Genomic DNA, 56,011 nt, shown 5'->3' with positions numbered 1-56,011 from the left:
TCCATACGTGATGCGCTCATTCGTTGGGGTGGCTGCTGAAACACGGCGGGCGCCTCGCTCCAGACATGACGCGCTACCCCATCATAACGTAATAACTCAGTATCAAGCTGCCAGCCTTCTGTAGGTGCCAGAAGCCGCGCATCACCAGACAGCGTTAGCGCTTGGGTGGCCGTGTTCAGAACACCTTCGTTGGCGTTAGCGAGCCACTCTCGGTTGTCACTATCAAACAGCGTCGCTTCGGGCTGAGTGACTTCGACCAAGGTACTTTGTGGTATGTAAATCAATAAAGGCGCGGCTAGCGACTGCTGGATATGCCCTGTCTCACCAAACAGAGTGATCTCGGCATTTTCCAGCACGTGGCCAGGCTCTTCAGCCTGCGCTTCTTCGTCAACGGGCCGGTCTTCCGGGCCGCGTGGGTCCAGCCATACCAGTAGCCCCCCTAAAGCGATCACCAGGGCTGCTAGTCCGATGCGTTTCTTGGCGCTTTGAAACATTACACGCGACCATGCAAATACGTGTCGAGAACCGTACTCCAGTGGCCCTGGGCTTCAAGCAATGTATCGCAAATTTCACGTACGGCGCCGTGGCCACCCAAGCGGTCGGTAATCCAGTCGGCATGGGTATGCATGTAATCTGGTGCGTTGGGTACCGTAATGCCAACGCCTGCGCGTTTGATAGGCGCAAGATCAGGCAAGTCATCGCCGCAGTAAGCCACTTGGCTTAGGTTCAGGTTGAGGCGCTCACACAGCGCTTTCAAGGTGGTGAGCTTATCTTCGCAGCCCTGATGGACAAGGTTAATTCCCAGCGCCGCAGCACGCTGGCTCACCATGGGGGAGTCGCGGCCTGTAATTAACGCCACATGAATGCCTGCACGTTTAAGCAGCTTTAAGCCATGGCCGTCTTGTGTATGGAAGGCTTTGATCTCGATACCGTCGGCCTGAAAGTAAAGCCGTCCATCGGTGAGCACGCCGTCAACATCGAGGGCAAGTAGTCGCACACGGCGAAGCGGGTCAAGTAGCGCAGTGGGGAGGGCCATAGAGACTCCTTGTCAGTAAACTGTTTGGTAAAATGGTTAGATAACGCCGCTGGCAAGCAAGTCATGCATATGGAGCGCCCCGATGGGCCGCTGTTCGTCATCGACGACTGCTAGCGCAGTAATACGGCTATCTTCCATGATGCGCACCGCTTCGGCAGCCAGTAGGTCGGGGCCAATGCGTTTGCCGGGTCGGGTCATTACATCGTCCACGGTTACTTCACGCAGATCATGAAACTGGTCGAGGGTGCGGCGTAAATCGCCATCGGTATAAACACCTGCAAGTCGTCCTTCGCTGTCGACAACACAGGTAAATCCCAACCCTTGGCGGGTAATCTCCAAGAGCGCATCACGCAGCGGGCTGCCTAGTGCTATCTGCGGCAAGCGTGTGCCGCTATGCATAAGGTCCTTAACGCGCAATAGAAGTCGTTTTCCCAAGCTGCCACCGGGATGCGATAAGGCAAAGTCATCAGCGGTAAATCCGCGTGCTTCTAGCAGTGCAACGGCAAGCGCGTCGCCCAAGGCAAGGGCGGCCGTCGTGGAGCTTGTGGGGGCCAGGTCCAGCGGGCACGCTTCGCGCTCAACACCGCTGTCCAAGTGAGCGTCCGCATGTTTGGCAAGCGTTGAGCCAGGGCGGCCCGTCATGCTAATCAGCGGTGTGCCTAGCCGTTTTAAGAGGGGCAGTAGCGCCGTCACTTCGGCGGTTTCGCCGGAGTTTGACAGCGCCAGGACCACGTCGTTGCGCGTAATCATCCCCAGATCGCCGTGGCTAGCTTCACCTGGATGAACAAAAAAAGCAGGTGTGCCGGTGCTGGCAAGCGTGGCGGCCAGCTTTCCTGCTATATGGCCAGACTTGCCCATTCCAGTAACGACGACCCGGCCCTGACACGCCAGCATCAATTCACATGCACGGTCGAAGCTTTCATCAAGCTTGCCTTGAAGGCCGCCAATGGCGGCTTGTTCTATTTGCAGCGTGCGTAGAGCGCTTTCACGCAACGGGCTAAAAGTGGATGAGGGCTGGGGCATGAACATCTCGTTTTAATAGGAGCATAGTGCAAACGTAGTGCGATTAACTGACAAGAATACCATTTAGCGAGCATCTATAAGCATAGCGCTTTAAAGGGTTTTTAGGGTGTGTTGGAACACACGTCTTGCCATAAGTGCCATTGAAACCAGGCTTGATGTTCGAGAATATTTAGAAAACGCTGTTTTTAAACGGTAGAATAATCCAGTCGATAAACGCACCCGCTACTATTTAAGTAACAATGGGAGTCAACCAACCCATGACAGACGTTCCCTTCATCGAAATTGAAGACGTGCATTTTTCACGTGGGAGCCATGAGATCTTTCGTGGAATCAGCATGATTATTCCTCAGGGTAACGTCACCGCCATTATGGGGCCTAGCGGTACCGGCAAGACAACCTTGCTAAAACTCATTGGCGGTCAGTTAACGCCGGATCGTGGACGTATTATCGTGGATGGCCAGGATGTTCATCGGCTGTCGCGAAAAGCGTTGTTTGCATTGCGTAAGCGTATGGGCATGCTGTTTCAAAGCGGCGCTCTGTTTTCTGACTTGGATGTGTTTGAGAACGTCGCTTTTCCCTTGCGTGTCCATACCGACCTGCCCGATGCCATGATTCGAGATCTGGTATTGCTGAAGCTTCAAGCGGTAGGGCTGCGCGGCGCTCGTCATCTAACGCCTGCAGAACTTTCGGGCGGTATGGCCAGGCGCGTGGCGCTGGCCCGGGCAATAGCGTTAGACCCCGAGCTCATTTTGTATGATGAGCCTTTTGTCGGTCAGGATCCTATTTCCATGGGCGTACTGGTGCAGTTGATTAAACGGCTTAACCAGGCACTAGCGCTTACCTCGGTGGTGGTTTCTCACGATATTAAAGAGACGTTAAGCATCGCCGATTATCTCTATCTTCTCGCTGATGGTCAGGTCGTTGCCGAGGGAACGCCGCAAGCGCTAAATGCCAACCAGGACCCACGCGTTAGCCAGTTCGTTCATGGCGAGCCAGATGGCCCCGTGCCGTTCCACTATCCCGCCGAGACGCTGTATAGCGATATTCTTGGCCCCGTTACCGCGACAAGGGCAGGGTAATGCAGTCGAAATTTGAACAAGGCATCGGCTATATCGCCCGCTGGGGGCGTAAAGGGTGCGATGTAATGGAAGCGCTGGGCCGTGCCGGGCTATTTCTTGGCCAGTCAGCGGTCGGCGTTCCGTCTCGTGAAGGATGGAGCCTCTGGCTGCGTCAAATGCATTTTGTGGGCGTGCTCTCGCTGGCGATTGTGGTCGTGTCGGGACTTTTTATTGGCATGGTGCTGGCGCTGCAGGGCTACACTATCTTGGTCGACTTTGGCGCGGAGCAGGCATTAGGGCAAATGGTTGCGCTTTCCTTGCTGCGGGAATTGGCACCGGTTGTCGCTGCGTTGCTGTTCGCCGGGCGTGCAGGGTCGGCACTCACCGCAGAGATTGGCTTAATGAAAGCCACCGAGCAGCTAACCAGTATGGAAATGATAGGCGTAGATCCACTACGTAGAATTATTGCGCCTAGGCTCTGGGCCGGGTTCGTTTCGCTTCCCATCCTGACGGTTGGCTTTAGCGTCGTGGGTATATGGGGTGGCTATCTGGTCGGTGTGGAGTGGCTTGGCGTTTTTGAAGGCTCTTACTGGAGCAACATGCAGGCCAGCGTATCGTTTATCGGCGATGTGGGTAACGGCATCATCAAGAGTCTTGTCTTTGCCGTCGTTGTTACCTGGATTGCGGTGTTTCAAGGCTATGACTTAATGCCGACGTCTGAAGGAATTTCGCGGGCCACAACGCGCACAGTCGTTTATTCATCGCTTGCAGTATTGGGGCTTGATTTTGTATTAACCGCCGTAATGTTCGGTGGCCTTTAATAGGTGGAGTGATTTCATGAAGCGCAGTAAAACGATGGAATTTGGCGTGGGTCTATTTATGCTGGCGGGGATCGTTGGGCTGATTTTTCTGGGCCTGCGCGTCAGTGGTTTAAGCCTTGCTACCTCTTCTGAAACGTTCCACCTTGACGCCAATTTCTCCAATATTGGCGGATTAAAGCCGCGCTCTAGAGTCACCATGGCGGGCGTGACCGTTGGGCGCGTGGAGTCGATTAATTTAGATACCGAATGGTTTGACGCTCGGGTCACGCTACGCCTGGATAAGGACCTGGAAGGGCAGCTCTCCGAGGACACAACGGCCGCCATTTTAACCTCTGGCCTGTTGGGCGAGCAGTATATTGGCTTAAGTGTGGGTGGCGCCCCTGAAGTGCTTGAAGATGGCGATACCATTCGCGATACCCAGTCTGCGCTGGTGCTTGAAGAACTAATCCAGCAATTTGTATCCAATATGGCGAGTAATTAAACATTCTGTTAGTAGAGGTGAATATAATGCGAAACACGACACTGACGCCGATGCGCTGGCTTTTTGCTTTCATGATGTTGGTACTGGTCTTACCGCTTCAGGCGCACGCGCAAACCCAGTCGCCTGAAGCAATGGTTCGGGAAAACGTCAATGCTCTGATGGGTGAAATTGAGGGTAAGAGAGAGTATTACGCCAATCATATGGGTGAGCTTGAAACGCTGGTCGATAATAGTCTTGAAGGCGTGGCGGATTTTCGCTATATCGGTGCCAGCGTCATGGGAAGCTATTTCCGTAACGCGACCCCGGAGCAGCGCAGCCGCTTTGCAAACGTGTTTCGCCAGACCTTGATTGATACGTATGCGCGTGGCTTGGTAACGTTCGATTATCGTGAGCTACGGGTGTTGAATAACCAGCGCGGTCAGCGTTACGAAGACCAGGCAAGTGTCGATATGGAAGTGGTGGCCAATAACGGACAGGTATATCCGGTAAGCTACAGCCTGCGCCTATCCGATAACGAATGGCGCGTAGTGAACGTGATTGTTAACGGCATTAACCTGGGCCTGACGTTCCGTAACCAATTTGACCAGGCAATGCGCGAAAACAATCGTGACTATGATGCGGTTATCCGCGGTTGGGCACCCGAAATCGGTGTCGACGAGCTGGAGCAGGGAGGCGATGCGTGACACGTTTACTGTCACTGTCCCAGCTAAGCCTCGATTCTTCACAAAATACGTTGTGCGTTACGGGCGATGTTGGAATGGGCGCGGCGGCAGAGCTTGCCGCCGCGGGTAAAAAATGGCTCCAGGCGACAGAGCAACGTGAGGTTACGTTTGATTTTAATGGCGTCCATAAAGCCAGTAGTGCGGTTATAAGCGTGCTGTTTGAATGGATGCGTACCTGTCAGTCACGCAGCATTACCGTCAATGCGGTGACCCTTTCAGCGCCCCTTGAACGCCTGGCGCTTCTTTCAGAAATTGAATCACTTATCCATCCGCCAACCCACGCCCATTAGGGGTGGCACCCTTGGCATCGCCAAGCGTGTCGCTTTTCTTTATTATGTTGCCTTATTAGCACTATTCACATCGACCCGAAGGAGTTTCCTGTCTCATGCAACCTAATGAGGTAAAAGCACTGCTTGAATCCCGTATCGACGGATGTGACTTTCATATCCAGGGCGAAGGCTGTAATTTTCAGGTGATTGCGGTGGGTGATGCCTTTGAAGGCCTCTCTCCGGTCAAGCGCCAGCAGCTGGTTTACGCCGCGTTAAGTGATGAAATTGCCTCGGGCGCTTTACACGCCATCAGTATTAAAACGTTCACTCCGACGCAGTGGTCCACTGCGTCGGAAAACGCTCAATAACGGCGCCTGCATGGATAAGTTAATTATTACCGGCAATGGGTCGGTCGACGGTGAAGTCTGGGTAAGCGGCGCCAAAAACGCGGCACTACCTATTTTGTGTGCCACCCTTTTGGCCGATGGGCCAGTGGTTATCGGCAACCTGCCACATCTTCAGGACATTACCACTACGCTTGAGCTGCTGGGCCGTATGGGCGTTGAACCTGTCATGGGTGAACGACTCACTATTCAGTTGGATGGCTCTCAAGTCACGCATTGTCACGCTCCTTATGAGTTAGTGAAGAAAATGCGCGCCTCCATTCTGGTGCTAGGGCCCTTGCTTGCCCATTTCGGCGAGGCAGATGTGTCGCTGCCTGGCGGTTGTGCCATCGGTTCTCGCCCTGTTGATCTGCACATCCGTGGCTTGGAAGCCATGGGGGCGGACATTCGGGTTGAAGCCGGGTATATCCGTGCTCGCGTTGATGGTCGCTTGAAAGGCGCGACTATTTTCTTCGATACGGTCACGGTAACCGGCACTGAAAATCTGTTGATGGCAGCCACCCTTGCCGAGGGTAAAACTGTCCTTGAGAATGCGGCGCGTGAACCAGAGATTGTTGATCTGGCCGAATGCTTGATCAAAATGGGCGCCAATATTCGTGGCCACGGCACGGACACCATTGTGATTGAAGGTGTCGAGAAGCTGCATGGTTGTCACCACGATGTCATGCCCGACCGTATTGAGACCGGCACCTTCCTGGTGGCAGCCGCCATGACCGGTGGGCGGGTGAAAGTAAAGCGCACCCGTGCGGACATTTTGGAAGCCGTGCTTGCCAAGCTTGAAGAAGCGGGCGCCGAGATTACCAGTGGTGATGACTGGATCGCGCTGGATATGCACGGTAACAGGCCCAAGGCCGTTAATATCCGCACCGCGCCGTACCCGGCGTTCCCTACCGATATGCAGGCCCAGTTTGTGGCCATGAACGCCGTCGCCATTGGTCATTCGCGCGTAGTGGAAACGATCTTTGAAAACCGCTTTATGCACGTGCAAGAGCTCAATCGCATGGGGGCGGACATAGCCCTTGAAGGTAACACCGCATTAATTAACGGTGTTGAAAAGCTTTCAGGCGCGCCTGTGATGGCCACCGACCTGCGTGCATCCGCGTCGCTGGTGATTGCCGCCATGATGGCGGAAGGCGAAACGCTGGTTGACCGTATCTACCATATTGATCGTGGCTACGAGTGTATCGAAGAGAAATTGCAGCTGCTGGGTGCACGTATTCGCCGTATTCCTGGCTAAGCCATGCTATTAACCATTGGCCATTATAATGAGTAAGCAACTAATTTTAGCCCTTTCCAAAGGGCGTATTTTGGATGAAACGCTGCCGTTACTCGCTGATGCCGGTATTACACCGGCAGAAGACCTGGGCAAAAGCCGTAAGCTGTTGTTTGATACCAACCTGCCTGATGTGAAGCTGGTGGTTATTCGTGCTACCGATGTGCCGACCTATGTACAGCTGGGCGCAGCTGATTTAGGTATCGCGGGTAAAGATGTTTTATTGGAGCATGGCGCTGAAGGCCTCTATGAGCCGCTGGACCTGGATATTGCTCGCTGTAGGCTGATGACCGCCGGGGTGACGGGGGAGCAACCTGCACATGCGCGTCGGCGCGTAGCCACCAAGTTTGTGAATATTGCCAGGCGTTATTATGCCGAACAGGGTATTCAAGCCGAAGTCATCAAGCTTTATGGGGCAATGGAATTAGCGCCTTTAATGAATCTGGCCGATGAAATTGTTGATATTGTCGATACGGGCAATACGCTGCGTGCCAACGGTATGGAGCCTCGTGAGTTAATTGCTCATATCAGTACGCGTCTGGTCGTAAATAAAGCCGCCATGACCATGAAGCATGAGCGCATCAAGCCGCTTTTGGCGCGCTTGGAGTGCGCCGTGAAAAAACGCCAAGCACAGCCTTCCACATAACGCGGGGTCTTTATGAGCACTATGTCTTCAGCGGTTGGCTCCACGACCATGATCGCTCGGCTTTCAACGCTTGATGCCTCGTTCGATGACCGCCTTGATACGCTGTTGGATTGGGAGGGGGTCTCGGATGCGGCGGTAAAAGCACGGGTTGATGAGATTCTGGCGGATGTTAAAAAGCGCGGCGACGCAGCGGTTATTGAAGCGACCAATCGTTTTGATCGGCTTTCGGTTGAGCGCATGGACGAACTGCGTTTAAAACCCGAGCAGCTAAAGCACGCTTTCGAAAATTTGCCCGCAGCGCAGCGCGATGCGTTAGCCAGCGCCGCTGAGCGTATCCGGCTCTATCATGAGCGGCAAAAGCCAACCTCTTGGCAGTATGAAGAGGCTGATGGCACGGTGCTGGGGCAGCAGGTTACGGCGCTTGATCGCGCGGGTATTTATGTCCCGGGGGGCAAAGCGGCTTATCCTTCTTCTGTGTTGATGAACGCGATCCCTGCCCATGTGGCGGGCGTGCGCGAAATTGTGATGGTCGTTCCTACTCCTGACGGCGTGGTCAATGAGTTGGTATTGGCGGCGGCGCACCTGGCGGGGGTCGATGACGTCTTCACTATTGGTGGCGCTCAGGCTATCGCTGCTATGGCATACGGCACAGACACCGTGCCAAGAGTGGACAAGATTGTTGGGCCCGGTAATATTTATGTCGCGACGGCTAAGCGGGCGGTATTCGGTCAGGTCGGTATCGACATGATTGCGGGGCCTTCCGAGATTTTAGTGGTCTCCGACGGGCAGACCGACCCGGACTGGCTGGCCATGGACCTGTTTTCACAGGCGGAGCATGACGAAGATGCTCAGGCGATTCTGGTCAGTTGGGATCGTGAACACCTGGATGCGGTATCCGCCTCTATTGAGCGTTTGTTGCCCACGCTTGATCGCGAATCAATTGTGCGTGAATCGCTGAGTCGGCGGGGTGCATTGGTGCTTTGTCAGGGCAAGACTGAGGCTGTTGATATCATTAACCGTATTGCGCCCGAACATCTTGAGCTCTCCGTCGATGCACCGGACACCTGGCTTGCTGACGTGCGTCATGCCGGTGCGATTTTTATGGGGCGTTACACGGCGGAAGCGCTAGGGGATTACTGCGCAGGACCGAACCATGTTCTACCCACGTCCGGTACGGCGCGCTTCTCATCTCCACTGGGGGTTTACGATTTCCAGAAGCGCTCCTCCATTATTCACTGCTCGCGTGAGGGGGCATCAGCATTGGGCGAGATCGCGTCGGTGTTGGCTCGCGGAGAGTCGCTGACCGCTCATGCGCGGTCAGCGGAGTATCGGATTAAGCCGTAATTAGCCTGCGGGCGAGCGCTAGGATTCTTTAGGTCGCTCGCCCAATGGTGCATTGGGAATCAGCGGGCGCTCGCCCACTTCAAGTGAGATATCGATGCGCTCGCCGCCACGAACAATGGTGATAGGCAGCGTTGTGCCGGGTGGGATGGAGGCAATATTGCTCATCGTAGTGCGAGCGTCCAGCACGGTTTGACCGTTAACCGAGAGCAAGATGTCGCCAGGCTCTAGCCCCGCCTTGTCTGCTGGGCCTCCACTCGACACACCCGCAATAATAACTCCCTGAGGTGTACGTAGCCCAAACGAGGCAGCGAGTTCGCGTGAAAGCGCTTGCGCTTCAATTCCCAGCCAGCCACGTATCACCCGCCCCTGAGTCACTAGCTCATCCAGAACGCTGTGCGCCAGGTTGGCCGGGATTGCAAAGCCGATGCCTTGCGAGCCGCCGGAGCGCGAGAAAATCGCTGTATTGATGCCCACCAAGGCACCTTCGGGGTTGATCAGTGCGCCGCCTGAGTTGCCCGGATTAATCGCCGCGTCCGTTTGAATAAAATCTTCATAGGCATTTAAGCCTAAATGGTTACGGCCGGTCGCACTGATGATGCCCATGGTAACGGTTTGCCCTACACCAAACGGGTTGCCAATGGCTAGCGCAACATCCCCAATGGCCACATCCGCTGAGTCGGCTATCTCGATGACCGGAAGATCCTCAAGGTCGATACGCAATACGGCCAAGTCGCTTTCGGGGTCAGTGCCAATGACCTCGGCGAGTACCTCGCGCCCATCGCGTAGTGCTACCTGAATTTCGTCAGCGCCATTTATAACGTGATGGTTGGTTAGTACATAGCCATCGTGACTGATAATAACCCCTGAGCCGAGGCTGGATAGCATGCGCTGGTGGGTTGTAGCATCGTCACCGCTGAAAAACTGCTGGAAAAAAGGGTCGGACATCAGTGGGTGCTGGTCACGCTCGACAATACGTGATGAGTAGATGTTAACGACGGCAGGCGCTGCTTGGCTGACCGCGCTTGAATAGCTGGCAGGCCCCTGGTCACGCGAAAGCGGAGCGGCCTGACGGATTTCGGGCGCCGGGCGGCTGCTAACCTGATCACTGACATTCACCAAGGGGGATGCGGGCGCTTGTGATGTCGTGGAGGGCGCGCGGGTAAAGGGGTTGGGCAGCGTGTCCGGGAACGCAAATAATAGCAGGGCAGCCAATAATACCCCGGTCAAAATAGGCCATAAATAAGGCAGCACAAAGCGGTGCATGCAAAAATTCCTCAGCGGGTAGTGGTCTTGTCAAACGCGAGGTTCGCGATAATACGAAGCGAGTTTTACTATGGCATTATGGTAACACTTTCTGATGCTCATCCTCATGATAGTCGACGAATCATTAAAGGAGCCCTTGTGACTCATCGCGATCAAATCGTAGCTGCTTGCGACCATCAGCTGCGTGCTTCAACGTTTAAGGACTTTACGATCAATGGCCTGCAAATCGCTGGGCGGCCGGATATTAAACGCGTAATGAGCGGGGTCACTGCGTGCCAGGCGCTGCTGGATGAAGCTGTCGCTTGGCAGGCCGACATACTGCTGGTTCATCACGGCTACTTCTGGAAAAATGAGCCAGTGGCCATTACGGGCATGAAGCATCAGCGTATAAAAACGCTGATTAACCACGATATCAATTTGCTTGCCTATCATCTTCCGCTTGATGCCCATAGCGAGATGGGGAATAACGCAGAGCTTGCCAGGCGATTGGGCTGGCGGGTAGAAGGTTGCCTGGATGGTGAGTTGGGTGAGGGGCTGTTGTGGTCGGGGCGCTTGGCTCAAGCGCAAAGCGTGGCCGCGCTGGCAGAGCAAATTGCGAATGTCTTGCAACGTGCGCCTTTGGTGATTGAGGCGCCGAACGTGGAGAATATTGAGCGGATTGCTTGGTGTACGGGGGGCGCGCAAGACATGATTACGGCTGCTTTTGAAGCAGGTGCACAGGTGTTTGTGTCAGGTGAGGTTTCTGAACGTACTACCCATTTGGCACGCGAGCTGGGTATTCACTACATTGCTGCGGGTCATCATGCAACCGAGCGCTATGGGGTGCAGGCGCTGGGTGAATGGCTGGCCGATGAGTACGATATTGAACACCGTTTTGTCGATATCGATAACCCCGTCTGACCTTTTGGCGACGGGGTCGAAAATTACCGGTAACGGGCGATGGCGTGAGGCGCTGGCTTAATAGCGAGGCGGTTGAGGCGTATTGGAGTTATCGCCTTTTAAGCCAAAATTTTCTGACAGCGTGCCATTTTTACCATCCGCATAGTCACGGGGGGTGGCCAAGCTGCTCTCTGAATCAGGCCCTGTGGGTGTGGCGGCTTGATGTTGCGCTGGCTGCTGCCGCTCTTTGATGACCGCAGGCGTGTTACTGCCCAAATGCCACTGCTGTGCATCCGCTATGATTTTCTGCTCAAGCTGGTCGGCCTCGGCGCGAATGCTCTTCAAATGCTCGAAGACACCTTCTAAATGGCCTCCCATGCCTTTTTTAAGCTCGGCGATTTGATGTTCTCGTTCCAGCACTGTTTGGCGTAAAGACGCGTTATGACGCTCTCCTTTACTAAACAGACGATAGCATCCCAAGCCGAGGATGAAGCCAATAATAATGCCAACGATGGCAAAGGTATAAGGCGAGCTTGCTTCCACAGTTTTCTCCCTGATACTTGGAGCGCCCCGTCACGCTTGAGTGGACGGTTTGCGAACGAATCAAGCCTCATTATAGGCGTCGATTGGCAGGTTAGGTCAATCCAACCATGCGCTTAGACGTTGTACAGCGTATAATCCCTGCTTTTTGAAGGCGGCTGGTCGGGTCTAGAGTGTCGTCGTAATACGCATTGGAGCGAGTAAATGTCAGCTACTTCTGCAAGCCAAAAGGCAGGTTCGTCATCTCGGCCTACGCCCATGGAGCGCTATCGTGCAGATCTACTGCGCGAGGACTTTCAGCATGATGCGGCGCAGGAGTTAGCGGTCGAGCATTTGCAGCGCCTTTATGACGATCTAATGGCGACGCCTACCACGGTTTCCAAGGCCGTACTGGCACATGGCGGGTTGAAGGCCAAAATGAAAGGCCTGTTCGGTAAAGCCTCATCGTCAAACGAACCGACGTTGCCCCAGGTGCAGGGCCTCTATTTCTGGGGCGGTGTAGGGCGTGGTAAAACCTATCTGGTTGATAATTTTTTTGAGTCGCTGCCATTTCCTGAAAAGATGCGCACCCATTTTCATCGTTTCATGCAGCGGGTTCATAACGAGTTAACCCACTATAAGGGTGAGAAGAACCCTCTCACGCTGATTGCCGGTAAATTTGCCTCAGAGGCTCGTGTTATCTGCTTTGATGAGTTCTTCGTCAAGGATATTACGGACGCCATGATTCTGGCCAACCTGCTTGAAGCGCTGTTCGAGCGGGGCGTTGTGCTGGTGGCAACGTCCAATATCGTGCCGGATGACCTGTACAAGGATGGCCTGCAGCGGGCGCGCTTTCTCCCTGCCATCGATCTGGTCAAGCGTCACTGTGAGGTAGTCAATGTTGATTCCGGGGTCGACTACCGGCTGCGCGCCTTGGAGCGCGCGGAGATATTTCACTCGCCGCTGGATGGGGCGGCCGAGCAGGAGCTTGCGCGTAGCTTCCGCGAGATTGCCGGCCACGAGGGTGAGGCAAACGCGCCGCTGGAAATTAATCACCGTGTGCTGAAAGCACGCAGGCTGCATGAAAATGTGGCGTGGTTTGAATTTCTGGAGCTCTGCGATGGGCCGCGTAGCCAGAATGACTATATTGAATTAGCGCGTAGCTTCAATACGGTGCTTGTGTCGAATGTGAAGCGGATGGAAGCCAGGCATGACGATCAGGCGCGCCGCTTTATCAATATGGTCGATGAGTTTTATGATCGCGGGGTAAAGCTATTAATGTCAGCAGAGGTGCCGGTAGAAGAGCTTTATAGTGACGGTAAGCTAACCTTTGAGTTTCAGCGTACGCTGTCGCGCCTTCAGGAAATGCAGTCGCGCGAATATTTGGCGCTGCCCCATAAGCCGTGATGAGGTTTATGGCCCGGTCGGTAAGAAAAGCCAAGATTAGGGCTTAACTTGTCCAGCGCCATACTGTAGAATGCCGCCTCGCTACATGTTGTCAGGCTAAGCTTGGCAACCAAAAAAAATAGGGAAGGTGCTTCACTGCTTGACGGTGTTAGCCACCCAACACACTTAATCTGGTGATTTCATCCATGAAGACGTTCAGTGCTAAGCCGCAGTCCGTCCAGCGCGACTGGTATGTTGTCGACGCTACGGACAAAACGCTCGGTCGTCTGGCAACCGAGATTGCTCGCCGCCTGCGTGGCAAGCATAAGCCCGAATTTACTCCTCACGTTGATACTGGCGACTACATCGTTGTCATCAACGCTGAAAAAGTCCAAGTGACTGGCAACAAGGCGAAGGCTAAAACCTATTATCGCCACACCGGTTACCCGGGCGGTCTGCGTACCATGACATTCGACAAAATGCTTGATCATGCGCCCGAGCGCATCATTGAGTTTGCCGTTAAAGGCATGTTGCCGAAAGGTCCGTTGGGTCGTGCCATGTATACCAAGTTAAAAGTGTACGCCGGTGCCGAGCATCCGCATGCTGCCCAACAGCCGCTTGAACTGAACCTCTGAGGAAATCTTCGCCATGACACAGCAGTATTACGGTACCGGGCGCCGCAAGACTTCCACCGCTCGCGTGTTTATGAAGCCGGGCTCTGGCAAAATTACCGTTAACAACCAAGATCTCGACCTGTATTTCGGTCGCGTTACTGGTCGTATGGTAGTTCGTCAGCCGCTTGAATTGACTGAAACCCTGAGCCAGTTCGATATTTTTGTAACTGTCGCTGGTGGCGGTGGTTCTTCTCAGGCTGGCGCTATCCGTCACGGCATTACCCGTGCCCTGATGAACTACAACGAAGACCTGCGTCCTACGCTGCGTGCCGCTGGCTACGTAACGCGTGACGCGCGTCAAGTTGAGCGTAAGAAAGTCGGCCTGCGCAAAGCACGTCGTCGTCCGCAGTTCTCCAAGCGTTAATTTTTCAACGCTTATGCGGCAAAACGCCCAGGCCATCGGCCTGGGCGTTTTTTATTGTAAAATCAAAAAGCGTAATGCATTAACACCATGTTAGTTTGGCGGTCCTGGAACAGCATGACGGCTATCAAAGATATCCGACTATTTATCGTATAGCATTCGTAGATTCGTTCTTGTGCACATCGGGTGACCACACATCACGCTAATGGGAGAGGCCTTGCATGACAGAGCGCGGCATCAATAAAGGTCGACGACGTTTCCTTGTTGGCGCTACCTCCGTTATAGGAGCGGTTGGCATGGTCGGCGTGGCCGTCCCCTTTGTGGCCTCGTGGCAACCCAGTGCAAGAGCGCGAGCGGCGGCGGCGCCGGTTCAAGCTGATATATCCAAGCTGCATCCTGGTCAGCGTATGACCGTTGAGTGGCGGGGTAGACCCGTATGGATTATTCGACGAACGCCTGAAATGATAGCGCGCACTGAAACCGTGGCGACAGAGCGCTTGGCAGACCCTGATTCAAATCACCCTCAGCAACCTGCCTATGTACAAGGAGCGCTTCGCTCGATTAAGCCAGAAGTGGGGGTGTTGATTGGCCTCTGCACGCATTTTGGCTGTTCGCCACTGTATCGGCCTGAGCCAGACGCGCAGGCGGATAGTAATGATGACTGGTCAGGTGGTTTTTTTTGCCCGTGCCATGGTTCGCGTTTTGATTTGGCGGGGCGCGTATATACCGGTATGCCTGCACCGACGAATCTAGAAGTGCCCCCTTATCATTATCTTAACGATACTATTATCGTGGTGGGCGAAGATAAGGAGGCTGTTTGATGGCGGCGCCCGAGAAGTCAGGCGGTTTGCTGGGTTGGCTGGATGCTCGGTTTCCAGTAAGCAGACTATGGCGCGACCACCTGGCCAACTACTACGTACCTAAAAATCTTAATATCTGGTACATCTTTGGATCGCTTGCGGTACTGGTGCTGGTCAATCAGCTGTTGACCGGCATCTGGTTAACCATGAGCTATCGCCCTTCTCCTGAAGAGGCGTTTGCGTCCATCGAGCATATAATGCGCGACGTTGAGTGGGGCTGGTTGATCCGTTATCTCCATACAACGGGTGCATCCGCTCTGTTTATTGTTGTTTATCTACACATGTTTAAGGGGCTTTTGTACGGTTCTTATAAAGCGCCGCGTGAGCTTGTGTGGGTGTTCGGTATGGCGCTGTATTTGATGCTGATGGCCGAAGCGTTTATGGGATATTTGCTGCCGTGGGGGCAAATGTCCTATTGGGGGGCGCAGGTAATTACTTCATTTTTTTCAGCTGTTCCAGGTATCGGCCCCGGGCTTGCCGAGTGGGTGCGCGGCGATTATGTGGTGTCAGGGGCTACCTTGAATCGTTTTTTCGCGCTGCATGTCATTGCACTGCCGCTGGTGATTCTTGGGCTGGTGGTGCTGCATATTGTAGCGCTGCATGAGGTGGGGTCGAATAACCCTGATGGTATTGAAATTAATGCGTTGAAGGATGATGCAGGCAAGCCGGTAGATGGTATTCCCTTTCATCCCTACTATACCGTTAAAGATTTGGTTGGCGTGGCCATCTTTCTCTTCGTTTTTTGTGGCGTTGTGTTTTACTTCCCGGAAGGCGGCGGTTTTTTTATTGAGCAGCCGAACTTTGCGCCGGCTGATCCGCTTAATACGCCCGACCATATTGCGCCTGTTTGGTACTTCACGCCTTTCTATGCCATTTTACGGGGAGTGAATTTCTCGCTGTTGGGTCTGGATGCTCGTTTTTTAGGCGTTGTTTTTATGGGCGGCGCTATTGCAGCGCTGTTCGTTTTGCCGTGGTTGGACCGTAGCCCGGTGCGATCCATGCGCTATAAAGGCTGGATGTCGAAGCTGATGCTGGCCGTATTTATTGTAAGCTTTGTCGCGTTGGGCGTGTTGGGCGTATTGCCGTCCACCCCTGTTCGGACACGATTGGCGCAACTATTTACCGTGTTGTACTTTGCGTATTTTTTATTGATGCCGCTCTACACCCGGTTGGAAAAAACCAGGCCCGTGCCGAAAAGGGTGACTGGCTAATGAAAAAATACGTAATGGCTCTGTTTTTATGGCTATTGCCGATGACCGCTATGGCGCAAGAAGAAGCACGTAACGTGACGTCAATGTCGCCCGATTTGCAAGATAGTGCGTCTCTTCAAAATGGTCTCAAGCTTTATGTTAACTACTGTCTTGGGTGTCATACGCTGAGTTATCAGCGATTTTCGCGCACTGCGGACGACTTGGGTATTCCTGAGGCGTTGATGAAAGATAGTGTTATGTTCTCATCAAGCCTTTCGTTTAACGATGCTATGCATAATGCGCTAAGCGACGACGATGCCGCGCAATGGTGGGGCGCTGCACCGCCAGATTTATCCCTAACGACACGTTTGCGTGGGGTCGATTGGGTGTACAGCTTTCTGTTGGGGTTCTACAGAGATCCCGCGCGCCCTACAGGCGTCAATAATACAGTCTATGAGTCGGTGGCAATGCCGAATGTGCTTGAGCCTCTTCAAGGTGTGCAAGAGCTCGACTGTCGTCAGGCTCGGCCTTTAGCACTTGGCGGAGGAGGGCGATGTCAGCAATTAAGCGTGACAGCGCCTGGAGAGCTATCGCCCGACGCGTTTGAAAAAGCCGTATACGACATTACCAATTTTTTAGCCTATGTTGGCGAGCCTTCTAGGCTGAAGGCGCAGAATATTGGGCCTAAAGTTTTGTTTTTTATATTTGTTTTTAGCGTATTTGCTTACTTGCTTAAGCGTGAATATTGGAAAGATGTCCGTTAGCGTCGGATGCTAAAAACAGAGTTGAGCCATCGTGTAAATCACATGGCGGTTGCGTTGATGTTAAGCGGTAACCCAAAACAGGCTGCCTTACCATAAGGTGGCTCTGGCGTGTTATTATCCATAATTGTTTTAATGCGAGGATGCTTTCATGGGTGTTGTGGCCAAGCGGTCGTCGATGATTTTTTACTCAGGTAGTGATGATCATTTTAGTCATCGTGTGCGCATTGTTCTGGCTGAGAAGGGGGTGGCCGTTGATGTTGTTGATGTTAACGAAGAGCAGCCGCCCGAAGATTTAGCAGACCTCAACCCGTACAACAGTGTGCCCACGTTGTTGGATCGTGATTTAGTACTCTATGAGTCAAAAGTCATGATGGAGTATTTGGATGAGCGTTTCCCGCATCCACCGTTACTCCCTGTTTACCCTGTGGCCCGTGCGCAAAGCCGTCTTTGGATGCACCGCATTGAGCGAGAGTGGTGCCCCATGGTCGACCAGATCCGTAGCGGTGGGAAGAAAGAGGCGGACAAGGCGCGTAAAGAGCTGCGTGAAAGCCTGATTGGTATTTCACCGATCTTTGAAGATATGCCTTTCTTTATGAGCGAAGAGTTCACTCTGGTGGACTGCTGTCTCGCGCCGATCTTGTGGCGTTTGCCAGATCTTAATATTGAGCTGCCTGAAAAGCAGGTTAAGCCACTTTTAAGCTATATGTCGCGAGTGTTTGAGCGGGAAGCGTTCAAAGCATCTTTGAGTGAGCGCGAAAAAGAGATGCGTACTTGAATTTACATGACCCCATCGCCCTATAAGGGTTGGGGTCTTACTTGTCAGGAGGAGGGAGTCTTATGAAGTCGAGTCGCCCCTATCTCGCCCGAGCGCTCTATGAGTGGTTGCTGGATAATGAACTAACCCCTTACCTGGTCGTTGATGCGACGCAGGCCGGGGTCGAAGTACCGCGCCAGTTTGTACAAAATGGCCAGATTGTGTTGAACGTGGCGCCAACAGCCGTGCGTGATTTGTTTATGGAGAATCAGGCGATTGGCTTTAACGCACGTTTTAGCGGTCAGCCCATGCAGGTGATGGTGCCCATTCCTGCGTTGATTGCTATTTATGCCCGTGAAAATGGTGTGGGCATGGTGTTTGGTCACGAGCCTGAGCTTGCTGAAGAGGGAGATGAAGAGGAGCAGTTTGATGAGGCGCCTGATTCACCTTCCAAGCCTGAGTTGACGGTGACGGAGCCTGTTTCTGGCGGCAGCCTTGAAGATGCTTCTGAAGCGTCTTCGAAGTCCAAGAAAAAGCCAACGCTGCGCGTCGTAAAATAGCGCCAGTGCTCTCTGGTCGGACTATAAAAGGTCAGGTCATAAAAAACCTCGCATAGTGACTATGCGAGGTTTTTTTATAGGGCAAAGAGCCAGTTAATCGATGTATTCGAATACTTTGACAATGCGCTGAATACCGCCAACGGAGGAGGTTGCAGCAACGATTCGATCAGACTCTTCGTGAGAGACCGAGCCCATCAAGTAAACATTGGCATTTTCAGTGGTCACTTTGATCTTGGAGGAGTCGATGCGATCGTTGGTGGCGAGTGTGCTTACAACGTTGGTCGTTATCCATGTGTCGGTTAAGCGCTGGGTGGTGGGCAGATTGCCCGCAATGGTGAGCTCGTTGTGCACCTGATTAACACCACGAAGATTTTGCACAACATTGCCCGCTTTCGTGCGCAGTTCTTCGCTGGGGACTTGGCCTACCAATAATAATGCACCGTTATAGCTGTGCGTACGAATGCGGGCGTCGGCCAGTCGAGCATCGGCTTGGTCCAGCGCGCGCTTGGATTCGCGCTCAATGGTCGCATCGACCGCTTTAACGTCCTTGCTGAGCTGCCCATAGTTAGAAGGGTTGGAAGCACTGTTCGTGGCGCAGCCGCTGATCAGGGCAGCGGCTACTAGCGTCGCAACTAATAACGGACGAGAGAGAAAGCGCAGGGCCATGTTGGATGACTCCTTATTTTAATGAAAATAATGAGAGGTTAGGTACTGCCCCGTTAGGCAGCGCTGCCGAATAACTGTTCATCAATAAGGTCACATAAACAGTGAATGACCAGTAGGTGAACCTCCTGGATTCTTGCTGTTGACGTGGCAGGGACGCGAATCTCGCAATCATCCTGACCCAGTAGGGAAGCCATGTTGCCACCATCTCGCCCGGTTAATGCCACAACCGTCATTTCACGGTCGTGAGCTGCCTGGATTGCCTGTACGACATTGGTCGAATTTCCGCTGGTAGAGATCGCCAGCAACACGTCGCCAGGCTGACCCAGGGCGCGTATCTGTTTGGAAAATACTTCGTTATAGCTGTAGTCGTTGGCAATGGATGTCAGCGTTGATGTATCGGTAGTTAACGCAAGGGCAGGCAAGCTTGGCCGTTCCCGCTCAAACCGATTGAGCAGTTCAGAAGAGAAGTGTTGGCTGTCGCCTGCACTGCCTCCATTACCGCATGCCAGAATCTTTCCCTCATTCACCAGGCATTGAACCATCATTTGACTGGCGACTTCGATAAAGGGGGGGAGTACTTCGCTTGCATAGGTTTTGGTGTCTATGCTGGCGTTAAAGTGGTCAAGAATGCGCGATTGAAAGTCCATTAGGGCTTCCTGGTTAAAATAGAATTAATAGGCATCAAAAGCCGCTTTCTCCCAGTGGAACTCGAGAGTGGGCGGAGCGCCCGTAATGGCAAGAATATCAAAGCGGCAAGGCGATGTAAGGCCGAAATTGCCAAGATATAGCTGAGCGGCCCGAATTAGGCGCTTTCTTTTTGTCGGCGTGATGGTTTCCAGGGGGTGTCCGTATCGCGTAGTCACCCGATGCTTGACTTCAACAAACACCAGTGTGTCACCGTCGCGCATCACCAGATCAAGCTCGCCACCCTTTACGTGATGATTTTGGGTAACGAGCGTAAGACCCCTTTGCTGTAACCATTGAGCAGCTAACTGCTCAATGGCTGCGCCGCGTTTACGGGCGGTTTGGGCGTTATTTGCCATTATTGACCGGGGATTAAAATGGGCGCCGGAACACCGTTTTGAAACTTCGCCCAGGGGAGTTCGCGATATATGCGGCCGTCACCCGTCAGGTAGAGCGTTCCTGTGCTGCCGCGTAGGCCATTTAGCGCTGAAATATCTGAAAGCTCGGTCGCAATTTCATAGGCATCTACGCCCATGGCCATTAGGCGGAACATGGAAGCGTCAGACTCTTCGCTCAAACGCTGGTAAGTAGGGTAGAACGGGAGTACTTCTTCACCACCGACAGCGGCGTCAGGAATTTGCCATGGAATATCCATAAACATGACGTCGTCAAGATCCTGGTCACGACGCGCTTGTAAGTGCCCTTCATGCAGGTGGGAAGTGGCGTAAATAGGCAGGTTGGGCGCGTAGTAGTAATCCATGGTGGGCGGGACTTGGCGAGCGTAATCAGGCAAGGCCAGTAGGAACAAGGCATCAATACTGCCCAGTTGAGCACGTTCGCCACTCACGTTTAAGGCTGTCTGAACGGCATTGGTGACCGCGCTGTCCGGGTTGTAGCGTACCGCCGTCGTCACTTCGCCACCCTGGCCGTGAAACTCATTCCAGAATGCTTCGCCGACTCGGCGTCCCCAGTCATTATCTGGCACCATTACCGACATCTGGCGATGTCCGTCCTGGTATGCGCGGCGTGCTGCCTGGCGGGCCTCATCTTCAGCGGAAAGGCCGTACTGGAAAAGACCCGCAGCACGGTTCTGTTCGCCGCTTCCATAGTTCAGCGCAAGGGTGGGAAGCGGTACGCTATTGCGTTGTTCGAGCTGGCTAACCTCGTCTTTGGCGAGGGGGCCGATAATCAGCTGCGCGTTCATCTGTCCTGCACGGCTATAAATCTCATCCATCGAATATTGTGACGCGTCGATGAAGCTGAGCTGTACATTGTCACCGCGAATCTCGTGATGGCGACGCATGGCGGTCGATAAAGTATTGGCGACGCCGCTAAGCGGGCCTGATTCGGGCAGGGCCACAATGATGCGGCTTATGTCCTGACCCTCAAGACTTGGTAGTGTCAGTTGTTCCATGTCGGGTTCATCAAGCGCGGTACGCGCCCAGCGCTGGCGCTCTGTCAGCGTTTCGCGTTGATCATCCTGAATGGGCAGGTCGTCGTTGAGCACTTGCGTGGCACGCAGCACGGCGCGTGGATTATCCATGCCACGCGCTAATTCAGAGAAAAGCAGTGCCCAGCGAACGCGATCCGTGTCTGAAAGCCTGACTTCATCAAGCGCATCGGCTGTCTCAAAAGCACGTTGCCGCTGCCCTTGTTGGGCAAAAATGGTGGCTGCTTCGAGACGAGTTTTAGCCGCTTGATCCGGGGCCTGCTGTTCTGCCTGATTGAGCAAACGGCCCGCTTCCTGATCGTCCGCGCGGTCGACCACGCTGGGCAATTGCATCGCACAGCCGGTCATAAGAAGTGCCAAGAGGCCTGTGGCGAGTACGCCACGCAGAGACTGTTTCATGTATCCTTCCTTAGTTTTCATTTGCGCTGTCGCCGCATGTCAGTAAGTAAGTTGGCATAGCACAAGCATAGCGCACCGTCAGAGCAAGCCATTAACAAATCGGGAGTCACGATGACACACCACAATCCGGGCACATTGTACGTGGTTGCCACCCCAATTGGGAATTTGGACGATCTATCGCCGCGTGCAGCTCGGGTATTAGCGGAAGTATCGCGCATCGCGGCAGAGGATACGCGTCATAGCGCCCGCTTATTGGCGCATTTGGGGATTAATACACCCATGCTGTCGCTTCATGAACATAATGAGGCGCGCCGAGTGGATACCCTGGATGCTTATCTGGAGGCAGGCGAAAGTATTGCATTGATTAGCGATGCTGGAACGCCGCTTATTTGTGACCCTGGGTTTGTGCTGGTGAGAGAGCTGCGCGTGCGTGGCCGTCATGTGGTGGCGCTGCCCGGGCCTTGTGCCTTTGTGACGGCGCTTTCTGGGGCGGGTCTGCCGACTGATCGCTTCACGTTTTGCGGTTTTTTACCCGCCAAGCCAGGCCCGCGCCGCCAGGCGCTGGAGCAGTGGCAAGCTCGGGAAGAAACGCTGGTGTTTTACGAATCCCCACACCGTATTGTGCATACCCTGGAGGCGCTGCGTGACCAAATGCCCGAACGTAGCGTGGTATTGGCCAGGGAGTTGACTAAAACGTTTGAGACCTTTCTTCAGGGCACTCCGGAAGCCCTGCTGGCGCAGCTAACAGAAGATCCTAACCAGGCAAGAGGCGAGTTTGTGGTAATGGTGGCAGGTGCCCCGCCCGTCACTCAAAGCGAACATCAAAATATTGGTGCAGATGCGTTGATGAAAGTACTGCTGGATGAGGGCGTAGGTGTCAAGCAAGGAGCAGCGATAGTGGCTCGAATGCTGGGCGGTCGCAAACAAGAGTGGTATGCAAGATTGCAGGCAATTAAAACCGAGCATTGAGGCGAAGCGAGGGCGCTGGTATGCTTGCCGCCGGAGTTGGCCAGACAGTCGCCGCTAACCCATCTTTTTGATGGGCTGGGGGAGGAAAGTCCGGGCTCCATAGGGCAGAGTGCCAGGTAACGCCTGGGCGGCGTAAGCCGACGGAAAGTGCAGCAGAGAGTAGACCGCCTAAGCCTCTTGAAATAAACCTCAAAGGGCCGGTAAGGGTGAAAGGGTGCGGTAAGAGCGCACCGCGCGCCTGGCAACAGTGCGTGGCATGGTAAACCCCACTCGGAGCAAGACCAAATAGGGACCCAAAGGCGTGGCCCGCGCTGGGTCCGGGTAGGTTGCTTGAGCGCTGTGGTGACGCAGCGCCTAGAGGAATGACTGTCCACGACAGAACCCGGCTTATCGGCCGACTCCCCATTTCCATAAGGGGCCCGCAGTAGCGAGCCCCTTTTATTTTTCTATGAGATTTGTGTGAGAGTAACATGCCTTCTCCTGACGCTGACCAGGTCGTTTCACCGTTTCGCCATACCAGCGTATTACTGGAAGGGGCGGTTGATACCCTTGTACATACTCCTGACGGTATTTATTTAGACGGCACCTTTGGGCGTGGCGGTCATTCACGGTTAATCCTGTCTCGCCTTGGCGACCAAGGGCGCCTGATGGCCATGGACCGCGATCCTCAGGCCATTGCCGCCGCCGCTGAAATCGATGATTCGCGTTTTCAAATTACCCAGCGTGAATTTGCTCACTTGGCCGACTATGCGCGTGAGCAGGGTGTGTTTGGCAAGCTGTCTGGCGTGTTGTTAGATATAGGTGTTTCTTCGCCGCAGTTGGATGACCCCGAGCGTGGGTTTAGCTTTATGCGCAATGGTCCGCTGGATATGCGTATGGACCCGACGCAAGGCGAAAGTGCAGCCACATTTTTAGCTCGTGCTAAAGAGGCGGATATCGCTCACGTGTTTAAAGCCTACGGTGAAGAGCGCTATGCAAAGCGCTTGGCCCGTGCAGTGGTCGAGCGGCGTGTTGAAACGCCGTTTACGCATACGGTCGACCTGGCCGAGGTGTTGAAAAAAGCCCATCCTGCTTGGGAAAAGGGGCGGCATCCTGCGACCAAAGCATTTCAAGGGTTACGAATTTATCTAAATGGTGAACTAGATCAACTTGATGCTGCCTTAGACGCAGCCCTTGAAGCGCTGGCGCCCGGTGGTCATCTTGTGGTTATCAGTTTCCACTCGCTGGAAGACCGCCGTGTAAAACGCTTTATACGTCATTATGTGCGTGGCGATTCGCATCTACCGCGTGGTATGCCTATCCGTGATGATCAGTTAAACCGCCGTCTTGAAGCGTTGGGCAAAGGCGTACGTCCTAGTGATGAAGAGGTAGTCGGCAATCCACGTGCGCGCAGCGCCGTTATGCGGGCTGCCCGAAAACGAGTATAACCATGAGCATGGATCGGATTGAGCGTTGGGGCTCAACGCTACGCACCGAATGGCCCTTTAAACTACGTTTTCACACGTGGCCGCTGGTCATTTGCCTGCTTTTTTTTGCCTGCATTGTTAGTGGGTTAGCCACCGTTGTTGTTACTCATTTAACGCGCGTTCAGTATGCTCAGCTGCAACAGCTTGAGCAGGAGAAAAATCAGCTGCAGACCGAATGGGGGCAGTTGCTTTTGGAAGAGGGCGCTTGGTCGACACCCGCTCGTATTGAGCAAATTTCGACGGAGCGCTTGGATATGCGTATTCCTGATGTGCACGATGTTGAGGTGATACGACCATGAGAGGCGAACGTCGGGGAGGGATGCCCCGTCATCTACCTGTTGCCCCCCCGTTAGGTAACGGTCGTTTTTACTTTATATTGATCGTATTTTGCGTAGTGGCATGCATCCTTATTGGGCGCATCACACTGCTACAGGTGATTGACCGACCCTTTCTACAGAGCCAGGGAGATGCGCGAACACTTCGCCATGAAGCCATCCCTGCGCACCGCGGCATGATCACGGATCGAAACGGTGAACCACTTGCGATCTCAACACCGGTTGTTACGCTGTGGGCCAATCCTCAAGAGCTACCCGAAGATGGTATTCAGCGAGTAATGCTGGCGCAGGCGCTAGGCATGTCGCCGGATGACTTTGAAGCACGGGTCGAGCTTTATAGCAGCCGTGAGTTTATGTATCTTCGCCGCCAGATGACGCCACAAGCGGCCCAGCGGATTCTGGATTTACGCACGCCCGGCGTGTATCCCCAGCGCGAGTACAAACGTTACTACCCTGCTGGCGAGGTCGCCGCACAGATACTTGGCGTGACCAATGTAGATGATAGGGGGCAGGAGGGGTTGGAACTCTCTTATCAACCTTTCCTGGCCGGCCATCCTGGCCAGCGCCGCGTGATTAAAGATCGCCGTGGGCGTTTGGTGCGCGAGCTAGGCGTCATACGTGAAGCGCAGCCAGGCGGTGACTTGGTGCTTTCAATTGATCAGCGTATTCAATATATGGCGTACCGGGAGCTTCGAGCGGCGGTGGCTAAGCATGAAGCCGATGGTGGTGTGCTTGTTATGATGGATGCCCGCACCGGCGAGGTGTTGGCGATGGCTAACCTGCCTTCTTATAACCCTAATAATCGTACCGGGCTTGATCCACGTGGATTGCGCAACCAGGCGCTGGTTGATGTGTTTGAGCCAGGCTCTGTTATGAAACCACTGGCCATGGCTGCCATTCTTGAAAGCGGCATTGTTGATCGCGATGCCGTTGTGAATACATCGCCTGGCTGGATGCGTCTCGATCAATTTACCATCCGTGACTTTCGCGATTATGGAGAGTTAACGCTTGCAGGTATTTTGGAGCACTCATCCAACGTGGGTATGTCTCGTTTAGCGCTGCAGTTAAGCGATACGGCTATCTGGGAAAAGTATAACCAATTAGGGCTGGGTCAATCGCCTGGGACGGGCTTCCCAGGGGAGACAACCGGTAGTCTTCCGGCCCCGGTGCGCTGGTCGCGCAGTGAGCGGGCAGCGCTCTCTTACGGCTATGGCCTGTCTGTCTCGGCTGTTCAATTAGCCAGTGCTTTTACCGCACTGGCTAATGGTGGCATGCGCTTACCGCCTTCATTATTACGCCTTTCTGAACCGCCCCAAGGGCTGCCTGCCATTGAGCCCGCCGTTGCCAATGATTTGCTGAATATTCTGGAGACATCCGTTGCCGCCTATACCGGTGGTCGGCGCGCACGCGTTGAAGGTTATCGTGTGGGAGGCAAAACAGGTACTGTGCGTAAGTCCGGGCAGGGCGGTTATACCACGGATGCTTATCGCAGCGTATTTGCAGGCATTGCGCCTATTTCCGACCCGCGTATTGTAACCGTGGTGATGATTGATCACCCTAAAGCGGGTGAGTTTTATGGCGGTGCAGTGGCCGCTCCGGTCTTTTCAAGCGTGACAGGCAACGCATTGCGCTTGTTGGACGTACCGCCAGACCATGAAGTTGACGAGTAAGAATGGCTAAGGAGATGGCATGACGTTGGCTCCCACCGATGTATGGAGCGCGCTGAGCAAAGTATGGCCGGGTGCTTCGTTTGAGCAGCCGCTACCCGAACTGCCCGCGTCTTTATGTCTGACCACCGATTCACGCGCGCTGGAAGTCGGCGATATATTTGTAGCTGTTCCAGGTAGTCAGCGTGACGGGCGCGATTTTATTACCGTAGTGCTTGAGCAGGGCGCTTCGCTGGTGCTGGCGCATACCAAGGAGCGCCATGCTACCTGGGATGGGCGTGTGCTCTACTTACCACACCTGGCTGTCCGCTTGGGAGAGTTGGGTAAGCAACTTTTTAATGTTCCGGATGACCTTGAGGTTATTGGCGTCACCGGTACCAATGGTAAAAGCTCTGTTACTCATTACATTGCAGAACTTAGCGAAGCGCTAGGTATTCCGGCGGGCGTTGTAGGAACGCTGGGTGTAGGCCGCCCAGGCCAGCTAGTGGATACTGGGCTCACCACGCCGGGGCCGTTAGCCTTGCAGGCGGCGTTTGGAGAGCTGGCGCTTCAGGGCATTAAGCGAGTAGCGCTTGAGGTTTCCTCCCATGCCCTTGATCAACATCGGTTAAATGCTGCCAACATAAAGGTGGGCGTGTTTACCAACCTCACGCGAGATCATCTTGATTATCATGGCAGCATGGCGGCTTATGCAGCGGCCAAGGCGAAGCTATTCAGACGTAGCGAGCTTGAGCTTGCAGTGGTTAATGCCGATGATCCTCTGGCGCGATTGATGCTGGCTGGTTGTGATCAAAGCGTTCGCGTATTGGCGGTCGGTCAGGGTGAGGCCGTAACGCTACGGGTGATGGACGTTCAGACAAGCGAAACAGGCCAGCAAGCGCTTATTGCCACGCCCGAAGGCGAACGCATGTTAGTGCTGGGTCTGGTCGGGCGCTTCAATCTGGATAATGTGTTGTTGGCCATGGCGACGCTTTATGGATGGGGCCATTCGATTAACTCACTTTTTGAGGCTGCCGCTGCACTTGCCCCGGTGCCTGGCCGTATGGCGCTTTATCACGCAAAAGGCATGCCGGGCGTGGTGATTGACTATGCCCACACTCCCGATGCATTACACAATGCGCTCACAGCGCTGCGCGCCCATTTAAGTAAGGCGGGCAAGCTGTGGTGTGTGTTTGGCTGTGGCGGTGAGCGCGACACAGGCAAGCGCGCAGAAATGGCAAAAGCGGCTGAGGCGCTGGCTGATGTGGTAGTAGTGACCGACGATAATCCACGGGGGGAGTCGGCAGAGCAGATTCGTCAGCACATTATCGCCGGTCTCGCCTCAACGGCAACACTGCTCGAAATAGCGGACCGTCGCCACGCGATTAGCCAGGTGATTCAACAGGCAGCTCAAAACGATGTGATTCTGGTTGCTGGGAAAGGCCACGAGGCCTATCAGGAGATCAACGGCGTCCGCCACGCTTATAACGATGAAGATGAAGTCATGAAGGCGTTTGCATTGCGGGGTAGTGCACAATGAACTGGACACTGGCCGATGCCGCCAGAGTGCTGGGAGTTACAGTGCCAGCCAGCGATGCATCGCGCGCATTTACGTCCATTGTGACGGACACTCGGCAGATTGTTCCTGGTTGCTTATTCATCGCGCTCAAAGGGCCGCGGTTCGATGGTCATGATTTTATCGAACAGGCCCGCGAAAAAGGCGCGGCGGCAGCACTGGTTGAGGCTACGGTTGAAAGTACACTGACTCAGCTGGCATGCCCTGATACGCGCCTTGGGCTTGGGCTTTTAGCTGGGGCGTGGCGTCGTCAGTGCGCTATCCCGCTAGTCGGTATCACGGGGAATAGTGGCAAAACGACGGTTAAGGAGATGACGGCTGCGCTGTTATCGCCGCTGGGTAACGTGTTGGCCACGGAAGCCAATCTTAATAACGATATTGGTGTACCCCTCACGCTTTTACGCTTAGCGCCCGAGCATCAAGCAGGCGTGATTGAGTTAGGCGCAAATCACTTGGGCGAAATCGCCTGGTCCAGTCGATTAACCGTACCGGATGTGGCGGTGATTACCAACGTAACGGGCGCACATGTTGGCGAATTTGGAGGCATGGGTCATATTGCCCAAGCCAAAAGCGAACTGCTGAATGGCCTAAGCGAACAGGGCATCGCGGTGCTCAATCGTGAAGATCGTTACTACCCCTTTTGGGCTGCCTGTGCGTCGCCGCGCCGTGTGATCAGTTTTGGGTTTGATAGTACCGCGGATGTTCATGCCTCGGCGCTTTCCTGTGACTCTCAGGGGCGGTATGCTTTCACGCTTGTTCAACATGGCAAACCGTTGGGTGATGTGCAGCTTGCCATGCCAGGTAAGCACAACGTTAGCAATGCGCTGGCCGCGGCTGCGGCCGCATTAGCGATAGGCGTAATGCCCACGGATGTGATTGAAGGTCTGCAGACCCTGCGCGCGTTGAAAGGAAGGCTAAGTATCGTTTCGGGGCTTAACGGTGCCACGCTGTTAGACGATACGTATAATGCCAACCCTGGGGCGGTCAAAGCCGCTATGGAGACGTTAATGCGTTTCCCCGCGCCGCGTTGGTGCGCACTGGGCGCCATGGGTGAGCTGGGAGACGAAACGGAAAAACTGCACGCTGAAGTAGGCCGTTACGCGGCTGAGCTTGGCATCGACGGGCTGTTGACGTTGGGTGATAACGCGCGTCCAGCTTGTGACGCCTTTGGTCGCGGGCAGCATTTTGACGACCACGAGACGCTAGTGCGTCATGTCATTAATACTTTGCCGCCCAATGCCACGTTGTTGGTTAAAGGGTCGCGTAGCGCTGGTATGGAAAAGATCATTACTGCGCTGCGCTCGGATGAAATAAGGTAAACGTCGTTCATGTTACTTTACTTGGCAAATTTTTTAGCTCAGTACTATACGGGCTTCCAGGTTTTTAACTATCTCACCCTGCGTGTCATTCTTGCCGCGTTAACGTCACTAATGCTTTGCCTTTGGCTAGGGCCGTGGGTCATTCGACGACTCGTGGAAGGCCAGATAGGCCAGGCTGTGCGTGATGATGGCCCGCAGTCACATCTTTCAAAAGCGGGCACCCCCACTATGGGAGGGGTGATGATCCTGCTGGCCATCGGCATCAGCACCATCATATGGGGTGATTTAACCAACCGTTACGTATGGGTGGTATTGGCCGTTACGCTGGGCTTTGGCGCGATAGGCTGGGTCGATGATTACCGGAAAGTGGTAGAAAAGAACCCGCGTGGTCTGCCTGCACGCTGGAAATACTTTTGGCAGTCGGTGGTAGGCCTTGGCGCTGCGTTAGTGCTGTTTTTCACCGCAACCACGCCCGTTGAAACCAGCTTGTTGGTTCCGTTATTTAAAGACGTCGCACTGCCGCTTGGCGTGTTCTATATCGTATTAACCTACCTGGTGATTGTGGGTAGTTCTAACGCCGTGAATTTAACCGACGGCCTGGATGGCTTGGCCATTATGCCGACCGTGCTGGTGGCGATGGGATTGTCCGTATTTGCCTACGCTAGCGGTAATGCAGTGTTCGCCAACTACTTGCATATCCCGTTTATAAACGGCACCGGTGAACTGGCTATTTTCTGCGCCACGATTGCGGGTGCGGGTCTCGGCTTTTTATGGTTTAACACTTACCCCGCCCAGGTGTTTATGGGTGATGTGGGTGCGCTTGCTTTAGGGGCTGCGTTGGGGGTAGTGGCGGTCATCGTTCGCCAGGAGATCGTCCTGTTTATTATGGGTGGTATCTTCGTGGTGGAGACGTTGTCGGTGATCCTGCAAGTAGGGTCTTACAAGCTGACGGGGCGGCGTATTTTCCGCATGGCGCCGCTGCATCACCACTTCGAGTTAAAAGGCTGGCCGGAGCCGCGCGTTATTGTGCGCTTCTGGATCATTACCGTTGTGCTGGTGCTGTTGGGCCTCGCGACGCTCAAGGTTCGTTAATCGGTGCGGTGACGCTGAGCGTTATAGCCTTAAGCGTAAAACGCAAAGGAGCCAGAGATGGTGCGAGTACCCAAGGGTGTCACGGTGGTCGTTGGCTTAGGCCTTTCAGGCCGAGCAATATGCCGCCACCTGGCACGCACGCATACGCCGTTTATGGTCGTCGATACACGCAGCGAGCCGCCGGGGCTTGACGCTTTTTATGCAGCCCATCCAAACGTTGACGTCATATGCGGCCCTCTGACGACGCTCGATTTTACGGACGCTTATGAAGTAGTGCTTAGCCCAGGCGTTGGCCCCGATTCGCCGGGTCTTGAAAGCCTGGCTGGGCGCGTTAACCCGCATACTGGCGAGCCTGTTTTAATTGGTGAAATGGCGCTATTTGTTCGCGCGACCCAAGTCCCCATTGCGGCTATCACGGGTTCAAACGCGAAATCCACGGTTACCACGTTACTGGGTGAGATGGCCAAGGCGGCTGGTGTGCGAGTGGCGGTTGGTGGCAACCTGGGGACGCCCGCGCTGGATTTATTGGCCGAGCAACCGGATGCAGAGTTGTACGTTCTTGAGCTTTCCAGTTTTCAGCTTGAAACCACGCCTGCCTTGGGTGCGAAAGTCGCGGCTTTCTTGAATCTTAGCGAAGATCATTTGGATAGGCATGGTGATATGTCGGTCTATCGTTTGGCAAAACAACGTATTTTTAACGGCGCGCAGTATGCGGTTGTCAATCAGGACGACCCCCTGACCTGGCCTTTTCAAGAAGGACCAGGCATTGTCAGCTTTTCAACGAACCCGCCAACAGACAGCAACTGGGGGTTGGTATGGCAAGGGGCCGAGCTTATGCTCATGCAGGGGCAGACGTCATGGGTTTCGGCGAGTGAATTGAAGATAGCTGGCCAGCACAACTATACGAATGCATTAGCAGCACTGGCAATGGGGCAGGCGTTGGCGCTTGATGCATTTGCCATGGTAGAAGCCTTGAAAGCCTTTATGGGGTTGCCTCACCGGAGCGAAACAGTGGCCTGTATTAATGGGGTGACGTGGATAAACGACTCGAAAGGCACCAATGTTGGGGCAACATTAGCCGCTATTGAAGGGGTGGGCGCCACGTTAACAGGCCGCTTGATTTGGTTGGCGGGTGGTGTAGGTAAAGGCGCTGACTTTTCGCCGTTAGCGGTGCCGTTGGCGCGCTGCGCGCGGCTGGCACTGCTATTTGGTGCTGATAGTGATCGAATTTCAGACGCGGTAGCGGCGCATGTGCCGGTCCAGCAGGTAAACGACTTAACGCAGGCAATGGAGGCCGCATTTAGCCAGGCAGAGCCTGGCGACTGTGTGTTGCTGTCGCCTGCCTGTGCAAGCCTGGACCAGTTTCCCAACTACCAGGTTCGAGGTGATGCTTTTCGTCGCTGGGTGGAAAGCAGTGCGGCGGGAGTATCCTTATGAGCCGATTACAGCGCTTGCATACTGTATTAACGACGCGAAACTCCCCATGTGATATCTGGCTCATTGCAGCCGCTGTGGCGCTTGCAGGCATTGGCTGGGTGATGGTCAGCTCGGCTTCAATAGGGCTGCTGGAGAATAGCTTCTACTATTTCCGTCAGCATGGGATTTTCTTACTCATTTCAACGTTAGGCTGCCTGTTTATGCTTAGCGTACCCCTTGAAGTATGGCGCCAGAATGCGGCACTGATTTTTTTAATAAGCATAGCATTGTTGGTAGGCGTGTTGCTGTTTGGTCAGGAAATTAACGGCAGTAAGCGCTGGATAGCGTTGCCGGGCCCGCTGCCTAGTCTTCAAGTATCTGAGCTTGGTAAAATAGGCCTTATCTTTTACATGGCGATGTTTATGTCGCGTTTTACCTATGATTTACGCCGCCGTGTTTTTACCATGTGGCGCCCCATTGCGGTGTTGGCGCTACCAGCAGGGCTGCTGTTTTTAGCGCCCGACTTTGGCGGCATGGTGGTCTACACCACGTGTGTCATTGGCATGTTAATGATGAGTGGTGCATCGCTCGTTTTACTTATTGGCAGCGGTGCTGTTTTGGGATCTGGTGCGGTCATGATGGTGGCATTGGAGCCTTATCGTCTGGCGCGTTGGACCAGTTTTTTGGATCCGTGGGCAGACCAGTTCGCAACCGGCTATCAGTTGACCCAAGCGCTGATTGCCTTTGGTCGTGGACATGTTACGGGCACCGGGTTAGGAAATAGTGTCCAGAAACTGCACTATTTACCCGAGGCGCATACCGACTTCATCTTTGCCGTTATTGCCGAAGAGCTAGGCATGATTGGCGCTATTGCGATTATCCTGCTGTTTACCCTATTGATTAGTCGCGCCATGTGGATTGGCCGGAAGGCTGAACTTGCGGGCCATCTTTTTGGTGCTTACGTAAGTTACGGTATCTGTTTTGTTATTGCCTCCCAGGCCTTTATCAATATGGCGGTAAGCTCGGGGCTACTGCCCACCAAGGGGCTGACCTTGCCGCTGATAAGTTATGGTGGTTCGAGCTTATTGGTTATTGGCATGATGATTGGTCTGCTTTTGCGGGTTGATGCAGAAACACGACAGCGGCCGAGCCGTGCGGCAACCCCCTATAAACCGCGCCATGAACCGCGGTTATCGAAATAATTTTCAAGGAGTCGTTTGTGACGGTGAACGCACATCGGCGTGTTTTAATCATGGCAGGAGGAACGGGCGGGCATGTGATCCCCGCGCTTTCCCTTGCGCGTGCGCTTATGGCGCAAAACATTGACGTTGAGTGGTTGGGTAGCCCCAGAGGTATTGAAAATCGGCTGGTGCCCGAGGCCGGTATTAAGCTGCATACCATTGCCGTGAGTGGGTTGCGCGGTAATGGTGTGACCGGCTGGCTTAAAGCGCCTGTGAACCTTAGCCGAGCTATTTGGCAAGCACGTGACGTCATAAAAAGCTTTAAGCCGCAGTTGGTGGTTGGCCTCGGTGGTTTTGCCAGTGGTCCGGGCGGGCTTGCTGCGTGGCTATCGGGTATTCCGCTGGTCGTTCATGAGCAAAATGCAGTTGCCGGTTTAACCAACCGCGTGCTTTCCCGCCTGGCGACGCGCAGCTATGCAGCCTTTTCTGAAGCGTTCGGCACGCGGGCAGACGTCATTGGCAACCCCGTGCGTGAAGATATAGCGACACTTGGCCAAGTGCCGCGTACGGTCGAGGCATTACAAGGGCGTCCGCTGCGCTTGTTAGTGGTGGGGGGGTCATTAGGTGCTGTGGCATTAAATGAACGCCTGCCCCAAGCGATTGCTGCGCTACCACCTGGTAAGCGCCCGGAAATACGCCACCAGGCCGGGAAGTCGCGGGAAGCTCAAACGGCACAAGGGTACGCTGAACATGGCATACAGGCCGACGTTTCCCCGTTTATTGATGATATGGCCGCGGCGTATGATTGGGCTGACCTAGTGGTTTGTCGAGCCGGGGCGTTAACGATTGCAGAGTTGGCGGCTGCGGCAAAGCCATCGCTTCTTGTTCCGTTTCCTTTTGCGGTCGATGATCACCAGCGAGTCAATGCCAATGTACTGGTTAATGCGGGTGCTGCGCTATGCGTTGTGCAGTCCGCGCTGACGCCTGAGCGTTTAACGCACTATTTAAATGACCTGTTAGAGCCCGCTACGCTGGCGCTGATGGCTTCCCGTGCACGCCAGGCAGCGCACCTGGATGCCACAGAGCGATTAGCCGAAGGATGCCTGGCGATACTACACAAAGGAGAAAACGTGTGACCGACTCAGTAACCCAATCGTCGCTGCAACGCATAAGCTCAAGCGGCCCGGGCATGCGCCGTATTCAGCATATTCATTTCGTCGGTATCGGCGGCGCGGGCATGTGTGGTATTGCCGAAGTATTGGCCAATCAAGGTTACAGCGTCAGTGGCAGCGATATGAAAGCCTCTTCGGTTATTGAGCGGCTTCGCGCGTGTGGTATTCGGGTTGAGATTGGCCATGCCGAGGAGAATGTCGAAGGGGCCGACGTTGTGGTTGTCTCAAGCGCCGTTGATACGACCAATCCTGAAATTCGCTGGGCACATGAGCACCGTGTCCCCGTGGTGCGTCGTGCCGAGATGCTGGCAGAGTTAATGCGATTTCGTCACGGCATTGCTGTTGCCGGTACCCATGGAAAAACAACCACGACCAGCTTAACGGCGACGTTGTTAGCCGAAGGCGGCCTGGACCCGACCTTTGTCATCGGCGGGAAGTTGACCAGTGCCGGTACCAATGCGCGCTTGGGTGAAGGGGATTATCTGGTTGCAGAGGCTGATGAGTCTGACGCTTCATTCCTGCATTTGCAGCCAATGGTGTCGATAGTTACCAATATTGATGCTGACCATATGAGCACCTATGGTGGTGATTTCGAACGATTAAAAGATACCTTTATCGAATTTCTACACAACCTGCCGTTCTACGGGTTGGCTATATTGTGTATCGATGACCCGCATGTACGGGCACTGCGAACTCAGATTAAGCGCCAGTTCGTTACCTACGGTTTTGCAGAAGATGCCGATTATCGGATTACCGATTTTGTGCAGCAAAGTGGTGAAGTTTCCTTTACGGCTTTGCGGCCTGGTCAGGCTGCGCCCTTAAACGTGCGGCTTGCCATGCCTGGTCAGCACAATGCGCTTAATGCGATGGCAGCGATTGTTGTTGCTACGGATGCAGGCGTGAGTGACGAGGCGATTCTGCGTGGTCTGGCGGGGTTTGCTGGGGTAGGGCGGCGCTTTCAAGTGCATGGCCATTTCCCTGCGCCTAAAGCGCCCGGCAAGATTATGTTAGTGGATGATTATGGCCATCATCCGCGCGAAGTGGATATGGTCATCAGAGCAGTCCGCGCTGGCTGGCCTGAGCGTCGTTTAGTGATGCTTTATCAGCCCCACCGCTACAGCCGGACTCGGGATCTCTATGAAGATTTCGTTCGAGTACTGTCCCAGGTAGATACGCTGGTACTTTTAGACGTATACAGCGCGGGCGAGGTGGTTATCCCTGGCGCTGAAGGGCGCACGCTTGCAGGTTCGATTCGTCAGCGCGGTGAGGTAGATCCGCTTTTTGTTGAACATAAGCAGGAGCTGCCAGCGCTATTAGCCAATGTACTGAGACCCGACGACATTCTAATTACTCAGGGGGCGGGCGACGTAGGTGGTATCTCGCTCAGCTTGGCCAAGGCGAAGCTGCAAATGAGTGAGGTGGAGCTGTGAGCCTGAAAGACATCAATATTGATTGCTCACGTGTGGTGGTGGTTTACGGCGGCTCTTCTGCTGAGCGTGAGGTTTCCCTTAAAAGTGGTGCTGCTGTACTTGAGGCGCTAAAACGCCAAAAGATTAACGCAGAAGGCTATGATTTACGCGACAAGGGGTTAGCTGGACTTGAGGCGATGGCGCCATCGGCGATATTTGTCGCTCTGCATGGTCGTGGTGGTGAAGACGGTACGCTGCAGGGTGCGCTTGAGCTCTTGGACATTCCCTATACTGGTAGTGGCGTTATGGCGTCAGCGCTGGGAATGGATAAGCAGCGCACCAAGCAGGTTTGGCAAGCCATTGGGCTGCCCACGCCGGAAAGCATTATGTTGACGGCTGATGCAGACTGGGCCGGAGTGGTCGCCACGCTTGGGTTGCCGATGATGGTTAAGCCAGTACATGAAGGCTCCACGCTTGGGATCAGTATAGTTAAAAGCCAGGAGGCGCTTGAGGCCGCCTATCGCGAAGCGGCACAATTTGATGCCCGAGTGATGGCCGAGCGCTTTGTGGTCGGTGAGGAGTACACGGTGGCGCTGCTGGATGAGCGTGTATTGCCCGCTATTCGGGTCGAAGTGCCTGGCGGATTCTACGACTATGAAGCCAAATACGTTTCCAATACGACCCAGTACCATCTTCCTTGTGGGCTTACCACAGAAGAGGAAGTGCAGCTGGCAGCGCTGTGCCAGCACGCGTTTGCGGCCATTGGGTGTGAAGGCTGGGGGCGTGTGGACGTGATGCGGGATGCCAATGGCCAGTTCTGGCTATTGGAAGTTAATACCGTGCCTGGCATGACCGATCACAGTTTGGTGCCTCAAGCCGCTGCCTATGCGGGCATCGAATTTGATGACCTGGTGGTGCAGATACTCCACTCTGCCGGAAAGCAGAACGCATCATGATGAGGCCTTATGAAAAGGCGTAATGCCTGGTTTGGTATCCTGCTTCTGGCGTTACTGTTAGTGGCAGGAGGGCGCGCACTATGGCTATGGCTGGATCGGCCCATCGAGCGTGTTTCCATCCGTGGAGAGTGGGATTACGTAAGCGCAGACTACCTACGCACTCAGCTTGCCCCTTTGGTTCAAGGTACCACTTGGTTATCGGCTGATTTAGGCGTGCTGCGTAACCGGGCCCTGGAGATTGGCTGGCTTAAAGAGGTACGTATTTCTCGTGAGTGGCCTAATGCGCTGGTGTTTGAACTGGCGGAACAAGTGCCCGTTGCGCGCTGGAATGATGACTTTTTGCTTAACCCGAAAGGCGAGCCCTTTGCTTTTGCACCTCTGGCGGTGCCTTCAGGTCTTCCTGATCTTGCGGGCCCCAATGGAAGCAGTGAAGAGGTGCTAAGTTACTATCATCGCCTAACACCTTATTTCGCAAACTTGTCGTTGGCACTTACTCAGTTTCGATTAGAACCGCGCGGTGCATGGCGTGTACAGCTAAGTAACGGTGCCTGGATTATGCTGGGCCGGCGCGAGCATGAAGTGCGTCTGGCACGCTTAGCGGCCTCCTGGCAGCGCGAATTATCAAGGTATAGTGAGCATATTCGTTATATTGATTTGCGCTATCCTAACGGTGTCGCTGTTGCCTGGCATGGTCAGAGCGATTTTGAGGCATCAGAAGACTAACTCAAGTTTTAATTAACGCGCTTTAGCCATGATAAGTCGCCGTCAGCGCGTAAAAACGCATTAATGGGGTTTAAATTACACTTCAAGCCCATTATTGTGGGCTTGGGCTGGTCGTATTATGCCAATTGTTTCTATACTATGGGATATCGGTGATTTTGTAGATTTAAACTTCACATCAGCGTACTGCGCTATTGAGCTATCAGCGCTTACCGGTTGCAAGTTATAATAGGCAAAGAATAAGTTGGTTTAAGTATCCCTATTTATTTTAATTTTAAAAAGTTTACAAGGAGAATTCCCGACTCATGGCAGGCTCACCCAATGCATCGAATATGGTGGTCGGGCTGGACATTGGAACGTCCAAGGTCGTCGCAATTGTCGGTCAACCTACCGATGATGGCGGCATTGAAATTGCTGGTATCGGCTCGCATCCGTCACGGGGTATGAAGCGAGGCGTTGTCATTAATATTGAATCAACCGTTCAATCTATTCAGCGCGCTGTGGAAGAAGCCGAGCTTATGGCTGGTTGCGATATTCACTCGGTATATGTGGGCATTGCGGGTAGTCATATTAGCTCGATGAATTCAGATGGCGTGGTCGCTATTAAAGAGCGTGAAGTTACTCCTTCTGATATTGATCGCGTTATTGATTCAGCGAGGGCAAGGGCGGTTTCAGAAGGTCAGCGCGTTTTACATGTACTGCCCCAGGAATTTGCAATTGATGCACAAGGCGGTATTCGCGAGCCCTTGGGCATGTCCGGTGTACGTTTAGAAGCGCAAGTTCATCTGGTAACGGCAGCACTCAACGCGGTACAGAATATTGAGAAATGTGTTCGACGCTGTGGTTTGGACGTCGACTCAATTATCCTGGAGCAGCTGGCATCCAGCATGGCAGTGTTGACCGAAGACGAGCGTGAATTAGGTGTTTGCATGGTGGATATCGGTGGTGGAACCACTGATATGGCCATCTTTACTGAAGGTGCCATTCGACATACGGCCGTTATACCGATTGCTGGTGATCAGGTCACCAACGATATTGCCATGGCGCTACGTACCCCGACGCAGCACGCAGAAGAGATCAAGGTTAAATACGCTTGTGCCTTAACGCAATTGGCCGCAAGCGATGAAATGATTAAGGTTCCTAGTGTGGGTGATCGTCCGTCACGCGACTTGTCGCGTCAGGCGCTCGCAGAAGTGGTCGAACCACGCTATGAAGAGCTATTTACACTGGTTAGAGACGAATTACGTCGCAGTGGCTATGAAGACATGGTTGCCGCTGGTGTTGTGCTCACTGGTGGCACCTCACGTATGGAAGGGGTCGGCGAATTGGCGGAAGAGATATTCCACATGCCGGTTCGTATTGCTTGTCCGCAAAACGTTAAAGGTTTAGCGGATGTCGTGCGAAACCCCATTTATGCGACAGGTGTCGGCTTATTGCACTATGCACTGCAAGAAGCGCGGCATGGGCAGGGTCTAGAAAGCCACGGGGGAGTCATTGCACCTCACAAAGGTCGCAACGAGCTCTCTCGACGTGATATCAAGGAAGACCATTCGGCGCTGGCCAGAATCAAGGGCTGGTTCAAAGGAAATTTCTGACAGGGCCGCAAGCGCGGTTCAGGAGACGGGGCTTATGTTTGAATTGGTAGATAACGCACCCTCAAGTAGTGCGGTCATAAAAGTAGTCGGTGTTGGTGGTGGTGGCGGCAATGCCGTCAATCACATGGTTGAAAGTAACATTGAAGGCGTTGAATTTATTTGCGCCAATACCGATGCCCAGGCGCTTAAACGCGTATCCGCAAAAACAGTATTACAGCTAGGTGGTGAAATCACCAAGGGGCTCGGTGCTGGCGCCAACCCTGAGGTAGGTCGTCAGGCCGCGATGGAAGATCGTGACCGAATCGCTGAGCTGCTTGAAGGCGCCGATATGGTCTTTATTACCGCTGGTATGGGCGGTGGTACAGGCACCGGCGGCGCGCCAGTGGTTGCGCAAGTTGCCAAAGAACTGGGTATTTTAACGGTAGCTGTCGTTACGCGGCCTTTCCCGTTTGAAGGCCCCAAGCGTATGCGCGCTGCCGAAGAGGGAATGAAAGAGCTCTCTCAACATGTTGATTCGCTGATCACCATACCCAACGAAAAGCTTTTATCCGTACTGGGTAAAAGCGCGACGCTGTTAACTGCGTTTAGCGCTGCCAACGATGTATTGCTTGGCGCTGTTCAAGGTATTGCCGAGCTGATCACAAGCCCTGGTATTATCAACGTCGACTTTGCTGATGTGCGTACTGTTATGTCTGAAATGGGCATGGCGATGATGGGTACGGGCGGTGCTACAGGCGAGAACCGCGCCCGCGAAGCAGCAGAAAAAGCTATCCGTAGCCCGCTTCTGGAAGATATCGATCTGCATGGCGCGCGAGGCATTCTGGTCAATATTACGGCAGGCCCGGATCTGTCGATTGGCGAGTTCAATGATGTAGGTGCCACCGTGCAAGAGTTTGCTTCACAAGAAGCGACCATTGTCGTGGGAACTTCCATCGATATGGAAATGTCGGATGAGTTGCGTGTTACTGTTGTTGCTGCTGGGTTAGATGGCGCGAAAACTGCCAAAGCGACGACACGCGAACCTGCACGTCGCTCTTCTGCTGACTCTTCTGATTACCGTAAGCTACAGCAGCCTACCGTAATGCGTCAGCAAGCAACTGCCCGTGCAGAGGCGCCTGAACACGCGCCAAAACCGCGTCCAGAAAAGAGTCGCTCAGCCGATGCTGATGACTATCTGGACATACCTGCTTTCTTGCGCCGTCAGGCCGATTGATTGTTTCAATAGGTTTACTGGGCCAGCAAACGAGTGTTTTATTGGTTAAAACGCTCGTTTACTGGGCCAGCAAACGAGTGTTTTATTGGTTAAAACGCTCGTTTGCTGTTAAAGTGAACACTGTTTGATAACTTTCCTTCCCCTACGGTACTACCGTCATTAGAGTTCGACCACTGCCCATGATCAGACAACGCACCCTACAAAACGTCATCCGCGCCACTGGAGTGGGTCTGCACTCCGGCAAAAAAGTCCACATGGCTTTGCGTCCGGCGCCGACAAACACCGGGATTGTGTTTGTTAGAACCGATCTGGAGCCTGTGGTACATATACCCGCACGCGCAGAGTTAGTGGAAGACACAACACTTTGCACTGCACTTTCACTCGAAGGTGTGAAAGTGGCAACGGTTGAGCATTTGATGTCAGCGTTTGCAGGACTAGGCATCGATAATGCTTATGTTGACCTAAGTGCTCCCGAAGTACCGATTATGGACGGTAGTGCCAGCCCGTTTGTGTTTTTAATCCAATCGGCGGGTATTCTTGAGCAGGATGCAGCAAAGAAATTTATACGTATCAAGCGTCGCGTCGCGGTTAAAGATGGCGATAAAGAAGCCGTTTTCCTTCCGCACCAAGGGTTCAAGGTCTCGTTCGCCATTGACTTCGACCACCCGGTTTTCGAACAGCAGAAACAAACCGCGCTTATCGACTTTTCGACGACCTCTTTTGTGAAAGAAGTTTCTCGGGCGCGCACCTTTGGGTTTATGAAGGATTTGGAGTTTTTGCGCTCTAATAACCTGGCCCTGGGGGGAAGCCTGGATAATGCGATCGTGGTTGATGATTATCGCATCGTCAATGAAGGCGGTTTGCGTTACGAAGATGAATTCGTCAAGCACAAGGTGCTGGATGCGATCGGCGATTTGTATCAGTTAGGCTACAGCCTGATTGGTGAGTTTCACGGTACAAAATCTGGCCATGCGCTGAATAACCAGCTTTGCCGCGAATTGATGGCACAGCCTGATGCTTATGAAATCGTGACGTTTGAAGATGAAAAAGCCGTTGCGCCTATTTCGTACGCAGCGCCTGCAATGGCCTAACTGCCAAGCAGGAGTGTCAGATATTAGCTATGACGCGCTATCCAGGTTCCACCTTTGGTAGTCAAGCTCGATAACTGGCCTTGATGAAAAAAAGCACCGCTCAGGCGGTGCTTTTGCGTTTCTGGCATTTGAGAAGTGCGCAATGTGCGCGGCGCTTATTTTGGTGCGTGAGACGCAAGGCGCTCTAGCGCTTTACGTAGCGCAGGATTGTGCGTGTCGCTTGCGCACTCGCTGAGCGTTTTTCCCGCACTGGCGGATAAGTGTCGGGTATTACGCAAAGGCGCCTCAACTGGGCGGACGGGGCGCACTTTAAAGGTAAAGCCGTTCACAGCCTCAAAGCCTGGCAGTTGATGTAGCAGCGTCAACAGCCGCTGCTGTTCAAAGCGCAACCATGTCAGCCAGCTTGCCTGTCCACTGATCAGGGTTAAGCGCCCATCGCGAAAGCCGCCGACAAAGATATGTGGGCGCATCTCTTCTGGCAGGTGGGCTCTTAAATGACACTGGGCCTGATCTATCAAGCGAGACTGGCGCATTAATTGGCCAATATCCCCTGACTTGTTTAGCAGACGGGCGATGGGCTGTGCGCGAGAACGCTTAACCTTTATACTCATACGCTTGAATCCTGGGGTAACCCCTCAATATATAGCCAAGTAGCGGCATCTACACGGATGCATTACTTATTTGCAGAGCCTAACACGCTCAGGAGCCAATCCACAGCATGTCCTCCACGCTTAACACCTTTTCTGCTTTGCCGCGACGTAACCGTCGCTATGGCTTGGCGCGTTGGTGGCTGGCAGGGCTCCTGGTAAGCTGCTTGTTGCCCAATAGTTTAGTGCCTTTTGATGCCATGCGGGGGGCTGAGCGTAACGTCTGCGTGTGTTTGTGGGTGCCGGCTATTTTACGTGCTCAATCGCATTGGATCGCCAAAAGGCGACGCGCATTGCGCGGTTGGCAGCAGCGATTTAAACGTATCGCGGTGCAGCGCCACTTTTTACCTGTTTATGATTTTATAAAGCGCCAGGTAGCCGCACACGATGTGCTTACCCAGCGCGGTCCGCCCGCTTAACTCACGGTTTTCTAAAACGTACTTTACTTGCCTTATACGGAACAGGGCGAAGCCCATTGGTTCGCTCAAGATGATTTGGAAATTTCATGATTAATAATTTGTTACGCAAGGTTGTTGGCTCCAAGAACGACCGTGAAGTAAAGCGCATGCACAAAAACGTTCGCAGTGTGAACGTGCTCGAAGCTGAGCTTGAAGGATTAAGCGACGCTGAATTACAAGGTAAGACAGCGGAGCTGCGTTTGCGCCTGGAAAATGGCGAGGCGTTGGATAGTTTGTTGCCTTCTGCGTTTGCGATTGTGCGAGAGGCCAGCAAGCGCGTCATGGGTATGCGGCATTTTGATGTACAGATGGTGGGGGGCATGACCCTGCACCGTGGTCGTATTGCTGAAATGAAAACCGGCGAAGGTAAAACGCTGGTAGCAACACTGGCCGTTTATCTCAATGCGCTGCCTGCAAAGGGCGTACACGTTGTCACCGTCAATGACTACCTTGCCCGCCGTGATGCCGAGTGGATGCGCCCGCTGTATGAGTTTTTAGGGCTTTCTGTTGGGGTTATCTTTTCCGGCCAAACCGGGGAGGAGAAACGCCATGCTTATCGGTGTGATATTACCTACGGTACCAATAACGAATTTGGCTTTGACTACCTGCGCGACAACATGGCGTTCTCTTTGGAGGATAAGGTGCAGCGTGGCCTGCACTATGCCATTGTTGATGAGGTGGATTCTATCCTGATTGATGAGGCGCGTACGCCGTTGATCATATCAGGTGCGGTGGATGAAAATACCAATCTTTATAACGTCGTTAATCAGCTTGCCCAGCAGTTGGAAGAGGGTGAGGTCTCGGAAGATGACGACCAGCCTGCAACTGGCGATTTTGTGCTGGAGGAGAAGCAAAAGCAGGTTGAGCTGACCGAGCAGGGGCATAACAGGGTTGAAGAGCTGATGCAGGCGGAAGGCCTTCTTAAAGAGGGTGAATCGCTTTACGCCGCTCAAAACCTGAATTTACTTCAGCACATGCATTCTGCGCTCCGGGCACGCCATCTCTACAACAAGGATGTTGATTACATTGTAGTGGAAGACCAGGTGGTCATCGTTGATGAGCATACTGGACGGACGATGCCTGGCCGCCGTTGGTCTGAAGGGCTTCACCAGGCTGTTGAAGCGAAGGAAGGGGTGACCGTTCAGCGCGAGAGCCAGACGCTGGCATCCACCACCTTCCAGAACTATTTCCGTCTGTATGAAAAACTGGCAGGCATGACCGGTACTGCTGATACGGAAGCCTTTGAGTTCCGTCAGATTTATGGGCTTGATGTTATCGTCATCCCCACCAATCGCCCGTTAGCCCGTAAAGACCTTAACGACCTGGTCTACCTTAGCGCCGAAGAGAAGTACGAGGCGATTATTAAGGACGTTCAGGTCGAGACAGAGGCAGGCCGCCCGGTGTTGGTAGGTACGGCGTCCATCGAGACGTCTGAATATCTGGCGCACTTAATGCGCGAAGCGGGGCTGAAGTTCAATGTCCTGAATGCCAAGCAGCACCAGAGTGAAGCCGAGATTATTGCTCAGGCAGGGCGTCCTGGCGCGATCACTATTGCCACCAACATGGCCGGTCGAGGTACCGATATTATGTTGGGGGGCAACTGGGAAGCTGACGTTGCCAAGCTGCAAAACCCAAGCCAGGCGCAGATTGATGCATTAAAAGCCGAGTGGAAGCAGCGTCACGATGGTGTGCTGGAAGCCGGTGGCCTGCACGTTATTGGTTCGGAACGCCATGAGTCTCGGCGCATTGATAACCAGTTGCGTGGACGTTCTGGTCGTCAAGGCGATCCAGGTTCAACGCGCTTCTTCTTGTCGTTGGAAGATAGCCTGATGCGGCTATTTGGTTCTGACCGCGTTAAGCGTCTCATGCAGGCATTGGGCCTGGAGCGCGGCGAAGCCATTGAGCACAAAATGGTATCTAACGCCGTTGAGCGTGCCCAGAAAAAAGTGGAAGGGCGTAACTTCGATATTCGTAAGCAGTTGCTTGAATATGATGACGTGGCAAACGACCAGCGCCGGGTTATTTACGAGCAGCGCAATGAGGTTCTGGCCTCTGATGACATTGCAGAAGCTATCGTGGGTATTCGTGAAGAAGTCATGGAAGACACCATTAACGACTTCGTTCCGCCGCAGGGTTTAGCCGAGCAGTGGGATCTGGCTGGGCTTGAAATGCACCTTAAGACAGAGTTCAACTTGGATGCCCCGGTGGTCCAGTGGGCCGCTGATGATGAGCGCTTTAGCGAAGAGAAGCTGCGTGAGCGTCTGCAAGACATGCACCATGACGCTTATGCGGCCAAGGTGGATGCCGCAGGCGCGACCCTGATTCGTCGTTTTGAGAAGCAGGTCATGCTTCAGGTTCTGGATACGCGTTGGAAAGAGCACTTGCAGTCCATGGATCACCTGCGTCGGGGCATCCATTTACGCGGCTACGCACAAAAGAACCCCAAGCAAGAGTACAAGCGTGAATCGTTTGAATTGTTCCAGCACCTGCTGACCAATATTAAAGCGGATGTCACCCGTATTCTAAGCCATGTTCAGGTACGTCAGCCTGAAGAAGTTGATGCGCTGGAGCAAAAGCGGCGTGAAGAGTTGGCCCGCGAAAAAGCCGCGGCCGCTAATCGTCACGATGATGCTTCTTCCAGTGAAAGCGGATTAAGCGGTGAAAACAGTGATGTGGAAAGCACTGAGCAGGACGCACGCCCTGTCCGTCGCGAAGGGCCGAAAGTCGGCCGCAACGACCCGTGTGTATGTGGTTCAGGTAAGAAGTACAAGCAGTGCTGCGGTAAATTAAGCTAATCAGAAGCGGTCTGGATTTAGGTAGAGGAGACGATCATGGCGGTGGGAAATAGTCCCTTTCCGGTGATGCCCCCCTTGGCTGGGGTGCGCTTGGGAAGTGCAATGGCGGGTATTAAAAAGCCGGGTCGTCGTGACATGGTAGTTATTGAGCTACCCGCCTCGGCAACCGTGTCTGGTGTGTTCACGCGAAATGCCTTCTGCGCTGCCCCGGTGTCGGTTGCCAAGGCGCATATTGAGCGCTGCCGCGAGCAGGGCCAGGCACCGCGTTACTGGCTAATTAATACCGGTAATGCGAATGCGGGCACCGGCAAACAGGGGCTTCATGATGCCTACGCCAGCTGTAAAGCGGTAGCAGAGCAAGCTGGCGTTGCCGAGCATCAGGTACTGCCTTTCTCAACGGGGGTTATCGGTGAACCACTTCCCATGGAGCACCTTTTAGCCGGTATCACGCCAGCGCTTGCGTCAGGTGCTGACAATAGTCAGGCGTGGCAACATGCCGGTGAAGGGATTTTAACCACCGACACCCGAGCCAAAGGTGACAGCGTTACCGTGAAGGTTAGTGACGGGTCAGTTACTATCAATGGCATCACTAAAGGCTCAGGCATGATTAAACCCAACATGGCGACCATGTTGGGCTTTGTCGTCACGGATGCTGCTATTGAACAGTCATTACTGGATCGCTTGTTACGCGAGACGGTGGATACCTCGTTTAACTGCATTACCGTGGATAGCGACACTTCAACCAATGATGCGTGCATGCTTGCAGCGACAGGTACGGGAACGGCGATTGAAGACGACGAGGATATCGCTGTCTTCCGTGATGCATTGCAGCAGGTAATGACGAGCTTGGCTCAGGCGATCATCCGTGATGGTGAGGGCGCGACAAAGTTTGTGACGCTCCAGGTTGATGGCGCAGAAAGTCGTCAGGAAGCGCTGGATGTCGCATTTACCGTCGCCCACTCACCCTTGGTGAAAACAGCGCTTTACGCCTCTGATGCTAACTGGGGGCGTATTCTGGCCGCAGTAGGGCGAGCGCCTGTGGCTGATTTTGACGTGGACCGCATTGTCATTGACCTGGCAGATGTTCGCCTGGTTGAAGAAGGTGGTCGTGCGGCTGGGTATACGGAAGCCGCAGGCAGTGCCGTCATGGCGCAAGACGAAATTACGATTCGCATCAGTTTAGGGCGCGGTCAGGAGAGTGCCACCGTATGGACCTCTGATCTTTCCCATGACTATGTGTCGATCAACGCAGACTATCGTAGCTAGTTAGCCAGTCACCGACTGGGTTTGGCAGTCATAAAGGGCTCACGCAGCGAGTAAGCGCCGGCACTGATCCGCCGGTGCGCACACAGTGGATAAAGACGTAATGAATGTAATGGTAAAACGACGAGTTCATGTTGCGGCAGCAGCCATCATTAGTGCCGATCAGAAGCAAGTGCTGATTGCACGTCGGCCCTCGAATGTCGATCAGGGTGGCTTGTGGGAGTTTCCGGGTGGGAAACTCGCGCCTTATGAAACAGGACTTGAGGGCCTTAAGCGCGAGCTGCACGAAGAGCTTGGTGTTGAGATTGTACGTGCGCAGCCCTTGATCCGTGTGCATCACGAATATCCTGACAAGCATATTTTGTTAGATGTTTGGCAGGTTCATGAGTTTGCTGGCGAGCCTTTTGGTCGCGAAGGCCAAGCCGTGCGTTGGGTGCCGATGGAGGAGTTGGCTAATTATCCGTTCCCGGCGGCCAACCTGCCGATCCTGCGTGCTGTGATGCTGCCCACTGAATATCTGATTACAAAAGAAGAGGCTGACGAGGCGCGTTTTGATACGCTCCTGGAGCGGGCCTTGAAAGAAGACAACATTCGCTTGGTGCAGCTGCGTGCCAAGCAGCTTGATGAAGCCGCTTATCTTAAGCGCGCTGAACGCGCTTTGCGCATGTGTCATGAGTATGGCGCCAAGCTTCTACTCAACGGCGAGCCTGCGCTGCTTGAACATGTGGATGCCGATGGTATTCATTTAACCAGCGAGCGCTTGATGCAGCTGGATCGACGTCCGATTGCCGAGCAAAAGTGGCTCTCTGCCTCGACACATGACCAAACTCAGCTCTCCAAAGCGGCGCTGCTGGGGTGTGATTTTGTGACGCTGTCACCGCTTCGCACTACGCCTTCACATCCGGAAGTAGCGCCGATGGGCTGGCATGATTTTCAACAACTGGTTGAGCGTGCCGGAATGCCGGTCTTTGCGCTGGGTGGAATGACACGCTTTGATGCCAATCACGCCCGCGCCGTAGGCGCCCAAGGCATCGCCTCGATTCGCGATTTCTGGAAGTGATAAGTTTGTTACTGCTGACGTAATGGCGTAAGTCAGCGCTGCGGTACGTGCAGAAATAGGTACTAGAAAAAACGCCTGCCAGATGATTTTGGCAGGCGTTTTCCGTCAAAGACCGCTACGTTAAACTGGCCTATAGATCGATAACGCCTAGTCGCGAAAGCGGCGGGTTAGATCGCTATAGGCATCGATACGGCGATCACGCAGGTAAGGCCAGATACGGCGAGTATTTTCGCAGCGCGCCATATCAATGGTCACAACCAGTTGTTCAGCTTCTTCACCGGCATGGGCAAGTAGCTCGCCCTGAGGCCCACAAATAAAGCTGCCTCCCCAAAACTGAATGCCATCGCCCACGCCTGAATGGTCGGTTTCAAATCCCACGCGGTTGGCAACAATCACCGGTAAGCCATTGGCGACGCCATGCGAGCGCTGGATTAACGTCCAGGCATCTTTTTGGCGGGTTTGTTCCGCAATATCATCGTTAGGATCCCACCCAATCGCCGTGGGGTAGAGCAGCAAGTCTGCTCCGGCCAAGGCCATCAGGCGAGCCGCTTCCGGGTACCACTGATCCCAGCACACCAGCACGCCCAAACGGCCAAGCGAAGTATCAATTGGTGTAAAGCCTTCTGCACGGCTCGCATCGTGGTCACCAGGGGTGAAGTAAAACTTCTCATAAAAGCCTGGGTCATCAGGGATGTGCATTTTCCGATACTGACCCACCCGGCCTTTATCTCGGTCGTATACCACCGCCGTGTTGTGATAAAGCCCTGGTGCGCGCCGCTCAAACAGCGAGCCGACCAGCACGATATCCAATTCGCGAGCAAGTGCGGCCAGGTGCTGTCCGGTCGGGCCATCCAGCGGTTCGGCCAGGTCGAACAGGGCCGGATCTTCATACTGGCAGAAGTAGTGGGTAGCATGCAGCTCTTGCAGCATGACAAGCTGAGCGCCACGTTCTACGGCATCACGAATGCCCGCTTCACTGGCTGCCAGGCTCTGCGCTTTATCGGGCCAGGCAAACTGTTGCACTACGCCAACCGTTAGGTCAGAGGTTACCTTGATAGACATCCTGGCTCCTTACTGATGAAAAGAGGTGGTGAGCGTGCCCTTGGGCAACTGCATGGTCAGGCAGTGTAAGCTGCCATGTTGACGAATAACGCTCGAGCACTCAATGGGAATGAGCGCATGGTTGGGGAACGCTTCGGCCAGCGCACTGAGTGCTAACGCATCAGCCGGGTCGCCGTAGGTTGGCACCAGTACTGCTTCATTAATAATCAAAAAGTTGGCATAAGTGGCTGGCAGCCGATGGCCGTCTTCAGGGTCAAAGCATGCTTGTGGCCAAGGCAGCGGGACAAGCTGGTAGGGCTCGCCGTTGCGTTGTCGAAATGCCTTTAACTCTTGCTCCATGGTGTGTAGGGCTGTGTAGTGCGGGTCTTGTAGGTCATCACAGCGCACATAAGCAATGGTCGATGGATTACAGAATCGCGCCAATGTATCAACGTGGCTGTCGGTATCATCACCTTCCAGATGCCCATTGGTTAACCAAAGCACCCGGTCGACGCCGAAATCATCGCCTATCAAGGCTTCAACGTCCTGGCGTGTTAAATGCGGGTTGCGATTAGGGTTGAGTAAGCAGGCTTCGGTCGTCAGCAGCGTACCCGCGCCATCGGTTTCGATAGCCCCGCCTTCCAATACCATATCGCGTGAAGCCACTGGGCATGCCCAGACGCCTGCATCGGCTAACGCCTGCGTCAGCCGATTATCGTTGCTGGCAGGGAATTTTCCGCCCCAGCCGGTGAAGGTGTAATCCAACAGTAGCGGCTGGCCTTCATCATCAACAACGCTAATCGGGCCGTGGTCACGCGCCCAGGTATCATCGGTAGGCGCTATGATCAGCAATAGCTTATGAGCAGGCACACCATAGGCATCGAACGTTTTGCGTACGCGGTCACAGGTGGCTTGATCTGGCATGCTGATCACTACCTGCTGGTAACGAACGGTTGCCAGCACGATGCGCTCAAGCGTTGCTTCTATACGCGATAGAAGCGATGCCCAATCGCCATCAGGGCGTGGCCAGGTCAGCTGTAGACCATCCTGGGGGTGCCATTCCGGCAGCAAGCGATATGTCATATTGGCCAAGGTTAGGAAGTCTCTTGGTAACGTTATTTGAAGTAAAGCGCTCACCGATTTAGCCAGCGCAAATGGGCGCAATGTAGGGCGTCGTCGAAGAACTTGCAAGCGTTACGTGGTTTCAGGGAACGGGCCTGGGGTCTGTTACTCTAATGCCCGTTTGCACATGCAGTATGGCTAAAAAAACCGTACCATGAGCGCTTATTAATAAGGAATGACGCCATGCTTGATCGTTTGCCTTTTCTGGTGGGGCTGCGCTACGTGCGCGCCAAACGCCGGAACCACTTTATTTCTTTTATTTCACTAACATCGATGCTGGGCCTAATGCTGGGTGTGGCGGTACTCATCCTGGTGTTATCGGTTATGAATGGTTTTGACCATGAGCTGCGTACCCGTATTTTAGGAATGGTGCCGCACACTAAAATTGAAGCAACCGATGGCCTGGTGGAGTGGGAGGCGCTGGCAGACCGATTGACGCAGCGTGAACACGTGATGGGGGCTGCACCGTATGTTGAGCAGCAGGGCATGTTTTCCGCGGGTGGCCGCAACCAGGGAGCCATGGTCAACGGTATTGATCCCGATTGGGAAGACCAGGTCTCGATTATTGGTCAGCATATGCGCCAAGGCACGTTGGCTGAATTAGTGCCAGATGAGTGGAATGTGGTGCTTGGCTCTATGCTTGCTCGTCAGCTGGGGGTGGGTGTAGGCGATCGAGTGACGCTGCTGGTGCCGGAAGCTTCTATCACCCCAGCGGGTGTCTTCCCGCGGTTAAAGCGCTTTACCGTTAGCGGTATTTTCAGCGTGGGCGCCGATTTGGACGCCAATCTCGCTTACGCCAATATCGAAGATATGAAAACCCTCGCGCGCCTTGGCGACGCGGTAGGTGGTTTGCGCCTTGAGCTTGATGATCTGTTTATTGCGGGCAGCGAGACCCAGGCCATTGTGAACGACCTGGGACCAGGCTACCGCGGCACCGATTGGACGTACTCGCATGGCAACCTTTTCCAGGCCATTCAGATGGAAAAGCGCATGATTGCACTGCTGCTAACGGTGATCATTGCCGTTGCGGCGTTCAATATTGTTTCTACTCTGGTCATGGTGGTCACCGACAAGCGTGCCGATATCGCTATTTTGCGTACCATTGGTGCTACGCCACGCTCGATCATGGGCATCTTTATCGTACAAGGCATGGCCATTGGTTTGATTGGTATTGCGATTGGCGTTGCTGTGGGCATACTGCTGGCGCTGACAGTATCTGATCTGATCGGTTGGTTTGAAGCGGCCTTTGGGATTAAGTTTCTGGATGCAGGCGTTTACTTTATCAGCGATTTGCCGTCCCAGCTTAGGTGGGATGACGTGCGCAATATTGTGTTGGCGGCCTTCGGTCTAACGTTTTTGTCCACGCTGTACCCAGCATGGCGCGCTGCTCGCGTTCAACCGGCGGATGTTCTGCGCTATGAATAAGGATGCTTCCATGTCTACTACTGGGCCGTTAACGTCTATGCAGTCAACTTCCACGCCGTCCAACGCTACGCCAGCCGCAGCAGGGGGAGCGAACGAGCCGCCTGTTATGTTGGATTGCCAAGGTTTAACGCGGGTATATAGCGAAGGACCACAAGACCTGACCGTGCTTGATAAGCTTGAACTTTCCGTTCGTGCGGGCGAACGGGTGGCGATTGTGGGTAGTTCTGGGTCGGGTAAAACCACGCTTTTAAACTTGCTGGGCGGTCTGGATCGCCCAAGCGATGGTCGGGTGGTGATCGCTGGTGAGCCACTTTCCAACTTAAACGAAGCGGCCTTAGGGACGTTTCGTAATCGCTACATTGGGTTTGTTTACCAGTTTCACCATTTGCTGGCAGAATTTACCGCCGTTGAGAATGCAGCGTTACCGTTAATTATCCGTGGTCAGTCGAAAAAAACCGCTGAAAAACGCGCTATGCAGATTCTTGAGCGTGTAGGGATGAAGGCGCGGGCTGATCATAAGCCTGGCGAGCTTTCCGGTGGTGAGCGCCAGCGGGTCGCCATTGCGCGTGCCTTGGTAACAGACCCAAGCCTGGTGCTAATGGATGAGCCTACCGGTAACCTGGATCAAACGACGGCAGCCACGATTCTAGCCCTGATGGATGAGTTGGCCAAAGAGAGTGCGTGTGCGTTTGTTATCGTGACGCATGACGTGGGGCTGGCTGCACATCAGGACAGGGTGCTTAAACTGGACGCGGGCAAGTTGGTTGAGCAGCCTCGCATGCCTTAATCATCGAACTCGGATTCGATACATGCCCGACGCCGCTGCCTATTTAGGCGGCGGCGTTTCCAATTATGAGAGACATGCCAGCGCCAAATAAGGCGAATGCCGATATTGGCGGCCACTGCTAGCACAATAGCCGTAATAAATGAGCCAACAATCAGTGGCGGTACGATATCGTGCATTTGTTCGGCAATCCAGCGCGTTGAAATACGCGTAGGTGCTTCACGTACCGGGGCTCCAAGCATAAATGTGCCAATTCGATAGTTAAAATAAAAAATCAGCGGCATGGTGAGTGGGTTGGTAATCCAGACAAGGCCTACCGAAAGTGCTAAATTACAACGGCTTAGGCGAGCGCCCACGGCAGCGACTACCATTTGAAATGGAATCGGTAGCATGGCGCAAAACAAGCCAACGCTAAAGGCGTTGGCAACGCTTCGCCGAGTTAAAAGCCACAGCCCGGGGTCGGCAATTAGCGGTGCTATAAAGCGTAGCGACCGCTGTCGCCGTAGCGTGTCGGGTCTGGGCATGTAGCGCTGCAGGAACCGGCGCGGCATGTCAGGTACTCTTGCCTATTAGTGCACCCTATTATCCATATCGCGTAGCGCTTCGGCTATGCCAAGTAGATGAAGTTCTTAAGCCAAGGAGAGTCGTATGCCGTTTGGCATGGCGATACCGGCAGCGCTAGCGGCACTGTTAGGGGCAGTAATCGCGGGATTAAGCGGTATAACGGGGGCAATGAACCCTTTTGTTGGCGTTAGCTTATTGGGCGTGCTGCTACTGATGGCCTGGCGCGCCAAGGCGGCTTTCTGGCTATTACTGGGTGGCTGGGTAATGGTTGGCATTCATCAGGAGTGGGGCAGTCGCTTGCCCGAAGGTCTCAACGGCGAAGATGTCGTTGTAAAAGCAAGGGTGCTGAGCGTAACCCCGTTGGGTGATGCACAGCGGTTACTGTTAGCGGTAAAAACCTGTGAAGGACCTACTCATCACCCCGCTTGCGATACGCTTAACAAGGTCCGTGTAACGGCGTATAACGCGCCGACTTACTATGCGGGAGAGCAGTGGCGAATGACGCTACGCCTGCGCCCGCCTCGCGGATTTGCCAACCCTGGTACGTTTGATTTTGAACAGTGGCTCTGGCGAGAAGGCATTCATGCAACGGGGTATGTACGCCAGGAGCCAGCGCCGACGCAATTGGCCACGGCTGGGTTTTCTGTACGAAAGCTGGCGCTTGATGTGCTGGAGAGGCAGCCACTCGGTGAACGAACGCGCCGCTGGCTCGCAGCCTTAACGCTGGGGGAGGGCAGCCAGCTAACCCAGGAGGACTGGTCGCTACTCAATGCCACGGGAACGACGCATCTGGTGGTTATTTCAGGCTTGCATGTGGGGCTGGTGGCCGGGTTTGCGCTATTGCTGGCAAAGCTCATCGCACGGCTAACAACGCCTTTGAACTGGCGAATGCGCGTGTGGCCCTGGTGGGTGGCCGCGCTGGTCACCATCGGTTATGCCTATCTGGCCGGTATGGAACCGCCCGCCATGCGCGCCATGGTCATGACGCTGGTAGGGCTGTGGGTGCTCAGTGGTCGACACTCCCCAGCCACTTGGCAGGCCTGGTGGCTGGCACTTGCCATTATTCTGCTGCTTGATCCGCTCTCTTTATGGCGCCCTGGGCTCTGGCTATCGTTTGTGGCTGTTGCCTGGTTGATCATTATTTGGCAAGGGCGCACGCGTCCAAAAGGGGTTAAAGGCTGGTGCTGGGCGTTGCTGCGTTCCCAGCTGTTACTGGCCCCGCTAATGGCCGCCGCCGTGCTGATCGCATTTGGACGTATGGCGCCGGGCGCGCCCATTATTAATATAATCGCCGTGCCCTGGGTAAGTTCAATCATGGTGCCGTTGGCGCTGCTGGGCTGGATATTTTCACCTCTGCCGTGGCTGGGCACGGGCATGTGGTGGTTGTTTGAGCAAGCGCTGTCGGTTTTTTACGTTTTTCTGACCGTTACGTCAGAACGATGGCCGCTGTGGGAACCTGATCATGCGCTAGTGTACCCATTAAGCGGCGCTCTTCTTTTGTTGGCTTTGTGCTGGGGTCTGCCTGGCGTGGTGTCCTGGTTGAAAGTGGGGGCTACGTGCCTAGTGGTATCGCTTGCCTGGTGGCTTCCGTTGGAGCAAATACCTAAAGGCACGTTGCGCGTAACGGTGCATGATGTGGGCCAAGGTCAGCTTATCGAGCTACGCAGCCAGCAGTACCGGCTTTTATACGATACTGGGCCACGTTTTCAGGCAGGCTTTATGCCTCTGCAAACATTGTGGTCGCCAGGCCAGCGTTTTGATGAGGTGATTGTTAGCCATGCCGACAGTGACCATGCAGGTGGTATAGGCGCGCTACTGGAGAGCCATGCAGTCACGCACTGGCGTGCGCCTCTAGGTGAAGCTCTACCGGTAACGGCCACCCCGTGCGAGCGTGGCCAGCAGTGGCAGCGCGATGGAATTACGTATCGGTTTTTATGGCCGCCTGCCGGGTCCAATGATTACTCGGCCAATGACCGCTCCTGCGTGCTGGAAGTCAGCGCGGGAGAGCATCAATTATTAATTACCGGGGATGTCAGCCGTGATATAGAGCGGCGTTTTCTAAAAGATATTGATGTGCCGCTCAGCGTATTGGTCGCCGGACATCACGGTAGCCGCACAAGTTCAGGTGTTCAGTTTGTCCAACATACGACGCCTTTGCATGTGATCTTTAGTGCAGGTCGCAATAATGCTTTCCAGCATCCGGTCGATGATGTGGTACGCCGCTTCCGAGCGTATAAGAGTTGCCTGTGGAGTACCGGGCACGATGGGGCACTGCGGTTTTGGCTTCAAAAAGATCATCCTGTGTCTATTACACCAATGCGTTGGCCATCCGGCAGTGTTCAACATGGTGGCGTTAAGCGGTGTTGATGCGCCTCGCCATAAGGTAGAATCCAGCGCATTGCACACTATTGCCAGGAGCGCGTGTGACCGATTCAAGTTGGGTTATTTATAAACGGCTACTTAGCTACGTAAAACCACACTGGCAAGCATTTGGCTTGGCCGCTGTTGGGTTTGTGGTATATGCCGCATCAAGTACGGCACTTGCTGAGATGATGAAGCGGTTAATCGACGGTATCCAAAACCCTGATGCTGCTTTTCGGCTGTTTCTTCCGCTGTTTGTTATTTTGATGTTTGCTTCGCGTGGTGTAGGCACTTTTCTAAGCACCTACTATATGGCGTATGTAGGACGCTATGTGATCCACACGCTGCGCTGCGACGTTTTTGCCCACATGCTGCATCTGCCTGGACGGTTTTTTGACCAGCACTCAAGCGGTCACCTTGTTTCGCGCGTGACCTACCATGTAGAGCAAGTGGCGGGCGCTGCAACGAACGCTGTCACCGTTATTTTGCGTGAAGGCCTGTTTGTTGTGGGATTGGTGGGTTATTTGTTCTGGACGAACTGGATGCTAACCCTACTGTTTTTAGGGGTTACCCCCATTATTGGCGTGGTGGTGAGCTATGTCAGTAAGCGCTTTCGGCGTATTTCAAAACGCATACAAAGCTCGATGGGTGATGTCACTCATGTCGCTTCCGAAGGCTTGTCAGGCTACCGCGTTGTGCGCACCTACGGCGCTGAGGATTATGAAAAGCAACGGTTTGCACGGGTAAGCGAAGAGAACCGTAAACAGAGTATGAAAGAGTCAATGACGCGGGCGATAAGCTCCCCGGTTATTCTTATGCTGGTAGCGATATCCATGGCGCTGCTGGTGTGGCTGGCCATGGCGCCGGCGATAATGGCCAATATGACGCCAGGTGAGTTTGTTGCGTTTATTACCGCAGCGGCCTTGATGATCAAGCCGGTACGCCAGCTCACTGAAATTAACAGTGAAATTCAAAAAGGACTTGCCGCCGCTTCAGAGCTCTTTGGGTTGATGGATACAGCACCGGAACAAGACACCGGCCAGCGTGTGCCCAAGCGTCTAACGGGCGAGCTGATGCTCGAAAATGTTGGCTTTCGCTATGCCGACGACCAGCCAAACGTGCTGCATGACATCAATTTGCACGTCTCGCCTGGTGAGATGGTGGCGATTGTGGGTCGCTCAGGCAGCGGAAAATCAACCCTCGTTAGCCTATTACCACGCTTTTATCGTCTTAATGAAGGACGCATTTTAATCGATGGTGTGGATATTAATGAGTATGCGTTAGGCCCATTGCGTCAGCAGATTGGCTTGGTCACACAGCAAGTGACGCTCTTTAACGCCACGGTGGCCGATAATATTGCTTATGGCACGGCGAACCCTGATCGTCAGGCCGTTGAAGCTGCTGCCAAGGCGGCGTATGCCAGCGAATTTATCGATAAGCTGCCACAAGGTTATGAAACGGTGGTGGGTGAAAACGGGGTCATGCTATCGGGTGGGCAACGTCAGCGTCTGGCGATCGCCCGGGCGATTTTCAAAGATAGCCCAATATTGATTTTGGACGAGGCAACCTCCGCTCTGGATACCGAGTCTGAACGTTACATCCAAAAAGCGCTGGAGCACGTCTGCCAGGGACGCACGACACTCGTCATTGCCCATCGTCTGTCCACGATTGAGCGTGCAGATCGAATCCTGGTGATGGACCAGGGGCGTATTATTGAGCAAGGAGCGCACCAGGAGCTGCTGGACAAAGGTGGTGCCTACTCTGCGCTGTATCAACTTCAGTTTCAGGAAGCATAATGACGCTGGCGCAGCGCTGGCTTGAAGCGGGCTATCACAATAGCCCATGGCTA

At 54.0% G+C, this 56,011-nt stretch carries 56 protein-coding genes and 1 other RNA gene (2 of these 57 only partly in view); 44 read left to right on the top strand and 13 right to left on the bottom strand.

From position 1 onward, the window contains the following. The 3 genes in view from lptC to ACT3RU_RS04825 are tightly spaced (at most 36 nt apart) and all read right to left on the bottom strand, a layout consistent with a single transcriptional unit that may run on beyond the window. Window positions 1-494, bottom strand: the 5' portion of a protein-coding gene (gene lptC, locus ACT3RU_RS04835; protein WP_192526328.1) for an LPS export ABC transporter periplasmic protein LptC. Its footprint begins 79 nt before the window's first position; 494 of the gene's 573 nt are visible here — the first part of the coding sequence; it begins with the start codon at window positions 492-494; its stop codon lies off the left edge, out of view. After that, window positions 494-1,036: a KdsC family phosphatase gene (locus tag ACT3RU_RS04830; RefSeq protein WP_192526329.1), complete on the bottom strand. Its 543-nt coding sequence runs from the start codon at window positions 1,034-1,036 to the stop codon at window positions 494-496. Before ACT3RU_RS04830 ends, lptC begins: the two co-directional genes overlap by 1 nt. 36 nt (window positions 1,037-1,072) lie before the next feature. Further along, window positions 1,073-2,059: a KpsF/GutQ family sugar-phosphate isomerase gene (locus tag ACT3RU_RS04825; protein WP_087109420.1), complete on the bottom strand. Its 987-nt coding sequence runs from the start codon at window positions 2,057-2,059 to the stop codon at window positions 1,073-1,075. Window positions 2,060-2,316: 257 nt separating this feature from the next. Between ACT3RU_RS04825 and ACT3RU_RS04820 the strand changes: the two genes are divergently transcribed. From ACT3RU_RS04820 to hisD, 9 genes are all read left to right on the top strand, one after another. Then, window positions 2,317-3,138 (top strand): ABC transporter ATP-binding protein, encoded by an 822-nt coding sequence (locus tag ACT3RU_RS04820; protein ID WP_192526330.1) that lies wholly within the window; start codon window positions 2,317-2,319, stop codon window positions 3,136-3,138. Then, window positions 3,138-3,938, top strand: a complete 801-nt coding sequence (mlaE, locus tag ACT3RU_RS04815) for a lipid asymmetry maintenance ABC transporter permease subunit MlaE (RefSeq protein ID WP_087109416.1) — start codon at window positions 3,138-3,140, stop codon at window positions 3,936-3,938. Before ACT3RU_RS04820 ends, mlaE begins: the two co-directional genes overlap by 1 nt. A gap of 16 nt (window positions 3,939-3,954) precedes the next feature. Continuing rightward, entirely contained in the window at window positions 3,955-4,419 is a 465-nt protein-coding gene (gene mlaD / locus ACT3RU_RS04810; protein WP_192526331.1) for an outer membrane lipid asymmetry maintenance protein MlaD, read from the top strand. 26 nt (window positions 4,420-4,445) lie between these two features. Next, entirely contained in the window at window positions 4,446-5,102 is a 657-nt protein-coding gene (locus tag ACT3RU_RS04805; protein ID WP_087109412.1) for an MlaC/ttg2D family ABC transporter substrate-binding protein, read from the top strand. Further along, a complete protein-coding gene (locus ACT3RU_RS04800) occupies window positions 5,099-5,431 on the top strand; it encodes an STAS domain-containing protein (RefSeq protein WP_087109410.1) in 333 nt (110 codons plus the stop codon). The genes ACT3RU_RS04805 and ACT3RU_RS04800 overlap by 4 nt, the downstream gene beginning before the upstream one ends. 95 nt (window positions 5,432-5,526) lie before the next feature. Continuing rightward, window positions 5,527-5,778, top strand: coding sequence for a BolA family protein (locus ACT3RU_RS04795; protein WP_087109408.1), 252 nt, complete (start codon window positions 5,527-5,529; stop codon window positions 5,776-5,778). A 10-nt stretch (window positions 5,779-5,788) separates the two neighbouring features. Continuing rightward, window positions 5,789-7,051, top strand: coding sequence for a UDP-N-acetylglucosamine 1-carboxyvinyltransferase (gene murA, locus ACT3RU_RS04790; protein WP_192526332.1), 1,263 nt, complete (start codon window positions 5,789-5,791; stop codon window positions 7,049-7,051). A 28-nt stretch (window positions 7,052-7,079) separates the two neighbouring features. After that, on the top strand, window positions 7,080-7,733 hold the full coding sequence (gene hisG, locus ACT3RU_RS04785) for an ATP phosphoribosyltransferase (RefSeq protein ID WP_192526333.1): 654 nt from the start codon (window positions 7,080-7,082) through the stop codon (window positions 7,731-7,733). A gap of 12 nt (window positions 7,734-7,745) precedes the next feature. After that, a complete protein-coding gene (hisD, locus tag ACT3RU_RS04780; RefSeq protein WP_192526334.1) occupies window positions 7,746-9,077 on the top strand; it encodes a histidinol dehydrogenase in 1,332 nt (443 codons plus the stop codon). Window positions 9,078-9,095: 18 nt separating this feature from the next. Here hisD and ACT3RU_RS04775 read toward each other — a convergent pair whose 3' ends face one another. After that, window positions 9,096-10,340, bottom strand: coding sequence for a S1C family serine protease (locus ACT3RU_RS04775; RefSeq protein WP_192526335.1), 1,245 nt, complete (start codon window positions 10,338-10,340; stop codon window positions 9,096-9,098). Between the two features lie 138 nt (window positions 10,341-10,478). Between ACT3RU_RS04775 and ACT3RU_RS04770 the strand changes: the two genes are divergently transcribed. Further along, the gene (locus ACT3RU_RS04770) at window positions 10,479-11,240 is read left to right on the top strand and encodes a Nif3-like dinuclear metal center hexameric protein (protein WP_192526336.1); all 762 of its coding nucleotides are present in this window, start codon (window positions 10,479-10,481) and stop codon (window positions 11,238-11,240) included. A gap of 57 nt (window positions 11,241-11,297) precedes the next feature. On the opposite strand, the gene ACT3RU_RS04765 is transcribed toward ACT3RU_RS04770, so the two are convergent. Then, entirely contained in the window at window positions 11,298-11,762 is a 465-nt protein-coding gene (locus ACT3RU_RS04765; protein ID WP_192526337.1) for a ZapG family protein, read from the bottom strand. A gap of 201 nt (window positions 11,763-11,963) precedes the next feature. On the opposite strand from ACT3RU_RS04765, the gene zapE reads away from it, so the two are divergent. The 8 genes from zapE (at window position 11,964) to ACT3RU_RS04725 (ending at window position 18,287) form a co-directional block, all read left to right on the top strand. After that, on the top strand, window positions 11,964-13,145 hold the full coding sequence (zapE, locus tag ACT3RU_RS04760; protein WP_192526338.1) for a cell division protein ZapE: 1,182 nt from the start codon (window positions 11,964-11,966) through the stop codon (window positions 13,143-13,145). Between the two features lie 185 nt (window positions 13,146-13,330). After that, window positions 13,331-13,759 carry a 50S ribosomal protein L13 gene (gene rplM / locus ACT3RU_RS04755; RefSeq protein WP_087109391.1) on the top strand — a complete coding sequence of 143 codons (429 nt, stop codon included), beginning with the start codon at window positions 13,331-13,333 and terminating at the stop codon, window positions 13,757-13,759. Window positions 13,760-13,772: 13 nt separating this feature from the next. Next, window positions 13,773-14,162 carry a 30S ribosomal protein S9 gene (gene rpsI / locus ACT3RU_RS04750; protein ID WP_087109389.1) on the top strand — a complete coding sequence of 130 codons (390 nt, stop codon included), beginning with the start codon at window positions 13,773-13,775 and terminating at the stop codon, window positions 14,160-14,162. Between the two features lie 218 nt (window positions 14,163-14,380). Further along, window positions 14,381-14,980: a ubiquinol-cytochrome c reductase iron-sulfur subunit gene (gene petA, locus ACT3RU_RS04745; protein WP_087109387.1), complete on the top strand. Its 600-nt coding sequence runs from the start codon at window positions 14,381-14,383 to the stop codon at window positions 14,978-14,980. Beyond that, the gene (locus ACT3RU_RS04740) at window positions 14,980-16,230 is read left to right on the top strand and encodes a cytochrome b (protein ID WP_192526339.1); all 1,251 of its coding nucleotides are present in this window, start codon (window positions 14,980-14,982) and stop codon (window positions 16,228-16,230) included. The genes petA and ACT3RU_RS04740 overlap by 1 nt, the downstream gene beginning before the upstream one ends. After that, window positions 16,230-16,973, top strand: a complete 744-nt coding sequence (locus ACT3RU_RS04735) for a cytochrome c1 (RefSeq protein ID WP_192526340.1) — start codon at window positions 16,230-16,232, stop codon at window positions 16,971-16,973. The genes ACT3RU_RS04740 and ACT3RU_RS04735 overlap by 1 nt, the downstream gene beginning before the upstream one ends. 148 nt (window positions 16,974-17,121) lie before the next feature. Continuing rightward, complete coding sequence (gene sspA, locus ACT3RU_RS04730) at window positions 17,122-17,748, top strand: stringent starvation protein SspA (RefSeq protein WP_087109380.1); 627 nt, start codon at window positions 17,122-17,124, stop codon at window positions 17,746-17,748. Between the two features lie 62 nt (window positions 17,749-17,810). Then, on the top strand, window positions 17,811-18,287 hold the full coding sequence (locus ACT3RU_RS04725) for a ClpXP protease specificity-enhancing factor (protein WP_192526341.1): 477 nt from the start codon (window positions 17,811-17,813) through the stop codon (window positions 18,285-18,287). Between the two features lie 93 nt (window positions 18,288-18,380). On the opposite strand, the gene ACT3RU_RS04720 is transcribed toward ACT3RU_RS04725, so the two are convergent. Genes ACT3RU_RS04720 through ACT3RU_RS04705 form a run of 4 tightly spaced genes read right to left on the bottom strand, consistent with a single transcriptional unit; the run spans window position 18,381 to window position 21,486 of the window. Further along, window positions 18,381-18,953, bottom strand: a complete 573-nt coding sequence (locus ACT3RU_RS04720; protein ID WP_087109376.1) for a BON domain-containing protein — start codon at window positions 18,951-18,953, stop codon at window positions 18,381-18,383. A gap of 53 nt (window positions 18,954-19,006) precedes the next feature. Next, a complete protein-coding gene (locus ACT3RU_RS04715) occupies window positions 19,007-19,600 on the bottom strand; it encodes a phosphoheptose isomerase (protein ID WP_192526342.1) in 594 nt (197 codons plus the stop codon). Between the two features lie 24 nt (window positions 19,601-19,624). Continuing rightward, window positions 19,625-19,996, bottom strand: a complete 372-nt coding sequence (locus tag ACT3RU_RS04710; RefSeq protein WP_087109372.1) for a YraN family protein — start codon at window positions 19,994-19,996, stop codon at window positions 19,625-19,627. Further along, window positions 19,996-21,486, bottom strand: a complete 1,491-nt coding sequence (locus tag ACT3RU_RS04705) for a penicillin-binding protein activator (RefSeq protein WP_483392527.1) — start codon at window positions 21,484-21,486, stop codon at window positions 19,996-19,998. The genes ACT3RU_RS04710 and ACT3RU_RS04705 overlap by 1 nt, the downstream gene beginning before the upstream one ends. Before the next feature lie 111 nt (window positions 21,487-21,597). Between ACT3RU_RS04705 and rsmI the strand changes: the two genes are divergently transcribed. From rsmI to lpxC, 17 genes are all read left to right on the top strand, one after another. Further along, a complete protein-coding gene (gene rsmI / locus ACT3RU_RS04700) occupies window positions 21,598-22,455 on the top strand; it encodes a 16S rRNA (cytidine(1402)-2'-O)-methyltransferase (RefSeq protein ID WP_172116337.1) in 858 nt (285 codons plus the stop codon). Between the two features lie 32 nt (window positions 22,456-22,487). Then, window positions 22,488-22,861: RNase P RNA component class A (gene rnpB / locus ACT3RU_RS04695), an RNA gene on the top strand. A gap of 64 nt (window positions 22,862-22,925) precedes the next feature. Continuing rightward, complete coding sequence (rsmH, locus tag ACT3RU_RS04690) at window positions 22,926-23,882, top strand: 16S rRNA (cytosine(1402)-N(4))-methyltransferase RsmH (protein ID WP_087109366.1); 957 nt, start codon at window positions 22,926-22,928, stop codon at window positions 23,880-23,882. A gap of 2 nt (window positions 23,883-23,884) precedes the next feature. After that, window positions 23,885-24,220 carry a cell division protein FtsL gene (ftsL, locus tag ACT3RU_RS04685; protein WP_193056278.1) on the top strand — a complete coding sequence of 112 codons (336 nt, stop codon included), beginning with the start codon at window positions 23,885-23,887 and terminating at the stop codon, window positions 24,218-24,220. Continuing rightward, window positions 24,217-25,926, top strand: coding sequence for a peptidoglycan D,D-transpeptidase FtsI family protein (locus ACT3RU_RS04680; RefSeq protein WP_193056279.1), 1,710 nt, complete (start codon window positions 24,217-24,219; stop codon window positions 25,924-25,926). The genes ftsL and ACT3RU_RS04680 overlap by 4 nt, the downstream gene beginning before the upstream one ends. Window positions 25,927-25,945: 19 nt before the next feature. Continuing rightward, the gene (locus ACT3RU_RS04675; RefSeq protein WP_087109360.1) at window positions 25,946-27,442 is read left to right on the top strand and encodes a UDP-N-acetylmuramoyl-L-alanyl-D-glutamate--2,6-diaminopimelate ligase; all 1,497 of its coding nucleotides are present in this window, start codon (window positions 25,946-25,948) and stop codon (window positions 27,440-27,442) included. Beyond that, window positions 27,439-28,797 carry a UDP-N-acetylmuramoyl-tripeptide--D-alanyl-D-alanine ligase gene (locus tag ACT3RU_RS04670; RefSeq protein WP_193056280.1) on the top strand — a complete coding sequence of 453 codons (1,359 nt, stop codon included), beginning with the start codon at window positions 27,439-27,441 and terminating at the stop codon, window positions 28,795-28,797. Before ACT3RU_RS04675 ends, ACT3RU_RS04670 begins: the two co-directional genes overlap by 4 nt. 9 nt (window positions 28,798-28,806) lie before the next feature. Then, the gene (gene mraY / locus ACT3RU_RS04665) at window positions 28,807-29,889 is read left to right on the top strand and encodes a phospho-N-acetylmuramoyl-pentapeptide-transferase (protein ID WP_087109356.1); all 1,083 of its coding nucleotides are present in this window, start codon (window positions 28,807-28,809) and stop codon (window positions 29,887-29,889) included. A 57-nt stretch (window positions 29,890-29,946) separates the two neighbouring features. After that, entirely contained in the window at window positions 29,947-31,326 is a 1,380-nt protein-coding gene (gene murD, locus ACT3RU_RS04660) for a UDP-N-acetylmuramoyl-L-alanine--D-glutamate ligase (protein WP_483392526.1), read from the top strand. Then, a complete protein-coding gene (ftsW, locus tag ACT3RU_RS04655; protein ID WP_483392525.1) occupies window positions 31,323-32,507 on the top strand; it encodes a putative lipid II flippase FtsW in 1,185 nt (394 codons plus the stop codon). Before murD ends, ftsW begins: the two co-directional genes overlap by 4 nt. Window positions 32,508-32,524: 17 nt before the next feature. Further along, complete coding sequence (murG, locus tag ACT3RU_RS04650) at window positions 32,525-33,622, top strand: undecaprenyldiphospho-muramoylpentapeptide beta-N-acetylglucosaminyltransferase (RefSeq protein ID WP_192526350.1); 1,098 nt, start codon at window positions 32,525-32,527, stop codon at window positions 33,620-33,622. A 53-nt stretch (window positions 33,623-33,675) separates the two neighbouring features. Further along, on the top strand, window positions 33,676-35,088 hold the full coding sequence (gene murC, locus ACT3RU_RS04645) for a UDP-N-acetylmuramate--L-alanine ligase (RefSeq protein WP_483392560.1): 1,413 nt from the start codon (window positions 33,676-33,678) through the stop codon (window positions 35,086-35,088). Beyond that, window positions 35,085-36,023: a D-alanine--D-alanine ligase gene (locus ACT3RU_RS04640; RefSeq protein WP_319643837.1), complete on the top strand. Its 939-nt coding sequence runs from the start codon at window positions 35,085-35,087 to the stop codon at window positions 36,021-36,023. Before murC ends, ACT3RU_RS04640 begins: the two co-directional genes overlap by 4 nt. A 9-nt stretch (window positions 36,024-36,032) precedes the next feature. After that, complete coding sequence (locus ACT3RU_RS04635; protein WP_193056285.1) at window positions 36,033-36,746, top strand: cell division protein FtsQ/DivIB; 714 nt, start codon at window positions 36,033-36,035, stop codon at window positions 36,744-36,746. Window positions 36,747-37,048: 302 nt separating this feature from the next. Continuing rightward, window positions 37,049-38,338 carry a cell division protein FtsA gene (ftsA, locus tag ACT3RU_RS04630; RefSeq protein ID WP_193053782.1) on the top strand — a complete coding sequence of 430 codons (1,290 nt, stop codon included), beginning with the start codon at window positions 37,049-37,051 and terminating at the stop codon, window positions 38,336-38,338. A 34-nt stretch (window positions 38,339-38,372) separates the two neighbouring features. Beyond that, complete coding sequence (gene ftsZ / locus ACT3RU_RS04625; RefSeq protein WP_483392524.1) at window positions 38,373-39,551, top strand: cell division protein FtsZ; 1,179 nt, start codon at window positions 38,373-38,375, stop codon at window positions 39,549-39,551. A 179-nt stretch (window positions 39,552-39,730) separates the two neighbouring features. Continuing rightward, window positions 39,731-40,642 (top strand): UDP-3-O-acyl-N-acetylglucosamine deacetylase, encoded by a 912-nt coding sequence (gene lpxC / locus ACT3RU_RS04620; protein ID WP_172116351.1) that lies wholly within the window; start codon window positions 39,731-39,733, stop codon window positions 40,640-40,642. A 155-nt stretch (window positions 40,643-40,797) separates the two neighbouring features. Here lpxC and ACT3RU_RS04615 read toward each other — a convergent pair whose 3' ends face one another. After that, window positions 40,798-41,253: a DUF721 domain-containing protein gene (locus ACT3RU_RS04615; protein ID WP_193056286.1), complete on the bottom strand. Its 456-nt coding sequence runs from the start codon at window positions 41,251-41,253 to the stop codon at window positions 40,798-40,800. Between the two features lie 107 nt (window positions 41,254-41,360). On the opposite strand from ACT3RU_RS04615, the gene ACT3RU_RS04610 reads away from it, so the two are divergent. The 4 genes from ACT3RU_RS04610 to ACT3RU_RS04595 all read left to right on the top strand — a co-directional run bounded on the left by ACT3RU_RS04610 (window position 41,361) and on the right by ACT3RU_RS04595 (window position 46,865). Continuing rightward, complete coding sequence (locus ACT3RU_RS04610) at window positions 41,361-41,708, top strand: hypothetical protein (RefSeq protein ID WP_193056287.1); 348 nt, start codon at window positions 41,361-41,363, stop codon at window positions 41,706-41,708. A gap of 86 nt (window positions 41,709-41,794) precedes the next feature. Next, complete coding sequence (gene secA, locus ACT3RU_RS04605; RefSeq protein WP_193056288.1) at window positions 41,795-44,542, top strand: preprotein translocase subunit SecA; 2,748 nt, start codon at window positions 41,795-41,797, stop codon at window positions 44,540-44,542. Between the two features lie 36 nt (window positions 44,543-44,578). Next, a complete protein-coding gene (argJ, locus tag ACT3RU_RS04600; RefSeq protein ID WP_193056289.1) occupies window positions 44,579-45,808 on the top strand; it encodes a bifunctional glutamate N-acetyltransferase/amino-acid acetyltransferase ArgJ in 1,230 nt (409 codons plus the stop codon). 109 nt (window positions 45,809-45,917) lie between these two features. Further along, window positions 45,918-46,865 carry a Nudix family hydrolase gene (locus ACT3RU_RS04595; protein WP_193053778.1) on the top strand — a complete coding sequence of 316 codons (948 nt, stop codon included), beginning with the start codon at window positions 45,918-45,920 and terminating at the stop codon, window positions 46,863-46,865. A gap of 147 nt (window positions 46,866-47,012) precedes the next feature. Here the strand turns inward: ACT3RU_RS04595 and ACT3RU_RS04590 are convergent, their stop codons facing one another. Together ACT3RU_RS04590 and ACT3RU_RS04585 are read right to left on the bottom strand one after the other, a co-directional pair. Further along, on the bottom strand, window positions 47,013-47,927 hold the full coding sequence (locus ACT3RU_RS04590; protein ID WP_193056290.1) for a carbon-nitrogen hydrolase: 915 nt from the start codon (window positions 47,925-47,927) through the stop codon (window positions 47,013-47,015). A gap of 9 nt (window positions 47,928-47,936) precedes the next feature. Then, the gene (locus ACT3RU_RS04585) at window positions 47,937-48,989 is read right to left on the bottom strand and encodes an agmatine deiminase family protein (protein ID WP_193053883.1); all 1,053 of its coding nucleotides are present in this window, start codon (window positions 48,987-48,989) and stop codon (window positions 47,937-47,939) included. A gap of 222 nt (window positions 48,990-49,211) precedes the next feature. On the opposite strand from ACT3RU_RS04585, the gene ACT3RU_RS04580 reads away from it, so the two are divergent. Both ACT3RU_RS04580 and ACT3RU_RS04575 read left to right on the top strand, forming a co-directional pair. After that, on the top strand, window positions 49,212-50,453 hold the full coding sequence (locus ACT3RU_RS04580; RefSeq protein WP_193053776.1) for a lipoprotein-releasing ABC transporter permease subunit: 1,242 nt from the start codon (window positions 49,212-49,214) through the stop codon (window positions 50,451-50,453). Window positions 50,454-50,559: 106 nt separating this feature from the next. Next, entirely contained in the window at window positions 50,560-51,240 is a 681-nt protein-coding gene (locus ACT3RU_RS04575) for an ABC transporter ATP-binding protein (protein WP_193053882.1), read from the top strand. On the opposite strand, the gene ACT3RU_RS04570 is transcribed toward ACT3RU_RS04575, so the two are convergent. Then, the gene (locus tag ACT3RU_RS04570; RefSeq protein WP_172116359.1) at window positions 51,237-51,788 is read right to left on the bottom strand and encodes a DUF2062 domain-containing protein; all 552 of its coding nucleotides are present in this window, start codon (window positions 51,786-51,788) and stop codon (window positions 51,237-51,239) included. The two genes, ACT3RU_RS04575 and ACT3RU_RS04570, sit on opposite strands and share 4 nt — an antisense overlap. 97 nt (window positions 51,789-51,885) lie before the next feature. Between ACT3RU_RS04570 and ACT3RU_RS04565 the strand changes: the two genes are divergently transcribed. The 3 genes in view from ACT3RU_RS04565 to lpxK are tightly spaced (at most 56 nt apart) and all read left to right on the top strand, a layout consistent with a single transcriptional unit that may run on beyond the window. Beyond that, on the top strand, window positions 51,886-54,168 hold the full coding sequence (locus ACT3RU_RS04565; RefSeq protein WP_193056291.1) for a DNA internalization-related competence protein ComEC/Rec2: 2,283 nt from the start codon (window positions 51,886-51,888) through the stop codon (window positions 54,166-54,168). Between the two features lie 56 nt (window positions 54,169-54,224). Further along, window positions 54,225-55,958 carry a lipid A export permease/ATP-binding protein MsbA gene (gene msbA, locus ACT3RU_RS04560; protein ID WP_193053774.1) on the top strand — a complete coding sequence of 578 codons (1,734 nt, stop codon included), beginning with the start codon at window positions 54,225-54,227 and terminating at the stop codon, window positions 55,956-55,958. Further along, window positions 55,958-56,011 carry the 5' end (the start) of a tetraacyldisaccharide 4'-kinase gene (gene lpxK / locus ACT3RU_RS04555; protein ID WP_193056292.1) on the top strand. The gene runs 972 nt beyond the window's last position, so 54 of the gene's 1,026 nt are visible here — the first part of the coding sequence; its start codon is at window positions 55,958-55,960; the stop codon falls past the right edge of the window. Before msbA ends, lpxK begins: the two co-directional genes overlap by 1 nt.

The sequence above is a fragment of the Halomonas sp. TP35 genome, assembly GCF_052375975.1.
Classification (GTDB): Bacteria; Pseudomonadota; Gammaproteobacteria; order Pseudomonadales; family Halomonadaceae; genus Vreelandella; species Vreelandella citrativorans.
Note: the sequence above shows the minus strand (reverse complement) of the source record. Positions and strands in the feature narration are given on the sequence as shown.

Bases quoted from the DNA above. Each gene is read 5' to 3' on its own strand.
- ACT3RU_RS04830 (WP_192526329.1), bottom strand. From the start codon at position 1,036: ATGGCCCTCCCCACTGCGCTACTTGACCCGCTTCGCCGTGTGCGACTA.
- ACT3RU_RS04825 (WP_087109420.1), bottom strand. From the start codon at position 2,059: ATGCCCCAGCCCTCATCCACTTTTAGCCCGTTGCGTGAAAGCGCTCTA.
- ACT3RU_RS04820 (WP_192526330.1), top strand. From the start codon at position 2,317: ATGACAGACGTTCCCTTCATCGAAATTGAAGACGTGCATTTTTCACGT.
- mlaE (WP_087109416.1), top strand. From the start codon at position 3,138: ATGCAGTCGAAATTTGAACAAGGCATCGGCTATATCGCCCGCTGGGGG.
- mlaD (WP_192526331.1), top strand. From the start codon at position 3,955: ATGAAGCGCAGTAAAACGATGGAATTTGGCGTGGGTCTATTTATGCTG.
- ACT3RU_RS04805 (WP_087109412.1), top strand. From the start codon at position 4,446: ATGCGAAACACGACACTGACGCCGATGCGCTGGCTTTTTGCTTTCATG.
- ACT3RU_RS04795 (WP_087109408.1), top strand. From the start codon at position 5,527: ATGCAACCTAATGAGGTAAAAGCACTGCTTGAATCCCGTATCGACGGA.
- murA (WP_192526332.1), top strand. From the start codon at position 5,789: ATGGATAAGTTAATTATTACCGGCAATGGGTCGGTCGACGGTGAAGTC.
- hisG (WP_192526333.1), top strand. From the start codon at position 7,080: ATGAGTAAGCAACTAATTTTAGCCCTTTCCAAAGGGCGTATTTTGGAT.
- hisD (WP_192526334.1), top strand. From the start codon at position 7,746: ATGAGCACTATGTCTTCAGCGGTTGGCTCCACGACCATGATCGCTCGG.
- ACT3RU_RS04775 (WP_192526335.1), bottom strand. From the start codon at position 10,340: ATGCACCGCTTTGTGCTGCCTTATTTATGGCCTATTTTGACCGGGGTA.
- zapE (WP_192526338.1), top strand. From the start codon at position 11,964: ATGTCAGCTACTTCTGCAAGCCAAAAGGCAGGTTCGTCATCTCGGCCT.
- rplM (WP_087109391.1), top strand. From the start codon at position 13,331: ATGAAGACGTTCAGTGCTAAGCCGCAGTCCGTCCAGCGCGACTGGTAT.
- rpsI (WP_087109389.1), top strand. From the start codon at position 13,773: ATGACACAGCAGTATTACGGTACCGGGCGCCGCAAGACTTCCACCGCT.
- petA (WP_087109387.1), top strand. From the start codon at position 14,381: ATGACAGAGCGCGGCATCAATAAAGGTCGACGACGTTTCCTTGTTGGC.
- ACT3RU_RS04740 (WP_192526339.1), top strand. From the start codon at position 14,980: ATGGCGGCGCCCGAGAAGTCAGGCGGTTTGCTGGGTTGGCTGGATGCT.
- ACT3RU_RS04735 (WP_192526340.1), top strand. From the start codon at position 16,230: ATGAAAAAATACGTAATGGCTCTGTTTTTATGGCTATTGCCGATGACC.
- sspA (WP_087109380.1), top strand. From the start codon at position 17,122: ATGGGTGTTGTGGCCAAGCGGTCGTCGATGATTTTTTACTCAGGTAGT.
- ACT3RU_RS04725 (WP_192526341.1), top strand. From the start codon at position 17,811: ATGAAGTCGAGTCGCCCCTATCTCGCCCGAGCGCTCTATGAGTGGTTG.
- ACT3RU_RS04720 (WP_087109376.1), bottom strand. From the start codon at position 18,953: ATGGCCCTGCGCTTTCTCTCTCGTCCGTTATTAGTTGCGACGCTAGTA.
- ACT3RU_RS04715 (WP_192526342.1), bottom strand. From the start codon at position 19,600: ATGGACTTTCAATCGCGCATTCTTGACCACTTTAACGCCAGCATAGAC.
- ACT3RU_RS04710 (WP_087109372.1), bottom strand. From the start codon at position 19,996: ATGGCAAATAACGCCCAAACCGCCCGTAAACGCGGCGCAGCCATTGAG.
- ACT3RU_RS04705 (WP_483392527.1), bottom strand. From the start codon at position 21,486: ATGAAACAGTCTCTGCGTGGCGTACTCGCCACAGGCCTCTTGGCACTT.
- rsmI (WP_172116337.1), top strand. From the start codon at position 21,598: ATGACACACCACAATCCGGGCACATTGTACGTGGTTGCCACCCCAATT.
- rsmH (WP_087109366.1), top strand. From the start codon at position 22,926: ATGCCTTCTCCTGACGCTGACCAGGTCGTTTCACCGTTTCGCCATACC.
- ftsL (WP_193056278.1), top strand. From the start codon at position 23,885: ATGAGCATGGATCGGATTGAGCGTTGGGGCTCAACGCTACGCACCGAA.
- ACT3RU_RS04680 (WP_193056279.1), top strand. From the start codon at position 24,217: ATGAGAGGCGAACGTCGGGGAGGGATGCCCCGTCATCTACCTGTTGCC.
- ACT3RU_RS04675 (WP_087109360.1), top strand. From the start codon at position 25,946: ATGACGTTGGCTCCCACCGATGTATGGAGCGCGCTGAGCAAAGTATGG.
- ACT3RU_RS04670 (WP_193056280.1), top strand. From the start codon at position 27,439: ATGAACTGGACACTGGCCGATGCCGCCAGAGTGCTGGGAGTTACAGTG.
- mraY (WP_087109356.1), top strand. From the start codon at position 28,807: ATGTTACTTTACTTGGCAAATTTTTTAGCTCAGTACTATACGGGCTTC.
- murD (WP_483392526.1), top strand. From the start codon at position 29,947: ATGGTGCGAGTACCCAAGGGTGTCACGGTGGTCGTTGGCTTAGGCCTT.
- ftsW (WP_483392525.1), top strand. From the start codon at position 31,323: ATGAGCCGATTACAGCGCTTGCATACTGTATTAACGACGCGAAACTCC.
- murC (WP_483392560.1), top strand. From the start codon at position 33,676: ATGCGCCGTATTCAGCATATTCATTTCGTCGGTATCGGCGGCGCGGGC.
- ACT3RU_RS04635 (WP_193056285.1), top strand. From the start codon at position 36,033: ATGAAAAGGCGTAATGCCTGGTTTGGTATCCTGCTTCTGGCGTTACTG.
- ftsA (WP_193053782.1), top strand. From the start codon at position 37,049: ATGGCAGGCTCACCCAATGCATCGAATATGGTGGTCGGGCTGGACATT.
- ftsZ (WP_483392524.1), top strand. From the start codon at position 38,373: ATGTTTGAATTGGTAGATAACGCACCCTCAAGTAGTGCGGTCATAAAA.
- lpxC (WP_172116351.1), top strand. From the start codon at position 39,731: ATGATCAGACAACGCACCCTACAAAACGTCATCCGCGCCACTGGAGTG.
- ACT3RU_RS04615 (WP_193056286.1), bottom strand. From the start codon at position 41,253: ATGAGTATAAAGGTTAAGCGTTCTCGCGCACAGCCCATCGCCCGTCTG.
- ACT3RU_RS04610 (WP_193056287.1), top strand. From the start codon at position 41,361: ATGTCCTCCACGCTTAACACCTTTTCTGCTTTGCCGCGACGTAACCGT.
- secA (WP_193056288.1), top strand. From the start codon at position 41,795: ATGATTAATAATTTGTTACGCAAGGTTGTTGGCTCCAAGAACGACCGT.
- argJ (WP_193056289.1), top strand. From the start codon at position 44,579: ATGGCGGTGGGAAATAGTCCCTTTCCGGTGATGCCCCCCTTGGCTGGG.
- ACT3RU_RS04595 (WP_193053778.1), top strand. From the start codon at position 45,918: ATGGTAAAACGACGAGTTCATGTTGCGGCAGCAGCCATCATTAGTGCC.
- ACT3RU_RS04590 (WP_193056290.1), bottom strand. From the start codon at position 47,927: ATGTCTATCAAGGTAACCTCTGACCTAACGGTTGGCGTAGTGCAACAG.
- ACT3RU_RS04585 (WP_193053883.1), bottom strand. From the start codon at position 48,989: ATGACATATCGCTTGCTGCCGGAATGGCACCCCCAGGATGGTCTACAG.
- ACT3RU_RS04580 (WP_193053776.1), top strand. From the start codon at position 49,212: ATGCTTGATCGTTTGCCTTTTCTGGTGGGGCTGCGCTACGTGCGCGCC.
- ACT3RU_RS04575 (WP_193053882.1), top strand. From the start codon at position 50,560: ATGTTGGATTGCCAAGGTTTAACGCGGGTATATAGCGAAGGACCACAA.
- ACT3RU_RS04570 (WP_172116359.1), bottom strand. From the start codon at position 51,788: ATGCCGCGCCGGTTCCTGCAGCGCTACATGCCCAGACCCGACACGCTA.
- ACT3RU_RS04565 (WP_193056291.1), top strand. From the start codon at position 51,886: ATGCCGTTTGGCATGGCGATACCGGCAGCGCTAGCGGCACTGTTAGGG.